The organism is Sphingobacterium sp. UBA5996 (assembly GCF_002429765.1).
Lineage (GTDB): Bacteria > Bacteroidota > Bacteroidia > Sphingobacteriales > Sphingobacteriaceae > Sphingobacterium.
The window spans coordinates 57,672-115,342 of record NZ_DJAS01000021.1 but is presented as its reverse complement, the minus strand read 5'-3'; the positions used below and the strand labels follow the sequence as shown (position 1 = coordinate 115,342).

Genomic DNA, 57,671 nt, shown 5'->3' with positions numbered 1-57,671 from the left:
CATTAATGAACTGCCTGATCTTCAGGCGAGAATTCAGGTGGCACTCTTCAATATTTTGCAAGAGGGAGATATTCAGATCCGTGGTTTTAAGTTGCGCTTGCCATTAGATATACAATTTATATTTACAGCGAATCCCGAGGATTATACCAATAGGGGAAGCATTGTGACGCCGTTGAAAGATCGCATAGGATCGCAGATACTCACGCATTATCCCACATCGGTTGAGATCGCAAAGGCAATTACTGCGCAGGAGGCGAACTTGGAAATGGCGCAGAAAGAGCAAATATATATCCCTGAATTAGCGCGAGAATTAATAGAGCAAATAAGCTTTGAAGCTCGAAATAGCGAATATATTGATGATAAAAGTGGTGTTAGTGCCCGTATGAGTATTACGGCATTTCAAAACTTAATAAGCACCGCTGAATTGCGCATGCTTAAAAACGGATCGCAAGCAACCGCAGTGAGATTGGGTGATTTTATGGGTATTATACCTGCAATAACTGGCAAGGTTGAGCTTGTTTATGAGGGTGAGCAGGAAGGAGCCGATACTGTCGCATTGCAACTGATTGAAAATGCTGTCAAAAAACTTTTTCCAGTCTTATTTCCTAAAATTGAGAAGCTGGAAAGAGAAAATGAACGTTACCCTTACGATGATATTGTTCGTTGGTTTTCGGAATCGGAGGGGATCGAATTATCGGACGAGCTTAGTGATTTGGAGTATGTTAGGGTTCTGGATGAAGTGGTACCTATTAAGGCTTTGATTCAGCAATATCAGCCAGAAACGAAATCTGAGGATATCCATTTTTTAACCGAATTTGTTTTATGGGGGCTCACTTTAAACAATAAATTAAGTAAATATAGGGTTGGAACCGGACTGCAGTTTCAGGATAATTTTCAGGGATATCTAAGAAACAATTTGTAAGTTTTTATCATAATGCTATTTTGTTTCCCAAAGTGGAGTGCGAATTTAGGCATAGGAAGGATCAGCTGTTGAGTATATTTGATCAATAGCAAATAGTTGGGTTAATTAGAAATGTGGAACGACAATGTCGTTCCACATCACGTTTTTCATTGTAGTATTGTAGGGTCTTTACAGTATTTTTTATTGAATCAATTAGGAATTAGTTCAGCACTTACCTCAATCGAATCAATTCTACTTGTTTGACAAATGTAACTTAGATTGGACGCAGAAAGAATATGAAAATCATCCTTTTTTATGTGAAAATGGGAATATTTAATTTGTATGTAAAATCAGAGGTTTTAAATGTTCTCGCATTCGCTATAATAGACATCAAATGGGGAGATAATTTCGCAAAACACATCAACCATAAAAAAAAGACAATTCTTTGCTTTCTATGTTAGTTAATTTTAATGTTATTATTCTTGAATATCGTTAAGGTGGCAAGCTTGAACGCTGTTACTTCTGACGGTAGCAACATAAAGCAAACTTGAGGATTTGCCATAGCCGATGTCGGCTGCATTGATCTTTTTGTAAAATAACACTGCATTTTAACTGTCAGGTTTAACATGATAAACCTGTCCCTGTCATCCAGAAGTTAGAAATTCGTTTGGTTTAATTTGCACAATGCCATCCAATCCCTCTTCCAATACTATCTCAGCCTTTTTATCCGGATTTCTTTTAAAAAAATTACCACCCATATCTAGTTTACTAATTGATGCAGCTGTATTGGGTTCAAAAGCAACCGTATTGGCAACATAGAGTAATTTGTTTTTAGAATCTCCATAAATGGATTAGGGAGATCTTAGTGTTTCAGATTGAAAGCGAGGCATTCGAGACCGCTGGGCGAACAGAATTTGGGGGAATATAATGAGGATGAATGTTAGCGCAATTTTTATCGACGATCTGGTTAAGTTTACATTAGTCAATTTATTCATATTATATGACGGTGATCTCGAGAAACTCTTATATTCTGCCGGACTCATTTTCAAGGTTTTGCTACTATAAAATAGAGTTGATTTCTTCTTTAAACTTTAGTACCTTTAACTTGGCCTAGTCAGATCTCAAAGTGGTTTATAATGATTGGCATATCTGAAAAAAATGAGAAAAATGGTCTTTATATTTTTATTTATTGTGGCGGCAGTGGGAGCCGGTGTAGCCTATTATTTATTCACCAATGGTAACGTTAAAGTAGATATGGGATTGAAATCAGCTACTATCCATGAATTTAAAGTCAACGGCCTGGACGGCTCTACCATAAACTTTGCGAAATTTAAAGGTAAGAAGATTCTCGTTGTAAACACCGCTTCCAAATGTGGATTTACGCCACAGTACGAGGGTCTGGAACGTCTATATAATAAATTCAATGATAAGTTAGTTATTATAGGCTTTCCGTCAAATGATTTTTTAGATCAAGAACCAGGTAAGGACGCCGAAATAGCAGCATTTTGTCAACGAAATTACGGAGTAACTTTTCCGATGGCGGCAAAGATTGATGTGAAAGGAAAGCGACAGGCGCCTATCTATCAGTGGTTGACCAATAAAAGCCTGAACGGTGTAGAAAGTTCAGCGGTTTTATGGAACTTTCAGAAGTATTTAATTGATGAAAATGGCAAGCTTATAAAGCATTTTTCACCAAAAACTGACCCTGAAGATAATGAAATTGTATCTCTACTCGATTAGAAGGCGACTCTTATTCAACTTAGGAATTCAGTCAAAAGATCCTGTGAATTAAAATTTATACCATCTTGTAGCAAGTAACATAGCAGTTTTAATTGTCTATACGATTTTCTGCTATAAGCCTGGATATATGCAACTCTAATCAGGTGTTGTTTTTTACACGTAAAGTGTAGCGTATAACTGCTAAGCCTAAACATTAGGCTTATATATGACCAAAGGACTATATCTCTGCTTTTAAATGCGTGGAGCATGTGTTACATCTGTAAAAGGATTCAAATAACTACCGCAATAGGGTAAATAGGAATTCGTATCCTAGTTTAGGATTAATCAGAAGTTAATATAAGATGAACCCATTTTTTGTGGTATTAGCTACTATTTTGCTTTTTAAAAAACAAAGCAATCATTATTCGCCGAAACAAACTTTATATTCGTGCATCCCTCTCGGAAAATAACTTAATATTTTTGTAAGAGAACAAGAAGGAATAATCGACGATTAAACGAGCGTTCTTTGCTACTGATCATAGGAAGTGTCATCCCGTTTAGCGGGATAGTTTAGATGCTATCGGTTTTAATGCTTATCTGAGAGGAGGAGGACAGTGCGAGAGCTGAACAGATAAGTGCGTAAAGAGAAAGAAGAATGAGATCAGACGAAAGCTTTACAGAATTGAATTATAACAACAGGTAAAAATGGGGAAAATCATAGTAAAATTTTGGTTGTTTAATGTGCTGATAAGCATTGTGCTATTTATCTTATATCGACTTGTTATTGCGGAAAAAAATACTGTTGATACAGGATTTCTGAATACTATTATTGTTATAATGGACATTATTGTCAATCTTATTTTTTCAGCGGTTTACCTTTTCTCCATAGCATTGTGTTCTCTACTGTTTTTTCTAAATCGTATAGAAAAAGTCAGAAATAGTAAAACATTATGCTTTTTGGTTTTCTCAGGAATACCTGCTGTATGCTTAGTTATATTAATTGTTTATATATTGGTGGGAGTGTGCTACTATAATATGGCAATTGAACCGTTAAAAACGCTCCTTTTGTTTACGTTTATTTACCTAGGCTGTACCATTTTAGAATTTATCGCCTTTAGAAAGGCAATCAAAAAAAAGCAATAACTTACTATTTAAATAACTGTCGCAAACAATCCTTATGCTCATGAAATATATTGGAATAATACTGTTGCATGCTTTAATTTTTTTATCGGGTTGCCGTGCGCATGATCATGGTTCCTATTGGATGGCGATATCATCCAATAAAATTAATTGGGAACCTATGCGTGGCATCACGCTAAGTTATATGGAGATGTTGATAAAGGCGCAACCTTATGACAATCTACTGTTGGACAGTATTTATGAAATGGTGGAGAGTAAAGATACACTTCGCATTAACTTTTATTATCATGGTACAGGTGAGGTGGATAAACGTTTTGTACTTCACTATGTCCCAGTATCGAAGGCGAAATATGAACAAGCTGTCGGCGAATTAAAGAGCAGACGCCATGAACTCTTAAAAAGTATGGTTTCTTGGGACGCTTCAGCTCTAGATCTAAATACAACCAGACCACCTTATTTAGCGGACAGAACCGCCATGGATTTGATCAATCCGATGCAGCTTGCCTTAGAACTCACTCAAACGTTTGATAAAACGAAAGTTGTATATGAATCTACTATCGTCAGTAAAAATGATTCACTGCAGCGTTTCAGAACGCTCGGTATTCAATATCCGTCTTTCTCAAACAAGATAGCTGCGCAAGTAGGGATGACTTCTTTTAATCATCTCGAACTCTATATGGATGCTGGTAGCATTAACCAGGGTATGGCGATGAGTCAGGAAAAAATGTCTAAAGTCGCTATGCAAGAACTATTCGTAAAAATAACGAGTCAATTCCCTTCGGCGAAAATGAAAGCATTTGGTTTACCGAAAAGATATAATTATCGTGAATTTTCAGGTATCCATTCCAATATTGCCGTTACTTGGTATGATAGAAATAAGGTGATTACATTGGTCGTTGAGGGGATTCCAGATACCCTTTTTGATCGCGAAGTTGATAACAATATTGCCTTGAGTGATCAGGAGACACCAGTAGAAATAAGTAAGGTTTTTTCACATTATCTTGCACTCATTGATCAAGCTAAAGTTCGGCTCTTTGTAATGCATAAAGATTTCGATGAGCTTATGAATCGCAAAGAAAATAGAGATGAGACCAAGTTGCCCGGCCAGCTTTGGGAGTATGTAACTTCCTGGAAATACCTGTACGAGCTTAATGACTAATAGCTGCTATTTTTATTTAGTTAGCAATGGGTTGCACCAAATTGACCAGGCATTAAAGTTGTTTCCGGCTGGATCTTGTGTGAGAAGCTCAAGATCGTTAATATTTGTGATATCTATCTCAAAAAGATGCTGTTGATTAGGTCTGACGTTATAAGAAGAAAGGGTTTTCCCATTTCCCCGGATAATAAATTTAATACCCTCTGGTTTTTGAGCACCATCGCGCAATGCTGCTATGATTTTTAAATTCCGCCACTTTTTTGAAAGCTTATATGCATATAGGGATGGAGTATGGGCGTAAAAACCTTTTCGATATAGGTTGCCCATACTTTCTAAAAAAAATAAGCTGTTGGATTCGGCCGTGTAATAATTCCGAGCAGGATTTTCCCAACCAACTGAAGCTTCTTTCCATGCTGCATCAGAAAGAAATACACTATCCTTTTGGGTGGTTTTAAGGTTGATTGGCTTGCTGTCTTGTAACAACTGATTTAAGATGCCTAACTTAACCTGTCTTTGACTATCTTTGCTGTCATTTTCAACTGCCCTGATCAAGTCATTGATACTCGTCTGACCGAAGTTATTAACTGTGAAAAAATGCCCCCCTTCACCTTGAGTAACCATTTTTCGGTATTCTTTAACTGATCCATTTGCGAATATAAACAACATTCTTATTTCATGTGGTGCATTGCCCTCAAATGGAGCTATTTCAATCTCTGTATCATCGCTTTGATTGCCTACCGACGTAAAGCTGTTGCTTAAATACTCCGACATATCGTAAGGACGGATTAAGGCAATAACGGCATATGGTTTTGTTCCTGAATGGTAATGTAGCTTTATTTTTGTTGTCTTTTCATTTTGGTATAATTTAAAAGATTGCAATAGAAACTCGTTTCTATTGAGCAGCGGTTTTGGTCTTTGAGTAAATAGGGGATGCCGACTTAATTGTAATAGGGAAGCATGTGAAAATTTAGCTGATTTTTCACCGCCCCATTTTTCCACTTTATAGTGTCGACTACCGTATTCTCCCATTATAGATATTGTTTTTAAACTGAATTCATTTTTAAAACCATTATCATGTGGTAATCCGAATAGATGTCCCATTTCATGGGCTATACCTCCGAGGTACCAACTATTGAACTCTCCAACAGAACATGCTCTATTTGTAGCGAACATCTCTGTGAAAGTTATTTTAGTAGTTGCGTCAGCGAGTAGCAGCGGGTCTAGAAGATCACAGTCTGCAACCATGCACAAGCCGGAGGTGGCCGATCCCCTGCCATAGTAAGGCGAATGGAAGATGTAGGTATCATTTTCATCTTTCTCGCTTAAAGCTGTAATAACAAGTATATGTTCTTTACTTGATGTGATAGTAGGCGGCAATTTTTCGAAAATCTCATTTTCTATTTCATTACCTGAATATATGGTATAATCATTTGAGGGTTTCGATCCCTGGACCACGTAGTACTTGTAGCCCAAATTGTCCTTCTCAAATGGAATACCATCATTATCATAACCAGCATTTTCAAGCTCAGTTTTATAGAAGGCTGAGATATCTTTTAAGGTTCGGTCGATACGATTTTTCCAACTAGAAGACAGCCTTGAATCGGCACCAAAAAAATAAACTATCTTAACAGTATGGTGAATTTTATTGGTAACTTTTAAATTAGCGCCATGAGCGATTCCGGTAAATGTAAAGAGTGTGATGACAAATATCATCCAGCAGACATCTAGCTGAAGTTTTTTTCTGATTTCTGTAGTAGTGATTTCCATTTAGCAAACTTTAAGTAGTCTTATTTTCTTAGGTTTAATAAGATTTTTTAAATATCAGTTCTTTGTAAATTGAATCATTGTAAATGCGTCGCAATTGATCCTATTTTAGGCTAAAACTTGATGTGTCTTATTCTAATACTAAAGTTAAATAAAATCATTATGGTTATCTAAAATAAAATGCATAAGCTTACTCTGGGATATCGCAGCTTCTTGCTTAATTGTTAAAATAGTTTGAATTACTATTTATTGCTCTTTTAAGGTTAAAAATGCAAAGAGTGTTAGTTTCCAGAGTTATAACGATTAGTTATATGTGATCAGATATACATATCGTTGGCAGTACAATTTAAGTGATAATGATTTGATATGAAGCTTGAAAGTTAATGCGTTGTCTCGAAATGCTTTATATAGGGAAATTGAATAGCAATTCGATAGATTGACTGTTAGGTCGGCAAAAGTAAGTAAAGCCCAAATTTAAGTTGCTAATGTCAAAAGTATTCTTTTTTTGATTTTAGATTTCTGGGTAAATAGTAGTCAAAGTAAAATTCGTTCACAAAAATGATGAATACTAATATTTTGTAGGCTCTTGAAAGCCAAGTAGCTCGCGTCAGGAGATCATATTATATGAAACCTTTACGCTTTTAACTGTGTCTTCTATGGAGATTTGCTTAATTAATGACATCGGCCTGGAATGATTGGTCTTGGATGTGGCGTTTTTTTTAAAGTTTATTGATTGTCAAGTTCCATGGCCGATCAAAAAAATACGACACGAATGTTTATCAACGAATTAATAAAACATGATAAATCGCTAGATTCCGAAACCAACCCATGTACATTGCTGTTTAATCCTTATAGCTGATCAGTTTTTAATGATGGAAATTAATGCCGAAAGGTTACTATAGTAATTCCAAGAAAACATATGGTCTTCGCGCTCGAAAAACATAAGAATGCAAATACTAAATATGACTATAGCAAAAAGGAGCATATCGTCACAGCATGAGATAAGATTGTTTAAAAAGTTATGAAAAATGAACAATAATAAAAAGTCGATTTATAGTGCTCTTGTTGCAAATCTTCTAATAGCACTCACCAAATTTCTAGCAGGATCTTTTACAAACAGTTCTTCCATGATCTCGGAAGGTATTCATTCAACAGTCGATACTGTGAATCAGATATTGATATTATATGGACTAAAACGTAGTAAAAAGGCACCGGATCAGTCCCATCCCTTTGGGTATGGAAAGGAGCTTTACTTTTGGTCTTTTGTCGTTTCTATTCTGATATTCGGTTTGGGGGGAGCGTTGTCTATTTATCAGGGTGTTATTCATATACGGAATCCGGAACTGATGAAGAATCCTTTTTGGAATTACGTTGTTTTAATCCTTTCACTTATTTTTGAGGGGACTTCCTTTATCATTGCGATGAAAGAATTTAATAAGACCCGGAATGGCATGGGCTGGTGGAAAGCTATGATCAAAAGTAAAGACCCTTCAAGTTTTCTTGTCGTTTTTGAGGATGGAGCAGCGGTGGCGGGTCTTATTACCGTCATGATTCTGATGGCCTTAAGTCATGCACTGCAGATTCCTGAATTGGACGGATTGGCATCTATAATTGTCGGTTTACTATTGGTTTTCGTTTCCTTTATCCTTGCTAGGGAAAGCAGGAGCTTACTCATGGGCGAAGGCATTGCTTCTGAAACAAGAAATGAAATTGCCAGTCTGGTGGAACAAGACGTTTGTGTGATAAAAACCAAAAACATTTTATCTACTTACCAGTCTCCCGAGGATGTTATATTAATGCTTATTATCGATTTTAAGGATCACTTGAATACTGAAGATATTACTGAGGCGATCAATCGGATTCGTACGACCATAAAAACCGAATTTAAATTTATACATTATGTAATTATCCAGCCCGAATAGATAGGATTGGATATGCCCTTTATATCTTATATCAAGTATACTGCGAACTGGTTTTACTTTGCCTAGGTATATTGACGCAGTAGAGTTATTAGAACGAGCTTCATAAACCTGATTACCTCCAGGTATGCGCGCGCAATTTTACGTTGACCAATTAAACGATCTTTTTATTTTTTCCGAGTTCATATTTCTACGATTTCCCATTAACGGCTGATATTCTTTTTTTGCTTTTTTGAGAGTCGTTTCACCTACTTGTTGAGCTGACGACCGAATCCGTTGAAATAGCTTTCACACTTATAATTAGGGTGGGGATATTGCCTAGATCGAATAGTAACTGATCAGCTACGAATTCTAAGTGATCGGGTACAGATATTTAATCATCATTTCAATCATCGATTGTGTCTTTATTTTTATAGTCATATTCAAGATTATGCCACGAAAGCATAATATGGTTTAACAAATAAAATTAAAAACAATGAAAAAATTAATGATAAGTAAGCTGGCTTTTGTCATGTTAAAATTTGCTAGATCGGCTAGGACATTTGCAATCGTAGTCGAAGGAAATTCAAATTTGAAAATATCTAGTGATCATATCGCCAAAAATACGGTTGATGTTACATAGGAAACCACGAAAGCGAATGCGGTATCCTCACGTTACAATTTTTAAAGTTAGCGTTTACAGTATTTGTAATTTTCATTTGTGTGGCACAGACTTCACAAATGACTTTTCTTCAACTAGGGGTTGAGCGATCTTCTTTTAGTAATGCACGACTTGTTTGAAGTCAAACAACATTTTATTCAATTTTTTACGAAAATAAAAGCGGTGCTTAGGCACGTTATTTAAAATACAAATTATCATGCAAAAATATTATATATTTTTTTTCGTTCTATTCCTTTCCAGGTTCTCGTTTGCGCAGCGGCTTCACGCCGTTTATGAATACATACCATCAGCAATGGCTACTTTTAAGGAAAATGTTTATTATGATGGAATGGTGAAGATCGCTGTTCGGGATTCAACTCCGCAGCAGATGCAAGTACTTGATAATGATGTGGACGATGAAGTAGCACCTTCATTTTCTATCACAATTGGTTCTGGCAAGAGGTTTAATAGGGTCGTAATGCATCAAAATAATGCTAACCAACAGTTGGAAACCCGCTCCATTCAAGGGGTCAATTATTTGGTGACTGACAAATTTCCGGTATTAGTATGGAACACAGCATATAGCGATGTTGATACTTTGGGTAACTATGTATGCCACAAGGCAACAGCATCTTATCGGGGAACGACCCTCGTAGCTTATTATACAAATGCTATTCCCGTACCTGTAGGGCCATCGAAGTTTGGCGGTCTACCTGGACTTATTGTTATGCTATATAATGAAAGTGCTAATCCGAACTACTGGTATCTAAAGGGGGTCAACTACCCTTATAATGGAAGTATTCCAATTGATGATAAGTATATACATTCCTTAAGTAAATTGAGTCTTGAAGAGTTTGTCAAGAAAGAAGACCAATTTAATGAAGAGCATATGCGTATGCTATATAGTAAAATGCCAATGATGGAGGGTGTTAGCGTAGACAAGCAAAAAGTTAGAGGCAGTGTAGAACAAGTGTATGAATGGGAACATCAATAAGCAGATAGCGACCTTATTCAGTATTTTACTATTTGCTATAGCAGCCCATGCTCAGGTCGCTATCCATGGTACTATCAGGGCTGCCGGAAAAGCTGTGGGGGGAGTCCGTATTGAACTACGGGGTGATGGCGACAACAAAATGTTGGCATATACGTTCAGTGACGGGCAAGGAAAATATCGTTTGCAAACTGTGCAGAGTGGATCATTCTCTTTACTGTTCACTGCACTCAGCTTTAAGCCCGTCTCGCTTCCTATCATGGCGGTGGAAGCAGATACGTTGGTCGATGTCCAACTATCGGCTGGAGGTGTAGAGCGATTGCAAGAAGTAATAGTTCATTCCAAACGCCCTTACCGTCTAGGCAAAGATACCATCGAGCTTGCGGTCAAATCCTTTTTGCAGGGGGACGAACGAACCGTAGAGGATTTACTTAAGAAGATTCCGGGTATTCAGGTCGGGACTGACGGAAGCATCAAAATAGGAGATAAGGAAGTGCAAAAAGTAATGGTTGAGGGAGACGATTTTTTTGAAAAAGGCTACCGTTTGCTAACGCAGAGTATGTCTGTTAGGCCCCTAAAAAAAATTCAGATATTGCAGCGATATTCTCATAACAAACAACTTAAAGGTATTGAAAATTCGGACAAGATTGCGCTAAATTTGGAATTGGAAGAGGATAGTAAGGCGCAGTGGATGGCGTCTTTAGATGCTCAGATAGTCCCAATTGGTCCCAAATATTATCAGGCTAATGCCAATTTGATGAACTTCGGAAAAAAGAACAAGTATTATCTATTGGGAGCCGCCAATAACAATGGATTTGATGCCGTCAGCAGTATTAATTACCTGATTCAATCTGGATCGCCTGATGAACCGGGCCAGATCGGTATGGGAATAACGGCACCTACCTTGATAGACAATACTCCAAATCTTCCTGGATTTGATTACAAGCGGACCAATTTCAATAATGATAAGTTACTTTCGTTAAATACCATTTTAAATCCAACTGCGCAGTTAAAGATTAAATTGCTCGGCTTTGCAAATTCTACCAAAAAGACATTTTATCGAAATACGGTGCAAAACTATCGTGTGCAGAATAATCAATTTACCAATACCGAAGATCACCAGTTTAAGAGAAAAATTGATAATTACTTCACGAAAGTGGACCTTCAATTTGAGCCCAATAAGCATGCGATATTCACCTATACAGGTTCGCTTGGTTCCCTTGGGAAAAATGATATCGGTACATTAGTATTCAATGGTGTCCAAAGTGAGGAAAGGACCAAAAGCAATGGTTACGTCACCAACCAAAATATAAGTTATAGTCACAAATTTTCTAATCGTGACGTACTAGTTAGCTCATTACGCTGGATTAAGCAGCAGACGCCAATAGATTATAATATTAATAAATTTTATTATGAAGACCTCTTTGGAGTTAAAGACATCTATGCGGTGCAACAGCACATTGCGAATAATTTAATGTACATAGGTGCCACCACTCATTATGTAAGCCGTAGAAGTAATGGCGATTTTTTTCAACTAGCCTTCAATATGGATTATCAACAACAGCAGCTCAACACCGAATTGAAATTGCTGTCTAATCCAACAGGTTTAGGTGATTCAGTATCCTCTCCTTCGGGATTTTCTAATGCAATGGATTTTAACGTTTTTCAGACTAACATTAATACCAAATATACTTTTAAACGAGGTCTATGGGAATTAACGCCACGTTTGGAGGTTGGTATGGTACAAAACATATTGATAGATTTTGGAAAATCAAAAAGTAAAAATAACGTAGTGCTTTCTCCTGGATTGTCGGGTAAATGGGGGCTTCATGAAAAAGGGCGATTGGAAGCAGACTTTTATTTTCAGCAACAGAATGCTACAAGCACTCAACTAGTTCCCAATTACTATACAACAGGTGTACGTAATTTTATCCGGGGAATGGATAATCTTGCTGCTCTAAGTAGTTCAGGTGCATCGCTAACATATACTTATGGTAGTCTGACAGATCGTTTTTTTGCCAATTTCTCTGCCGGACATCAAATTTTGTTTGATTATGTGGGTATATCAAGCAGACTAGATCCGAATTTCAGCCTTGTTCAACAGGTGTTACTTAAGGATAAAAAAAGCAGCTATTTTAAGGGCGACTTTAATTATTATCTGAGAGCTGTACATGGAAATTTTCGGTTAGATCTGGGAATGAATGCTACAGATTATGCAAACCTTGTAGAAGGAGTGGGCAGCCGTCGAATCCGTGCAGCAAGTTATGATTATGGACTATCGTTTAGAAGCGCGTGGAATTCTAAATTGAATATCTATATGGGGTATACCCTTCAGCACGTTAACTATCGAACAGAAGGTAAACTTATACTAAATAATAGCCGGGGGTTCCTGAATGTATTTTTCAGCATGTCGAAAAACATTCATTGCAATCTAAAAAATGAATCTTATCGCTTTGGAAGTTTAATCGGTCAGAAATCCAAGATCTATCATTTTTCGGATTTCACTTTATCGTATGAAATGAGAAAGCATAGGACGAGATTTAACATTATAGCAAAAAATATTTTTAATACGCAGTTTTTTAGAAATGTTGAGCTGACTGATTTGTACAATTCTAGCACTGAATACAGACTATTGCCAAGATACATCAGTTTTGGCTTAGATATCAGCTTTTGAAGGTTACATTTAGTAACTTAAAGGAATGGGGGTTCTTGTGTTAAATTCTGATAATCAATAGATTATCAGAATTTAATGGCAGATTTGTTTATTGTTACGAGCTGCATGAGAGTGTAGAACATCCTGCGATATTGTCGTAGATGGGTGGACGCTTAACTGAAAATTCTGGAAACAATTCTTCATATGGTTTTTCTAAAGCTTGGGTTAGTTTTAATAACATTCCTGTCTTTCCGTTACTGATCTCTTCAATACATTGGTAAAGCAAATAGTTTCTTAGTATGAATTTCGGATTTGTTTCTCTCATTAATTCTAGTGACTCTACTTTTGAAATTGAATTTAAACGCAACCGGCATCGGTACTGGTCAATGAAATCTTTTAGTCTTTTGAGCTTTTCTTCATTTAGAGCAGTGTATGTAATCGGACTGAAATGATTTTTAACATCAGTATCCGTTGTTATTTTTTCCAATTGATTGAAGAATAAGGTATGATCCATTTTAAGGTCCTGTATCAAGCTTTGCCAGTTTGTGAAAAACACTTCGTCTTCTTTTCTGAGTTCATTAAATCCAAATTTTCTGCAAAGCATTTTGCTATTGGCCTCCGAAAAATAGACTCCAAAATTTCTTAACGAATTTTCAAGAAATTTTTCATCATTGATGACGGGGTGGAGGGCATTTGCTAGTTTCCATAAATTCCACTGTCCGATCTGTGCCTGTTTACCGAATGCATATCGCCTTCCTGGCAGATCGGTAGTGTTTGGTGTGAAATTTAAATTATATTCATCCATCATTGCATAAGGGCCATAATCGATCGTCAAGCCCAAAATAGACATGTTATCTGTATTCATTACGCCATGTACAAAACCGACTCTCAACCATTCTACTATTAGGTCTGCTGTGGCTCTACATACAGTTTCAAAAAAATCTTTATATTTATGAGGGGTAGAGGAAACTATAGTGGGGAAGTAATTATCAATAGTAAAATCAAGCAGATCTTGTAATAACTTGTGTTCGCCTTGAGCAAATAGGAATTCAAAATGGCCAAAACGAAGGAATGTGTCTGCGGTTCTTACAACTACCGCCCCTTTTTCGTATTGTGGATTTCCGTTATACATAATATCCCGTATTACATCTTCTCCGGTAAAGGAAAGGCTTAATGCCCTCGTTGTAGGGACACACAAGTGATGCATAGCTTCACTCATCAGGTACTCGCGTACAGAGGATCTTAATACTGCCCTTCCGTCTGCACGTCTTGAGTATGGCGTCTCACCAGCACCTTTCCATTGGATTTCCGTTTTTTTGCCCTTAAGATTGATGATTTCTCCTGCGAAAATTGCTCTTCCGTCACCGAGTTGACCGGCCCAATTACCAAATTGGTGCCCTGCGTAAGCTGTCGCATACGTCTGAATATTTTGGGGTAGTTGAGAGCCCACAAGAAAGTTAAGATCTTTTTCTTCAAATTCTCCAAGACCTATTTCCTTCGAAAGAGCCTCATTAAAAGCAATTAGTTCGGGTTTTTCAAATCCTGCTGTTTCAGTCGTGGCAAATAATACTTTTGGCGTAGCTCTCGGTAAAGGGCTATTGGAAAAATCGCCAGGAAATCTTTTAAGGAAAGGTTGTGTGATCTGTTCAATATTCATACCTCAAATATATTAATTATTAAAGAAAAGACTATCCAATAGTAAGAAGGCCTTACATTTTTTAGAATAATAGAAAGTGAATTATTGGTTAATTCTATTGTCAGTTCTATAATTTACTACTGTTTCTTTTTTGATAAAATAAAAGCAGAGACAATTACGAAACTATTCTTTCGGTTTGAATGTTATCTTTCCGTAAGAAACGATAGTAAAATTTAGCGAGTTATGAGTCTACAAGTTGATAGTGTCGTCAGAGAGATAGAAAATTATGAAGGTAATTTTCATAAGGACGTGATAGAGGGTTTAAATACTTATCCCAAGAAATTATATTCAAAATATTTTTATGATCCTATCGGCGACCGGCTTTTTCAGGACATTATGCAGATGCCGGAATATTATCTGACAGACTGTGAACTCGAGATTTTTAGCACAAGAACATCGCAGATAGCTGAGCTCATCAACTCTGATCATTCTGCTTTCGACCTCATTGAACTGGGGGCTGGTGATGCGCTTAAATCAAGTCATTTATTACGACATCTTAGTAAAAGTGATATTGATTATTCTTATATGCCAATAGATATATCAGGGAATATCCTTAAAGTATTGTGTGAAAAATTATCCAAAGAAATTCCAAACTTAGACACTGTTCCTTTGAAAGGCGAATATTTTGAGATGCTGAATGAGGCAATGAAAATATCCGAACGTCGAAAAGTAGTTTTATTTCTAGGGGGAAACATTGGTAACATGGATATGGAAGAAGCACAACTTTTTTGTGCTGAAATTCGTCGTAGATTGAGTCCCGGCGATTTATTTATTATTGGTTTTGACTTAAAGAAAAATCCTCACACCATTCTCTCTGCATACAATGATAAATCTGGAATCACTTCGGCATTCAATATTAATTTACTTAACCGAATAAACAGGGAGCTGGGCGCAAACTTCGATACACAATATTTTCAGCATTACCAAACTTATGATCCTATCTCTGGAGCTTGTAGAAGCTTTTTGGTCAGTCTAGCAAACCAATATGTACATATTAAAGGAGATTCGATTTTTTTTAAGGAAAATGAATTGATTGACATGGAGATTTCACAGAAATATTCGCTTGAAGAAATTCAACGTGTTTCTTCTTTGGCTGGGTTTGAACTGCTGGTAAATTTGGATGATGATAAAGGTTGGTTTGTGGATTCCATTTGGATGGTAGCGTAATTATAATCGGTTATGAAAAATATAAATTCAGCATTTAGCCTAGTGCCACAAAAAGAAGTGTTAAATGCAAGGTATCTTACTATAAGAGGCTATTCTGAAGAAATCTGCCAACCGTTGGAAATTGAGGACTATGTAGTTCAGCCAATAGTTGATGTTAGTCCTCCAAAATGGCATCTTGGGCATACCACATGGTTTTTTGAAACCTTTATATTGATTCCTCATTTGCCAAATTATCAAGTTTTTGATGACGAATACAACTTTGTTTTCAACAGCTATTACGAAACAATAGGTTCCCGTGTGATTCGAACGGACCGAGGTAATCTCAGTAGGCCATCAGTAGGAGACATCTATAATTACCGCCGATACGTTGACAAGCATATGATCGAATTTTTGGATGGGGGATTTTTGACACAAAATCTTGTTGGTATCTTTGTCTTGGGTTTGAATCACGAACAGCAACACCAAGAATTGCTGCTCACGGATATAAAATATATATTAGGGCATAATCCTCTTTTTCCTCCCTATAGCAAAGAAATTACGTCACCCGAATGCAAGAATTACGACAGAGAGTATGTTAGATTTGAGGCTGGAATTTATGAAATTGGATTCGAGGGACAAGGTTTCTGTTTTGATAACGAACTGGGACGGCATAAAGTCTACCTAGATGATTTCGAAATTGAGAATACCTTGGTCACAAATCAGCAGTTTCTTGAGTTCATACAAGCTGGGGGATATTTAGACTTTCAATTTTGGCATGCAGAAGGATGGGATTGGGTTAAAAAGCATCAAGCAAAAGCGCCTTTGTATTGGCATATGATTGATGGTAAGTGGATGAATTATACCCTGAACGGATTGACGGATATCGACTTAGAGGCCGCGGTTTGCCATATTAATTTCTATGAAGCTGCTGCGTATGCGTCTTGGAGAGGTATGCGACTTCCGACAGAGGCGGAATGGGAAGTCGCAGCCGACCACATTAGTTGGGGAGAACGTTGGGAATGGACAAGTTCGGCTTATCTTCCTTATCCAAAATTTAAAAAAGAGGCGGGTGCAGTAGGTGAATATAATGGCAAATTTATGATTAATCAAATGGTGTTAAGGGGCGCTTCAATAGCTACACCAAAGGGCCATAGCCGCAAGACTTACAGAAATTTTTTTCAAACCGCACATCAGTGGCAGTTCACAGGAATTAGATTAGCCAGATAATATGGTCGAGATCGACTCAGTTTCTAAATCATTTAACGGTAAGGCGGCCGTTGATCACATATCAATAGAAGTGAGAGATGGTGAATTTCTTGTTATTTTGGGTACCAGTGGTTGTGGTAAAACCACTACTTTAAAAATGATTAATAGGCTGATTGAACCTGATAAGGGTAAGATTTTTATCCGAGGTAAAGATATATCCAAAAGGAGGCCGGAAGATTTGCGTAGAGAAATTGGTTTCGTAATGCAGAATGCTGGCCTTTTCCCCCATTATACCATAGCCAAAAACATTGCTGTGGTTCCAGAACTGCTGAACTGGAAAAAAAATAAAATTAAGGATCGTACAGTTGAGCTTCTACGCAAATTAAATTTAGGAGAAGATCTGTTAAAGCTCTACCCACATGAATTGAGCGGAGGCCAACAACAGCGCGTAGGTATAGCAAGGGCGTTAATAGCCAATTCACCAATATTGTTGATGGATGAACCCTTCTCGGCACTGGATAACATAACCAAAAGTGACATCCACGCAGAATTCAAATTGTTGGAAGAAATCCAAAGCAAAACAATTATATTGGTTACACATGATGTGCCCGAAGCTTTCGAACTTGGTCATCGTATCTGCTTGATGGATGAGGGGAAAATTGTACAGATTGGAACACCTAAAGAGCTACTGTATAGTCCAGCAAATGAATTTGTGGTTGATTTTTTTTCAGAAAATCGCTTGCTATTGGAGTGTAAGGTAACGATACTACATGAATTAAAAGGGATTATAGCCTTGGATCATTTCATCGATACCTATGGTTTTTCTGAAAACACAGACCTATGGCGTGCATTACAGGTATTAAGCGCTCGTGGGGATGCCATACTAGATTATGAAAGTATGATAGGTGCATTCAACACCTATAGAAAACACCAATTGGCATGACGGAGCAAACTCTTTGGCAATTCGTACTTGAGCAGCAGCAAAAGTTATTGATACAGGTGTGGCAGCATTTAGAGCTAACATTTTTATCTTTGACATTTGCCATTCTTATTGGAGTACCTTTGGGCATATTGATTTCGAGGAAGAAAAAATTTGCTGCTATTATTTTAGGTTTTGCAGGGATTTTACAAACTGTTCCAAGTATTGCGTTGCTGGGGTTTCTTATTCCAATCCTAGGTATTGGTCCGGTTCCAGCTATTGTTGCACTTCTTATTTATGCACTTTTACCCATTATTAGAAATACTTATACCGGAATCATTAGCATAGGATATAGTATCTTGGAATCAGCGAAAGCTGTGGGTATGACCGATTGGCAAATACTATTAAAAGTTCAACTTCCACTGGCTATGCCGGTGATTGTCGCGGGGGTTCGGACAGCCGCAGTAATCAATGTAGGCGTCGCAACCTTAGCATCATTCGTTGCCGCCGGCGGATTGGGTGAATTTATCTTTGGTGGTATATCACTTAATAACTCCAATATGATCTTAGCGGGCGCTATTCCCGCTGCTTTAATTGCGATACTTTTAGATAAAGGTATTGGATTCCTACAAAATTCTTTCACTAATTTCAGAATTTTGCTAATCTCTATTTTGCCCAGCTTCCTTCTTATTCTTGCTATAGTCTATATAAGAACAAACAGTGTTGATCAGCAGATTAAAGCTGGTTTTACAGCTGAATTTATGGGACGTCAAGATGGTTACTTAGGTCTTCGTAGTGTTTATGGCCTCCAGATAACGCCCGTTATCATTAGTGATGCGATTATGTACAAAGCCGCTTTTGAAAAGGATATCGATCTTATTAGCGGATATTCTACTGACGGTCGTGTCAAAGCTTATGATTTGCTAGCCTTGGAAGATGATAGAAAGATTTTTCCGCCCTACTTTGCTGCACCGATTGTAAAGGTAGCGACGCTCAAGAAATTTCCACAATTGGAAGAGACAATAAATCTATTGGCAGAGAAGTTTACTGATTCGGTAATGGTTAGCCTTAACTATAGGGCGGATTTCCTAAAACAGACGCCTGAGAATATTGCCACGGACTTTTTGGTGCAAAACAAACTCTATAGACCGTCGCGCCGAGGTCAGGCTGGTACCGTCAGGATAGGATCTAAAATTTTTGGGGAACAATACATTTTGTCTGCCATTTATAAAATTCTCCTTGAAGGGTATACCGATTATAAAGTGGAGACAAAGACAGGACTCGGCGGAACCAAAATTTGCTTTGATGCTCTGATACACGATGCAGTCGACCTTTACGTGGAGTATACAGGGACGGGGCTTTTGGTATTACTTAAACCGGAGCAACAAATTATATCCAATGTGTCCAAAGATCCTGCTGGCACCTACAACTATGTAAAGAGTGAATTTCAGAAGCGATTTGGCATTACTTGGTTAAAACCTCTTGGTTTTAATAACGCATACGCTCTGATGATGCGACGTTCTCAAGCTGAACAAAATCATATCCAAAGTATTAGCGACTTAAAAAAATACGAATAACCTACAGCGTAATCCAACTTTTATTTTAAAATGTAAATAATTGAAACTATCAACGCTGTAACATTGTTTCAAGAACATCGCAATAAAGCTTATTGTGGGATAAATTAAATTATATAGCTATGAAAATTTTATTATGGAGAGGATTGATCAACAAATCTTGGGAGCATTGCACCGTTGACACAACGGATAGTGGTTTCAAAATAGCTTCCGAAATTGTAGGTAATTACGAAAGCAATACCTATATCGTAAATTATTTGATTAACACAGATAACCAATGGAATACACAGGATTTCGAAATTCGATGCGACATTCAAGGTGAACTCAAACAATTTTATGGAAAAAAAAATGGTTCTGATTGGCTGATCAATGGAGAGATTGAACCGTATTTTGCAGGTTTTAATTATATCGATATCTCTATAACACCATTGACAAACACGTTACCAATAAAAAGACTCGCGCTTAATGTCAATGAATCACAAGATATCAATGTTATTTATATCGATATCTTGAATGAATCAATTAAGCCTGTTAGAGAAAGATACACAAAAATTTCCAAAGATCAATACCAATACGAAAACTTGGAATCAGCATTTGCTTCAGCCATACTTATTGACCGAAACGGCATGGTAAAAACTTACCCAGGTCACTTTGAGTTAGTGGCTTAATATCGTTATAATTTGATGATAATTGGCTTCCATAGCTTTCAATTGATAGTATGTGGTGAAGTTTATATTATATATTTCTACGTGTTCGACCTATTTCCTTGTTAAGGTTGTTGATAAGTTAAATTAAAAATATGATTATGTTATTTAATTATAAAAATGTTATCCGAATCTCTTTATGGAGTATATTGGTGATAAGCTTTGCTGTTACGGGTTGCCGGGACCGCAACTCTAAAAATCAGCCGGGAGGGAAAGAAGTTTCCAAAATGAAGGAGCAGGCTGAGAATACCGATTTTACACTTGCGCTCCTCAATGCTCTTTTCTACGAAGAGGATTTTGAGTCCTCTTTAAAATCCCAATTGCAACTCAGTCAAAGGCAGATCGATGATTTAAAGGTAGCTGCGAGTACAGCTGTGGAAAAACTTAGCGAGGAGGATGAACCTTCCAGTAAATCTTTTAAAGAATCTATAAAACAGGCGACGACTCAAATTGTAAAGATACTTGGTAACCAAAAGGCCGCTCAATTCTTTCATTTTATAACTGCACGTTATGCTGATGGAGAGAACACGCTACCAATTGAGCCAAATCAGATTCCTGAAGACACGCGTATTATTGTGAACGGGCCAGCGTTTCGAATGGATGTATTTCAGCAGGGTAAACTGATTAAGACCTACAGTATTGCTATTGGATATCCCGAGTTTCCCTTGCCTACGGGCGTGCGTAAAGCGACCAATATCATATTTAATCCTACATGGACACCTCCTGATGAGCCTTGGGTGAAAGGTAAGGTGAGTCCGGGCGAGAAAGTCCCTGCGGGAAGTGAACTAAATCCTCTGGGGCCCATTAAAATTCCCATTGGTATGCCTTCTTTGATTCACGGAGGAAAAGATGTATCCAAATTAGGAGCTTTTGCTTCTCATGGTTGTGTTGGTCTTACGGACGGTCAGGTGCAGGATTTTGCAAAATTTTTGTCCTTAGTAGCAGGAAATCCGATATCAGCAGAGAAAATCGCTAATTACGAAAAAAAGGATACAAAGACTGAAACTGTAAAATTAAAGCAACCTGTATTAGTTGAACTTCGATATGAAACCATTGTTGCTCAGGATGGAGGTTTGCATATCTTTCGGGATGTTTATGAGCGTGGTACAAATACCATCGAAAATGCGACACGCGTGCTCGATAAATACAATATCAAGCTAGAGAAACTCAGTGAGCAGGAGCGGACTAGCTTAATGAAAGGTTTAGAAGATATGAATCAGGATGCACGTGGTAATAAAATTGCCGGGGTTGACGATCCGGAGTCTGCTTCAACAGGTGATAGTGCCAAAGAACGAGCGGCTGATAAAGAAAGCCGAAAAGATAAAGGCCAAGTGACAAGAAGCGTAGTTGGCCAGAGAGAAATCGTAGTGAGAATTGCAGCGTTGAAAGGTAAAGGATATCCACTTCCTGTAGACAATAATTCAGGGAAATAGAGAAATTCCTATTGTTTATTCATACCCCATGAAACTTTAACACTCAAGTATCATGGGGTGTCTACATACTTTTTTATTTAATTTTGACGAGTTCTACACGTCTATTTTTAGCCCTGTTATCTTCTGAATCATTAGCGACCAAAGGACGGTCTGCACCGTATCCCTTAGCTGATAACCGGGATTTATCAATTTTCTGAGCAATAAGGGCATCCATTACAGCTTTCGCACGATCACTGGAAAGCTTTTTGTTGTGTGCGACATCGCCAACATTGTCCGTGTGCCCTTCGATTGCGATTTTTAGAGATGGATCATTTTTTAGCGCCTCAGCAATCTGAATGACCAAATCTATCCCTGTCGTAGTAATACTTGATTTATCCGTATCGAATGTGATATAAACAATCGATTTACCTGTTTCAGAGAGATCTTTAGTGATTTCATCTGCTGTAATTTTTTTTATCGTTTGTTTGAAATCATTTTCTTGAAGAATATTGAGTTTGGCACCAGCATTGTTGCAGGTATATTGAATAAATATATTACCTTGATTTTTCGTTCTAATAACATAAACCCTGATTTGTTCATCAGCATATCCAATGTCACCTTCATCACCTTTGTGTGGATCCTGTTTATTGTAACGATCATACTCTTCCCTTGTAATGTTGCCATCAAAAACTTTTACAGCGCCTATAGATGCTAAATAATCCTCCATGCTTTTTTCAAAATAGCGCTGTGAAAATTGAGTGCCTTGCTCGTTTGTTATATTTGCTTTATAGAGTCTACCTTCGAAAGGTTTCATAACTCCATTGACGGCAAAATAGCAAACATCAAAGTCTTTTTTAATGGGTTGATTCATCTCTTTGTAACCTTTTGGCGGAGTAAAAAACGGGAAAACACCGATGTCACTATCTGAATAGGGGATACTTGCAAGATCAAAGCTTGTTGTTGTATCAACTTTTGTAGGCCCTTCTTCAACCGTTTTTTCCTGTGGAGCTGGCGGCGGGGTATTATCTTTTACCTGTTGGGTGCATGAAGCCACCGCCCATGCCGATGTCAATAAAAGTATTGTGCTTTTCATATTTTCTTTTTTTTAGCTGTGGCAAATTTTATGCCTAAACCGTTGACATATTTGTCAATTGGATTGAAATGCGGGGCAGTTCCTTTTCTTTTGTGCTGCTCCTATTGAAGTCATTAGGAAGTTGCAGGAGTCAAGTGTTTAACAGCACTTCAACTGATATGTCTAACTGGCTTAAGGTTTGGCTCAATAATGGATATTTTAGTGATAGAGAAATCGTCTCTGCGGAATATATAAGAGAGGCTGCAGGCTCACAAATGGTAATGGATGTAGCTTTGCCGGACAAACATAAAGATGTTTTCCTTTCCAACTATGGCTTAGGTTGGATGATTGGATCCTACAGAGGGCATTATCAAGTTGAACACGGTGGCAATATTAATGGATTCTCTGCAAACGTAGCACTTTATCCTGCTGATACGCTGGGGATTGTTGTATTGACAAATCAGAGCGTCTCTATGGTTCCCATTGTAGTCAGAAACTCTATAGCTGATATACTCTTAGGTTTGCAGCCAATTGATTGGAATGGTGAAAAGATTGCGGAAATAGATTCTTTAAGTCATGTTAGAAAACAAAAGAACAAATTACACATTCCATCAACAAAACCTTCAAATTCCTTAATCCATTATACTGGTTCTTTTGAAAATCCAGCATATGAAGTATTGACATAAGGCTGCAAGATGATCATCTTTACTGTGAGCTTGGTTATGAGAAGATCATTCTTGTTCACCGGCACTAAGACGTTTTTGATCCGAGGTCTGTAGATAAAAATGGGGTGGTGGATATTGAGCCTAGTAGCCTTCTGTTTAATTTTTTTAGTGATGAGAGCGGTCAGATTCAAAGTATAGCGATTCTTTTGGATGGTAGTGAAAAGCCAGTTTTTTTTCGATCGTAATCTACATTAGGTTTACTGCATCGAAATGTATGGCCAATTAACGTGGGAGACAATTATTTAAAGTAATAGTTCAGCGCATTTTTAGGGGTCGTGATGAAGTAACAGCGAGAAACATAAACGAAGTTTACTAGTTGAAATGCTTAATAAGATGTAAAGCCATTACGCTAGAATATAGTCTAAGCGACTTTCTGAATTTCTTTCTTCTGGACCAAGCCTCTCAAATTACTTCCGTCGCTCGGTTTAATTTTGAAATATTCAATTAAGGATAGCATGGACAAAGCGGCTATTAGCTGTAATGCCAAACTAAAATCCCGCATTTGATAAACAGTGTCCCTGTAATGACTACTTGCCAGGTGAAGAGTAACTGCTCCTAAAGCTATTCCCATACCAAGTGCCATTTGTTGAGCTGTATTATATAAAGTATTCGCATTGCTCATTTGCTCTTTCGTCACGTCAGCATAAGCTAAGGTGTTGAGACTTGTAAATTGAAGTGAACGTGTAAGTCCCGAAAAAAAGAAAACAATTGCCACTATCCAAATCGGTGTTTGTAGCGAAAGCAGAGAGAGTCCTGCAGTTACAAGTGTTAAAATAATGCCATTACCGATTAATACCTTACGAAAATCAAATTCTCGTGTTATCCACATGGCTACTGGTTTCATACTCATACTACCCAACATGTTGGCCATATAGAGTAGTCCGGCATGAAATGGACTAAGACCAAAGCCCAACTGTAACATTAGAGGTAATATAAATGGAGCCACATTGATTACCATACGCGTAATTGAACCTGAATAGACAGTAACCCGGAAGGTTTTTACTTTTAAGATGCTGTAATCGATTAAAGGGTATTTGATCCGTTTAGAGTGCCAGACAGCAATTGACATAAGCACAAAACTGACTACAATCATTAGAATTGGCTTTAAATAATCATCTTTAGCCGCACCGATCATTTCGGTTCCCAGCATGATTCCCGCTAGGCCAATACCACTGATAAAAAATCCGATAATGTCAAGTGGACGGCTATTTTCTGATTCCATCATCGGGATATATTTATTAACTGCCCACAAGGCAAATACTCCAAATGGGATGTTGATAAAGAAAATCCAGTGCCAGCTAAAATACGTAGTAAAAAAACCGCCCAGTACAGGTCCGATAATTGGTCCTAGTAGCCCAGCCCAGGCAATATACCCGATAGCGTCGACTAGGTCTTTCTTTTCTGTATGCTTCAGCACGATAAGACGACCAACTGGTACCATAAGTGCACCGGCTGTACCCTGGCAAATACGAGCTATGACGAACGATGTTAGGTTGGAACTTAGTCCGCATGCGATCGATGAAAGTATGAATCCCATAATTGCAGCATTGAAAACTTTTTTTGCGCCGTAGCGGTCAGCTATCCAGCCGCTGATTGGAATAAATACTGCTAACATAACGGTGTAGGAAGTAATGCCCGCGCTGAGATGTACTACATTACTCTCAAAATCATGTGCCATTTTGGGTAAGGCCGTTGATATCGCTGTGGTGTCCAGCATCTCCATAAGTAATGTTCCACCTACAATGAGCGATATGATGCGTGATTCTTTCTTCATTTTGCTCTTCTACTATCCTGCATGGGATAAATTTGCGACAAAAGTAAGTCTATCTAGAAAAAGAAAAGTCATTTAAACGCTATTTTTAATCTGAGAGTCTTCAAAACAAATTCGCTTCAACATTCGTAGATTAATCCTCGATGAAAACTGTTGATATCGCTGTAATGGATAAGCTGGCAGATCGCTTTCTAAGAAATAGAACTATACGCCTAGGTCTAATTTTCTGAAGCTAACAGTATTTTACTTATCCACGTCTAGAAAACTCATTCCAATTATTGAATCGGTATTCTAATAGAATCGGTATGTACGAAGTGTGCGTTAATAAAAGAAAGGAAGTTCTTTGTTTCGGCTGACATTATTGCGTGAATTTTTCTATTTTTAGATCCGCAACCTTATGTCGCGTAGGTTTGGCCAAGAGAGTTAACCCCACACAACAACTAATGGATAAAAGCACAAAAATTATAATTTTTTTTTCTGTCTCTTCAAACTGACACTTCATATAATTGCTGATATACATTCAGGTTTTTCAAGGAGATGAGCTCCTGCATATAGCGACCGGAAACCCGATTACATCTATTATGCTAATTCCTACCTTGATTTTTATTTTGGGAGGTCAAAAAATGAAACACCACTACCCGCCCTTAGCGACTTCAATTATATTATCTATTCTATTTTTAGCTTATTCAAAAGGCAAAGCTTATTACTTTTTCCCGATTGTTCTAACATTATTGCCCTTTGTTGGTGTTTTTTTTGAGCGTGTTATTATGCCCCAAAGAAGGTGGCTTTTATTTCCATTAGGTTTTATTTTATTACTAGGAACTATTTTGATTCCTTTTGGTCTACCCATTTATTCTTATGCGCATTATATGGATACAATTCACAAATACCTTCCTAAAAATGTGAAAAATGGTAAAGAGGTTCTTCCTATGCAAGAATATATTACAAAGCAAAAGTGGGAAAGTACTATGCAGGAGTTAAAATCCGTTTATGACAGTTTGCCTGCAAATGAACAGTTAAACTGTCTCATTTGGGGTAAACATTATTCCCAGGCTGGCGCTATCGAGCTGATGAAGGCTACATACGGGCTTCCGAATGCATTTTGCTACCACGGTAGTTTCTACAGTTGGGCGCCATTCGGACGAATGCCGAAAACCGTGATAGCCATTTGTTACAATGATACTAGTGAAGAGTTTTTTCATCCTTTTTTCGAAGAAGTCACTCCAGTGAAAAAGTTATATAGTCCATATGCCAGTAATGAAGGATGGGTGCTACAAACGATTTATATCTGCAAAAAACCTAAACAAAACTTTAACAAAATGAAAGATCTTTTTACAAAGAGAATATTTGAATAAGCAAACATATAGATAGGGATGTTATATTTTTTTTCCAACAATCATTCGTTGATAAATTCAAATCCTTTTTAATTTTCAAAACTGCATTGAAACAAACTCAAATAGCCATATATCGTTATGCTATTTCTGATTATGATCGCGTCACTATAATTTTCTTATCTCAAATAACACTAAAAAATCTTTTTTATTTTAACTTTAGCTGCATCTAGAAAAGACAACTAATAATCTCGGGCAATGCATACTTCGTATCTACAACTTTTAACATTTAAAAAGAATATTAAATGTTATTTTTTAATAGCTATTTTTCTTTTATGTACTAATTTGAATCAACTTTTTGCGCAGAAAGCAACTACTCTATTAAAAGAGAAAATTGAGCGAATAATTTCAACGAAGAATATGAGGGTAGGAGTTTCCATTTTGGCAAATAATGGTCAGGATAGCATTTCAATAAATGCTGAAGAGCATTATCCATTACAAAGTGTTTTTAAACTGCATATTGCTCTTGCAGTCCTAGCTGAAATTGACAAAGGGAAGTTGTCCTTAAACAGAAAGATAAAAGTTACGGAAAGAGAACTTCTTCCTGACTTTTGGAGCCCGCTTAGAGACGAACATCCAAAAGGGGGCGATTTTACGATTAAAAAACTAATCCAATATTCTGTTTCTCAAAGTGATAACGTGGCCTGTGATGTCCTAATTCGCTTGTTAGGCAGACCAAAAACAATAGAGGACTATTTCAAGAACAACCATATTATCAATAATTTTGAAATTAACTATACCGAAGAAGAGATGCAATCTAAATGGGAAAATATGTTTCAAAATTGGACTACACCTCATGCTGCAAGTGAACTTTTGATGAAATTCTATACTAATGGGAATAATCTACTATCCCAGCAGAGTTATGATTTTATTTGGAAAACATTGAGAGACACAAATACTGGTGAAGACCGGCTAAAGGGAGCTTTACCAAAAGGGACGGTGGTAGCGCACAAGACAGGATATTCAGGCAAGAACACCGAAGGTATTACTGCCGCCTTTAATGATATTGGAATAGTGTTTCTACCTAATGGTAAGTATTTTATTATCAGTGTTTTTGTAACGGATTCTAAAGAAAGCAATGATACCAATGCAGAGATGATATCAGCTATATCAAAGGCGACTTGGGATTTCTATTTGGAAAAATAAATTAGAGTAAGAAATTAAAGTTAGATTGAACCTATTTTTCGCCGAATAACTAGGAGATAGAGGAATGTTATTTATGGGTCAAAAAATGAAAAAATCAACTGTAAACCAATATATTGTCGATAAGTTTTCTCATTTTAATCTGAATGAGGAGGAACTTTTTGAACTTAACAAGATTTTGATCTTTAAAAGATTTCGTCGCAAAGAAATTGTTTTTTCATATGGTGAACGCGTCAATACAATCGCTTTAATTATTGAGGGCGCTGTCTATTCAAGTATTTTACAACAAGATGGTACCACCCGTATTACTAGTTTGCATTATCCCTCAACTCTGGGAGAAATAATTTTTAATTTTGAAGATTACCTTCAAGATCGACCTTCAAAGAAAAATTATCGGGTACAGGATGACTGCTTGCTATTGATGTTGGATATACCAGCAGTTAAACGTCTATATGAGCAATTTCCAAGATTTTATCAATTGGAACTAATGATTATTCAACCAAATTTTGTCACTGCCTTGAAAAATATCGAGATTCTACAATCAAAAAATGCGGCAGATAAAATAAAACTATTAAAATTTCATGCGCCCGAAGTGTTCAAATTATTTCCTTATGGTCATATCGCATCGTATCTTGGAATACATCGGAATACGTTCAACAATGTCATATCAATTTTATAGCTAGTATACTATATTTTGCACAATTTTGTGCATTTTTTTAATGCTAGTGTGATGTTAATTTGCATCATGATTTGTAAAATGACTGAAAACAGTATTGGTATCGCAGTTGCAGATGATTCGCCAATTCATAGAAAGCTAATTTCTATTATTTTAAAAAGGGATTCACGTTTCCATCTTCATGGCGTTTTTAATAACGGGAGAGATCTAATTTTGGCAACCAATCGAATGGACGTTAAGCCTAGTGTATATTTGCTTGATATTCTGATGCCTTTTAAGAACGGCCCTCAAACTACTTTTCTGCTGAAGGAGCTGAATCCGCAAGTTTTAATTTTTGGATACAGTAGTCTATTTAGCAGCCCTATGGTGGACCAGATGTATTGTAATGGAGCTAAGAAGATATACCAGAAAGGGGAAGAATCTCTTCAGCTAATTTTCGATGAAATATACAAATTTAGTATCTTAGAATTGTCGGAATGAGGTCTTACTTACGGCAGTATCAAGAAATAAAAAAATACGATAATTATACTTAATTTAGAGAGAAGTATTCGCCGATTGGTAGTATCGTACCAGATTATGGGATAATTCCAAGGAGGGGCAGTTGAAATTAAATTTTGAAAAAAATGAATGTTGTTAAATATGCAAATATTTATATGAATTTAATAGAGCCAACAGCGTATATTCTGACTTTAAAGAGTGGAGCAGACCAGAATAATAGGTATGGTTTCAATAAAAGTTTTTATCTCTTCACTGCATTTAATTTTGATGTTAGTACCACTAAGTTTATTTTCTCAAAATATTGCTAGTAAAAAAATATACTTATCAGGAAATCATGGAAAGTTAACCTTAGCATTAATCTTCGAAACTTTTTGACTAGAGAAAGGACAATAAATATAGATTCTAAATTCAAATTAATAGAAAATCTTCTTTTTTATTGTTAAAGAGTAGTTAAAAATTTTTTAAGCCCAGTTTTTTAATGGATAAGGCCTGCGCGCTAGCATTTATTCCTAAAAGGTGATCAATAATCAATTGAATTGTTCCAATTTATTTTTAAATATTTGAAACTAAAACGGATTTCATATTGTTAATGTAATACTTTTCATAAAATAGGTTAATAATTAGAAAAAGCCTTGAGTTCCCCACTCAAGGTTTTTTTTCGCGAGGTTAGAGCTTCAGACTATGTTAATGGAAAAAGTATTCGCATCATTTCGTTGAAGTAGCTACTGTCCTATGTAAATAATCGAAACTTTTGTGAGGAGGCTGCTGTTTCATTAAGTAACATTGAAATATCAAGCATTTAAATCATACATGTTCGAGTAATTTAAGCGACTATTAAAATGTCAATGATACAAATTTAAGAGCAAAGCAAAAGTTAACATTATAAATTCAAAAAATTGGAAAATAGAGATCCTTTACCACAGCCAAACCATCGATTTGTGTCAAAAATATGGATAGCCGCTGGCATTATATCATTGATAGTCGTCGCCCTCCTGTTATGTTGGAAAGCCAATCAGGTGTTCTTGTATACTTTAGCTGGTGCCATTATTGCAGTATACTTTCATGGATTGGCAGGTTTAATCGCCAGAAAAACAAAAATACCCCAAAAATGGTCACTTCCACTTTCTATTATTTTATCAATTAGCTTTTTATTTGGAACTTTTTTTCTAATTGGCGCCCGCGTGACAGGGGAGGTGGTTCAGTTTACCAAAGAAGTTCCTAGTCTAGTTGAAGATACAAAAAACCTCATCGAAAGCAATAGTAACATAAAGTTGATTTATGAGAAAATAGCCTCTTCTAAAATAGTGGAAAAAGCGTCACTCTTATTAGGCGGATTGTTTAATGGTACATTAGGCGTTTTTGGAGACATCTATATCGTACTATTTATTGGAATTTTCTTCACGGCTGCACCCGGCCAATATAAAACTGGCATTGTAAAGCTTCTGCCAGCCGATGCGCGTTCTCATGGCAATAATTTGATAGAAAAAATTGCAAGAAATCTCAGGTCTTGGTTAAAGGGAATGCTATTTTCGATGTTCGTTGTATTTGTACTCACGAGCATTGGACTGGCTATTTTGGGTATAGATTTGTGGCTCGTATTGGCTCTTATTGCGGGGCTATTAAGTTTTATACCCAACTTTGGTCCGATTATATCTATTATTCCAGCCGCCCTTGTTGCCCTTTCAAAATCCCCATCGACTGCTTTGTGGGTCATTGTACTTTATTGTTTTGTACAGTTGGTAGAAAGCAATTTTATTACACCGTTGGTGCAACAGGAGTTGATCAAAACGCCCCCGGCATTAATCATCATTTCGCAAGTATTTGTCGGAATCTGGCTTGGAGCCTGGGGCGTTATACTTGCTACACCAATTTTGGTCATTGTTATGGTGTTGGTACACGAGCTTTATATTAAAAAGCAGGATCAAAAGCAGTTACTTTCTAAATATTAAGTCCCTCTCGACATACTTATAGAAATACTACAGCTATCGGCTAAATTAGGTACTTCAGGCAAGGTAGGGGAGCAAAAAGTCCTTCTTTATTCCTTTCCGTCTCAAATCGCTTGTTAAGTTGATGTGACAAGCGATTTGAGATTATTTTGGAGAGTTTAATCTAATAAACGATATACACGGACATAATCTATTTCGAGCGTTGCGGGGAATATTGTATCATTTACACCCTCTCTGCCGCCCCAGTTTCCACCGACAGCAAGGTTAATTAACCAATGGAACTTTTGGTCAAATGGCCATTCTCTGAAGCTCCTCTTTTCATTGACAAAGTGAAAGATCTCCTGCTCATCAATGAAACCTTTTATGTATGTCGGTGTCCAGTCTACACGGTAGCTGTGAAATTCTTCAGAAACACCGGATACCTTTTTTTTGCTTGTTTTCTGTGTGTTTATAGCATGATTATAGGCCTCTGAATGAATAGATACATGAACCACCCCCTGATCGTACCCGACATGTTCAAGTATATCTATTTCGCCCGATTTAGGCCAATCACCATATTTCATATCGGTAGCGAGCATCCAGATGGCAGGCCAGGTACCAAGGCCTTTTGGCAGTTTTGCACGCGCCTCAAATCGGCCATATCTGAAGTCCCCTTTGTTCTTGCTGGTCAACCGTGCGGAAGTATAGGCTTTACCGTCTTTATTTTCCTTTCTTGCCATAATCTTCAATACACCGCCCTCGACAATAGAATTTGACGCTGAAGCCTCCATATAATACTGCAATTCATTGTTGCCCCAGCCGTTATACAAATAACCGACATCGTAGGACCATTTGTTTTTATCTGGCAATCCCGAGTAATTAAATTCATCGGCCCATATGGGGGTTGGAGAAAAATGATAGGTGCTGTTTTTTGCTATAACCGAACTTGATTTGACGAAAAATGGAATATTGGCTGTTGCAACCTTATCATTTCCATCGTTTGCATAGACAAATAGGCGATAGGCGCCTTCCAGAGAAGGAGCTGTCAATAGCGTCCTGTTTTCTGCGATATCTTTTATAATGCCATTGATTGCCTGCGGACGTTCTTCACGGTCGCCACCTTCTTTGAGGTCTGTGCTTTCTTTGAGAAGCTCCCAGCGTATCTGTAAATTATCGCCATCGGGATCACGTACAAAGACCTCTATGGGATAGGATTTACCGGATTCTAGGTAGATAAAATCTTTTGCATGTCTATGATCCAATAATAGGGAGTCTAACTGCGGCGCCCGATTGCGGGGCCATAGGCCCGACCAAAGGTACTGCATAACATCGACAACTTCATTTTCCTCACCCCGCTCTGTAAATAATCCGTACCAAGTTGGTGTACGCTCCTGTTTTTGTCCCCACAAAAAGACATAAGAACCCAGACAGTTTTTATCTTGTCCGATAGCAGCTTCATATCGGTTTTTGTAAACTCGCGCTTTTTCGTGGCTTGTTTCTTCAATAGGTGCTCCCCAAGGTGTTAGCAGACCTTCCCAATGCCCGGTAGGCCCCCATTCTGATACAATATAGGGTTTGCTCCATCCTGTTTTTTTTAATTGTTCAGGAACCGCTGCCAGACCACCATATACTTGTACAGCAATCAGGTCCAATGCTGGACACCTCGTTTTGATGTAATCAATTTCCTTTTGATTCACTCCAGCTAGCATGGTTGTGACTAAATGATTGGAATCTAGTCCATGGATCATCTCAGCGATCGAATTGACAGCATCCCATACTTTTGGGTTACTGTAATGTAGGTTAAGCTCATTGCCGATTCCCCAAGCAAGCAGTGCCGGATGGTCCTTGTATTTAAGTACGATTGTGCGAATATATTCTTTTTGTTTGGCAACAGCTGCCGGATTATTGTAATCGAAGCCATGGCGTTCTGTTTTCACATCGAGCCCTAAGGTTACCGTGAGACCCAAAGTTTGTGCTTTATTTAGGATTTCATCAGCTTGCTGGGGGCTCCATGTGCGTATGGAGTTGCCTCCATACGTTTTTAATTTTTCCAGATTGCTTGTTCCGCCTGCTCCTTTAATGAAGTAAGGCTGTCCATTACGCATTATTGTAAAACCATTTTCAACTTTAACGATTGTCGATTTAACAGGTTTGCCTTGCTTGCCCCATCCATAGGAAAGGAAAAGTATGTTTAGCAATAGGGATATTAGTAGTCTTGCTGCTGTCATCATCTATCGAAAGTTAGGGTTTGCATCTATCTGAGTTTGCGGTATAGGAATGTACTCGCTGACACCAGGGGTGAATTTTGCGCCGAAGACTTCTTTGGCGCGTTCTGTACGGACCAGGTCATTAAAACGTTCGCCCCACCATTCGCAGGCAAATTCCGCTCGGCGCTCATCCAAAATTTGATTTAAATTTACATTTGTAATCGGTGCTAGTTTTGCGCGTTCGCGAATCAGACGAAAAGGCTCATCTCCATTTTGTCCCTTCCTGACCTTCGCTTCGGCATTTAATAAAAGAACATCCGCGTAACGCAATATACGTACATTATTGTTTGCCCCGTATTCCATTCGACCGGCTGTCATTTGCGATTTTGGGAGGTAGGCTTTACCATTAAAATATTTTACGCCAAACGGATTGCCATAAACAACATCACCACTAGGAGTCGTTGCTGTCGTTGCCGGATTGCCATTTACGCCACAATATAAAATCGTTGTTTTTAGGCGTTCCGTTTCACCTCTATTGGTTAAAAAATCAACGATATTCTGGGAAGGCGGTACCCAGCCGGCTCCAGAGATAGGGCTTCCTTTTTGATCCCCCGAAGGTCCCTGCCATTTAAAAAAGGTACCCCAATCTACACCCGGGCGAACAATATCACCAGTTCCTAAGCCAAAATCAGAATATTGTAGTTCAAAGATAGACTCGTTCGACAATTTACCTGGTATTTTAAAAAGTTCGTAGTAATTTGGATATAAGGAAAATCGACCACTCGCAATAATTTTGTTTGTTGCATCCAGAACGTCATTCCAATGTGCACTACCGTTATCATTGCCGGCCAAATCTGCTGCGGCCTTTGCTTTCAAAAGGAGGGCGGAATATTTAGTTACCGCCCCAATGTGCTTCGACTGATTTGGACGCGCATCTTCTAGATCTTCCGAGCAGGCATTCATTTCATCGATTATAAACTGACGTACTTCTGCTACCGTACTTTTTTGGATGGTAGCCAAACGGCCAATGTTATCGCTGTCTATAAGGATAGGTACATTGCCAAACAGGCGTGAAGCCATCAGGTGAGCATATGCTCTTAAAAACCTGACTTCGGCTTTGTACTGCCTATTTAGTTTTATATCCGTAGCATTGGAAACTGGAATTTTTTCAGCAAAATTATTCAATTCGATCAGAGCATTGTTTGCAGCGATGACAAGACTGTAATAGCTAATCCAGGATTGATTTAGTCCCCAATAAGATTGAATAGTAACGTCATTTTGAAAGTTTTTAATTCCCATTAATTCGGGATTATCATTTGGATTCGGTGCGGCCTGTTGGTAGTCGTCATCGCGCATACACCGAATGGAAAGATCAATCCAATGCACTAGGTTATCGTCTGAAGCCGAACGATATACACCAGAGACTGAACCGTACATTAAGGCTGTATTGCTATAATCAATCTCCTCAGATCGCTGCTGGTTTTCCAAAGGTTTGTCCAAAAATTTACTACAGCTGGATAGGCTAAAAGAAAGACCTAAGCAGCTTGCGATCACGATATATTGAAGAGTTTTCATGCAGTTAAATTAAAAGGTTAAAAATTAGAATGATACTTTGACACCCAGACTATAGGAAGAAGCGACCGGATACACATTGGCATCGAATCCCATTCCAGATATTTCTGGTGTAAAACCATTGTATTTTGTGAATATAAAAGGGCGGTCGGCAGTTGCAAACACACGCGCAGGTATTTTATTGAGTTCAAAATTGTAACCCAATTGTATATTTTGTATGCGTAGGTATGCTCCGCTTTCTACAAAAAACGAACTTGCCTGAAGATTCCAAGGCGCGACCGATCCTTTTGCAGATGGATGTGTATTGCTACTTCCTTCTCCGGTCCAGAGGTTATCGATGAATGCGGCATCGGCATTCATCTGGTTATATTTTCGGCGCATCGCACGGTTTAAATTATGGATCTTGTTGCCCGATACACCTTGAAAAGCAATACTTAGATCAAATTTTTTATAATCAAATGACAGGTTAAATCCGTAGGATATCGTAGGAAGATAATTTCCGAGGTTTACCCGATCTTTTTCATCAATCTCACCATTATTGTTCTGATCCTTATACTGAAGATATCCAGGTAAAATTGGTGTGTTTGGATTCTGTTGGTTGTATCTTTTTGCTATGGGATCTGCATCGATCTGAGCCTGATTTTGATATATACCTGCTACTTCATAGCCGTAGAAAAAGTTTATAGGTTGATTCAGTTCTATACGTGCAGGGAATTCAGCAGACCATTCCGGATAACCATTCATAATATTTTCTAGTCCTCCGAGATTCTTAACCCTATTTTTTAGGGTGGTTAGGTTTCCGCCGACCGCATAGCCCAGTTCACCGATTTTGTCTTTCCATTGTAGACCAATTTCCCAGCCACTGTTTGCTACACTTCCCCAATTGCCGTATACACGATCCCAAGAAAAGGGGATAGGTCGGCTAAAAGCAAGGTCATGTGTAGTGCGGTAGTAATAATCGACTGCGCCAGTCAAACGATTATTCAGCAAGGCAAAGTCAAGGCCGCCATCCCATTCTTCAACAACTTCCCAGCGTACTTGAGTGAAAAAGCGGCCGACACGATATCCAGGTATGCGCGTTCCGTTGGTGGTACCTTCGCTTCCAAATATACCCGAGTAGTTATTGCCCGAGTAGACTGTAGCATAGCCAGCGTTGGGTTGAATACCATCGTTCCCCAATTTACCCCAGCTTCCACGCAATTTCAACTGGTTGAAAAGTTTTTGATTTTCCATAAACTTCTCCTTAGTTAATACCCAGCCTAGACCCAGGGATGGGAAATATCCCCATTTTGTTTGATATTTTGAGCTACCATCCACACGGAAGGTCGCGGTTAGCAAATATTTGTTGTCATAGTCGTAGGTACCTCTAGTAAAATAGGATATCCCGGCATTTCGAAATCCTTTTTCTCCGTAACCCGTGGCTGAACCTGTACCCTGGGCATCCACGCCTACGTACCAAAACTCCTCCGACGCGGGCACATCATTAGCCTGCACCCAAGTTTCTCTCCAACGTTCTTCTCGCGATGATTGTCCTATCAAAAGGGACCAGTGGTGTTTACCCGCCTGATCTTTATAGGTTAGGAGGTTGTCCAAAATATAATTAGTGTTGCGTGCTTGTGCCGAACGTAAAAAGGAGCGATCGTTACGCTGATCGTTATCAATGTAGTAGACAGGATTATAGTTTATAGTATGTGTGGACTGATATCTTTGGCTCAGCTGCGAACGAAAAGTGATCTTGTCTTGCCAGAATTTCGCCTCCAGATATATCGTCGGAAGAATCTGGAAACCTTTTATTTGATTCGTATTATAAAAAGCTGTCGCTATTGGGTTGTTATACCAAAAACCTGACTGCATACCGATCGCGGTACTCGATCCAAATTTTTCCGGTTTGGCCAGTTCTAGTGATGGATCATAAACCGGATAGAGTGGCGATGCGAAATAGGCTTGCCTAAAAGCAGCATTATTGGGCGAGTAGGTTTTGAAGTTATTGATATGCGCACTAAACCCCGCCTTCAACCACTCTGTTACTTTGGCGTCAGCCTGCATGCGGATGTTATATTTTTGATTCATATTGCTCGCATCCATGATGCCATCCTGTTTGACGTAATTAAGCCCCATGGAATACGTGATCTTATCGGAACCACCCGTGATATCCAGATTATGGTTGGTGATCAGGGCTTTTGAGCGTAGGAGTTCATCGAACCAATCTGTGTCCATCGCCGGATTGGCCGAGGTACCACCATACTTTTCCACCGAACTTTTTACAAAGGCTTCATTACCAATGGCTGTTGCGTATTCTGCGTACTGCCGTGCACTAGCCATTTTCAAAACATTCGTTGGTGCCTGAAAACCAGTGAAGCCATTATATGTAACTTTTGCTTTCGTATTTAAACTTCCTTTTTTTGTGGTCACCAAAATTACGCCGTTTGCGGCACGTACCCCATAAATCGCTGCACCCGAAGCGTCTTTTAAGACGGAGATGTCTGTAATATCATTTGGATTAAGAAAATCAATATTGTCCATAAACATCCCGTCCACTACATATAAAGGACTTTCATTATTAAAAGAGCCTACTCCACGTACACGAACGGAGGGGGAAGAACCTGGCGCTCCCGAACTGACGATTTGGACACCAGCAACAGTTCCTTGTAGTGCATCCATTGGGTTGGAAACAGTACGTTTGGCCATTTCTTCCATATTTACGGTACCTATGGGCGCTGTCAGGTCGCCCTTTCGTTGGGTACCGTAGCCCACAACTACAACTTCATCGAGATTGAAGTCGCTGTTGTTTTGCGTGAGCTGAATCGTTAAGATATTTCCATTTATGGGTACTGTCTTTGCGCCATATCCCAATGAGGAGATGACGAGGTTATTGAAGCTTGTGGGAATAGTGAGTGAAAATTCCCCGTTTTCATTGCTGCTTGTGCCAATCTTCGCATTACCCTGTACAGCAATGCTGGCCACGACAGGAAGACCCTGTTCGTTTGTGATCCGCCCGGTCACTGTTTTGGTCTGTGCGTTTACCACACTGGTTAGGCAAGAGAACAGCACAGTACCGGCAATAATACTGATATTATTTTTCATATGTGATGAATTGAAATTTAGGAATTGTTTATAATTATCAAGAATCAAAATTAGACTTAAGTAAGTTCTTATCGAATTTTAGGGGTACAACAACACTACTTCATATTGGGTTTTTCGGCAACAATTCAATATATTTGGGCTACGTCAAGTTTACGTCAGCCAATTGAAGGGAATTATTATGAAGTGTTTTGCCATTCTATTTTTTATCCTGTTTTCAGCTTTTTCAAAGACGCTAGTCGCACAGGAGTTACTTGGCTTACCTTTGGCCTACAATTATGGTAAATCTGTCTATCAGGGAGGAAGTCGGACCTGGGATATAAAACAGGACAGCCGGGGCGTCATGTATTTTGGCAATAGTGAGGGACTTCTGACTTTTGATGGACGATATTGGAAAACATTTTCCCTACCCAATCATACCAATATCCGTTCTGTCTGGATTGATGCCGAGGATCGAATTTATGTTGGCGGACAAGGCGATTTTGGCTATTTTGAGCGTTCTCCTCAATTTGGGTTAGTCTATCATTCTTTGCATGATCTCGTTCCAGAAGAATATCGCAATTTTGCGGATATCTGGAATACCGTTGGTGTAGGGCAATCGGTTTTTTTTAGGGGTACCAATGCGATATTTGAACTGAAGGGACAAAAGATTCAGGTGCATCCCGCTGCGGTAGAGTGGTATTACATGGGGCAGTCGGGCGTTATACTTTATGCACAGGATAAAAAAAATGGCTTGCTGGAGTTTCGTGACAATAAATGGAGTCCCTACGTAAAAGACCTACCTTTTAAGGATGTGAAGATCGCATCATTAGTCTCTCTTGGCAAAGACCGCCTGTTATTGTCAACGCTGAATAACCAAATCTACACCCTGCACAACCGGAATTTGACGAGAATGCATGTGCAGGGAGGAGATGGTAACTACACACCATCCATAGCAAAAGTCGATGATTCGACTTTTGTTGTCGGTAATGCCAAAGAAGGGTGTCAGATCCGTAACCTTGATGGGGAAACGATTCAAAAGATTGGTGTAAAGGAAGGATTACAAAATAAAAATGTTACTTCCGTGTTTGTGGACCGTCAAAAGAATATCTGGGTGGGCACAGACAATTTCATTTCCGTCATCAGCTATGGAAGTGCTATTCGCTATCTTAGACCAAATATGGAGAATGATGTGACGGGATATTCTACACTCCTCTTTAATAATACACTTTATCTTTCCTCCTCGAATGGAGTATATTATGCTAAAATAAAAGAAGGATTGACCGACCAAAGCCGTTCACCAGCTGTTTTTTCCCTTCTTCCGGGTAGCGATGGTGGCGAAGCATGGCGCCTTGAACAACTTAATGGTCAATTATTGCTCGGCCACAACAAAGGTTTATTCCAGATTACGGATCATTCCCTAAAGCAAGTTCGGCAGGGGATAGGAACTTGGAAGTTGCTTCCCCTTAGTATGGTTTATCCGGTAAAAGAAAGTTTAATAGGAACCTATAATGGCCTCGAGTTGCTTGATTTTCATCAAGGCTTATTCTCGATAAAAGGCCCGCTGGATGGACCTTCAGACTCTTTCCGATTTCTCGAACAAGATGAAAAAGGGACCATCTGGGCATCTCACCCATATCGGGGTATTTACCGGATTACGCTGTCGGATGATAAGAAATCCTATCAAGCCAAACTCTGCAATCATAAAGATGGGCTCCCAGCCGATTATCAGAATTACGTATTTAAAATAAAAAATCAGATTTTATTTGCTACGGAGCGAGGGCTTTATCGCTACGATTATAAGATAAATCGGTTTATGCCTGCTAAAGAGTTCGCAGCTTTTAAAGAATTGACCATACGTTACTTAAAAGATGATCAAGAGGGAAATATCTGGTTTTGTACAAAGAAAATGGTAGGGGTAGGGCGATTTGATTCCAAGCTTCGAACCTATCATCTTATTAGTTTTCCTGAGATAGAAGGGATGAATACCACGGGATTCGAACATATTTATACTATCGATCAACATAATATCTATATAGGAGCAGAGAAAGGATTAATCCATATCAATTATGATAAGTATTTGAAAGATAGTGTGAGGCCTGTTGCTATGTTATCTCAAATTATTGCAACAGGAAAAGGGGATAGTCTTATTTATGCAGGTTTTTTTTCAAATGCCTTGGAGTCAAAGGAGCAGCCACTCAATGCTAAAAAAGGCAACGTCCTACGGCTACCTTCCAATTTCAAATCATTTCGGTTCAGCTTTTCTTCGCCGAGTTATGGTATAAACCAACATCTTGAATTCAGTTATAAGCTGTCGGGTTATGACGAACAGTGGTCTTCGTGGAATCAGCAGTCTGAAAAATCATATACCAACTTGCCGGATGGACAGTATACGTTCTTAGTGAAAGTGAGGAGCAATCTCAATCAACACTCCGATATAGCAGAATACAGTTTTATCGTTCTACCGCCTTGGTACAAAACGCTATGGGCCAAAATTGCTTATTTTCTATTGGCTATGCTCGCTGTGTTTGGCTTGATTCATTTGCGTAAAATAGAGAGACACAAACAGCAGCTGAAACATGAGCGACAGTTGGCGCAACTCCGTTATATCCATCAGCTGGAAATTGAGAAAAATGAGAAAGAAATCGTGAAGTTGAACAACGAGAAATTGGCACATGAAGTGATGGCCAAAACGAAAGAGCTAGCCAGTACTAGCATGCAGTTGCTTGAAAATTCGGGTGCATTAATCAAAGTTAAGGATGAACTCGCAAAGCTTGATACTGGAGATCACGAAGACTCTAATTTGAAACGTATTAACATGTTATTAAAGGATATTGAAAAGAATAGTGCAAACTGGAACCAATTCGCTAGTCATTTTGATGAGCTTAACGACGGATTTTTAAACAATTTGAAGGCAAAGCATCCAGCATTATCTCGAAATGATCTCAAAGTATGTGCGTATTTAAAATTACATTTTACATCCAAACAGATCGCTCAGCTGCAGAATATTACCGTTAGGGGAGTAGAAATTCATCGGTATAGACTACGCAAAAAATTGCAGATCGAAACAGAGTTGTCTTTAAATGAGTATTTGAATACAATTTAATTTGAAAAATTATCTATTCCACAGCGCGATTATTTCTTATTAATGAATACGTATTTGTTTTGTTATCTTTATTGATTGCATGTGCGGCGGCAAAATTAGGGATGGAAAGTTATCGTATCAACGGACTGTAACAATGGAAAATGAATTAAAATATCAGGTAGTAAAGTCTAACCATCCGCTAACGGAATTTGTTGAAAGTTTTTGGCTTTTACAAAACCAATCGGATTGTACCAGAGAGGTCGTTGTATTGCCCGATGGACGAGTTGATATGTTTTTTACGCGATCCGCCACAGGTACTTTCCACATAGCGCTTTTGGGAATTCAAACTCAACCTGAACGAGCGAGCATCGCACCTTTGCGACAAACGTATGCCATAAGCTTTAACCCACTTGCAGTACATTATCTTTTTCAGACTGATATCGCTCACTTGGTCGACAAAGGTACTATCTTACCATCTAGTTTTTGGAACTTTAATGCTGACGACCTGAATGACTTCGATCTATTCTGCGAAAAAGCGACAAAAAAAATACACTCATTGTTGCCAAGTGAGATTGACGAAAGGAAGAGGACCCTGTTCAATCTCATCTATTCATCAAAAGGGGCGATTACAATTAAAGAACTTGCAGAGAAATCGTTTTGGAGTAGACAACAAATCAATCGTTATTTCAGTCAGCAATTTGGAGTCACAGCAAAAGCATACTGCAATATAATTCGCTTCCGAGCTTCCTTTCAACACATCAAGGAAGGAAAATTGTTTCCACAGCGAAATTTTGCCGATCAATCCCATTTCATTAAAGAGGTGAAAAAACTTTCCGGAGTTTCGCCAAAACAATTGTTTAAAAACCGAAATGAGCGATTTATACAATTTTCAACACTTAATTCAGAGTAATTTTGGTCAGTCAATAATAAATCGTACTTGATATGAGATTACAAGGTAAGAAAATTGCAGTCGTTGGTGGCGGTCCAGGTGGACTTACATTAGCTAAACTATTACAGCTAAAAGGCGCAGATGTAACAGTATATGAACGTGATGTAAATAAAGACGTTCGTCAACAGGGAGCAACACTAGACTTGCACGAAGAGAGTGGATTAGAAGCTCTTCGAAGAGCAGATTTGATGGAAGAATTTAAAAATAACTTCCGCCCAAATGCGGGGCGATTAAGGGTGCTAGACGATCAAGCCATCATAAGAATGGACGACCACAAGATTCAACATGGCTATCGGGAAGAGCGTCCCGAAATTGACCGTGCACCTTTGCGAGATATCTTAATAAGCTCTTTGAATGAAGAAACTATTGTTTGGGATAGCCAGTTTATTGCAATGGAGAAGCAAGATTATGGCTGGATTTTGTATTTCAATAACGGAAAATCTTTTTACGCTGACATTGTTGTAGCTGCTGATGGTGCAAACTCAAAAATCAGATCTTATATTACCGACATTCAGGCTGTGTATTCTGGTATTACCATTATTGAAGGTAATATCTACAACGCCGAAAAAAACGCACCGAAACTTTGGGAAATCACAAATGGCGGAAAAGTCTTTGCTTTTGGAAATGAACAATCCATTATTTTAAGTGCAAAGGGAGAGGGAAGTTTATCATTTTATACCGGTTGTAAAGTGTCCGAAAATTGGGTGCAGGACAGCGGTATTGACTTTAACGACAAACAACAGGTTTTTGAGTGGTTTAAAGTCGCTTTCTCCCCATGGAGTGAGCAATGGCAAGAGCTTTTTTCAACTAATGAAATTTGGTGTATCCCACGTCCACAATATCATTTTCCATTAGACCAAACTTGGCCAACATTACCTAACTTGACAATGCTTGGCGATGCAGCTCACCGTATGCCGCCATATGCCGGTGAGGGAGTAAACCAGGCGATGCAAGACGCTTTTGAATTAGCAGAAAATCTAACAAACGATAACTTTCTGGACATTCAAACTGCCATTGCACATTACGAAGAAAAAATGCAGGCAAGGTCGGCAGTGGTGACAGGAGATACTTTGAAAAATACTGAAATATTTCACGGTGAAAACGGGCTTATTAAATTGCTACATATGTTTAAATAGTTTTTACTCCGTTAGACTAGCCACAATTTCTTGTTTTGATGGTTCACGAAGGATGATAATCTTATTATTTTCGAAAATTATAAAGCCACTTTCATTAAATTTATTTAACCACCCCATCATGGGCCAGACTCCCCACTTTTGAAAAAATTGAGTAGCGTTGATGACAATGGATTTAAAGTGATTTAAAGGTGGCTTATAACTTGGGTGATATTGGTGAAACGCCAATGCGTCAATCGTGATATGAGCTATCCTTTTTTTTCTTGCGCTGAAGCCAAAATCCGTATCTTCAGCGCCATATCCAATATAGTTTTGATCGAATCCACCAATTTTATTGAAGGTCTCTTTGCTACACCCAAAATTGAGTGACCAGAAGAGTTCATAACTATATTGTTCTAAATCTTTCCTGACAGGATCGGGCCTGCTGTTTTTCATTAATTGCGACATCCAGTCTGGCTTATCTGCAAAGCCTTTTTTTAAATATCTAACCCTGCCGCTTAATAAAACATTCTTTTTATTCGAGTAGGGCAAATACTGTTCTATTAAATTTTGTGCAGGAATGCAGTCTACGTCTAAAAAGATATTAAATAAAGAACTGGAACTTTTTATAGCCATGTTTCTTGCTTCGCCCAAATTTAACCCCCCTTCTGTTTCCATTTCAACGGTGTTTATTGTAAAGGGATATTCATCATCTCTAAACGTGTATGCACGTTCATTAATAAACACGATCATTATTTCTACCGGTAGGATAGAATTTTTAGCGAGTCCGTTAAGCAAGTTTATTAGCGCATGGTGGCGTTTATGTACAATTGTTAATACGGAGATGGGAGCGGTAGAGCGCATATTTCTAATTTAATATCGTTTTAAATAGTTTTGAGTGCAGTTTCTTAAGCTGCTTTGCAATTTCAGAAGTTGCTTTTGGGTTCATTAATTTTTCCCACGCTTCGATCTTTAACTTTTTTGTGTTTTCGATGATATGTAACCAGTTTGCCTGATGTAAAGCTTTCTCTTCTATTACCATCGCTACTCCTGCATTTTCCAATAGTTGGGCCTTTATTTTTTGTTCTTCAAAAGGCCTTTCTGCAGGTATACAAATAATTTTTTTTCTTAAATCACCCAATTCCATTACGCAGTTATGCCCCGCATTGCTTATTACGATTCCGCAATTTTTAAGTATATGGTATGCATTTTTTGAATTGCCATAATAACTGACTCCATGAATAGCTTTATAATTTTGTATTGTACCTAATATATGTAATTTGGATGTTTCAGGTAGATCTCTCCTAATGTGGGCAATGAGCGGCCAATCGAAACATGTGCCACCCTGGCCAAAGAAAATGGCAATCTGATCTTCCGAACTCGAATGCTCTTCAATCGACATCCCGCTATACTTAGAGAATCCACCTGAATAAAATGTCTTTTGTGTAAAATCGTTTTCGATATCCTGCGCCATTGATTTTGCGTAGGGTGCCAGCAAAAGCGATGCGCTTTCATAAGCCAGCGAGTGCGGAACGTCAGACCGGTCACCATGTTGTCTTACAACTACGGTTGGTATCCCACAGAGACGTGCAAGTAATGCGATCTCGACAGACACATCAACGATAAGTAAGCAAAGGCTATTTTTTGCGAAAAAATTTATTATAAGATAGTTTCTATCCACTATGCCCTTCACATTAAGAGGGGCATAATGTAAAAAATTCAACTCACTACTCGTCCAATCCCAATCGCTATCAATAGGCGTATCAAATGGCAATTCGATTGTTAGGATATCTTTCGGTATTAGATCTTTATGAGTTGCTAATGAACTACCGAAAAAGACCACTTCGTTATGGGGAAGTTGCGCTGCTATGGCTAAGGCTCTAGTCAAATGACCTGCCCCGTGGTGGTGGATATAAAAGGCGTACTTATAAGGCATATTTACTTTCGCAATTTTCGATGACTTGGGCAAATATGTTTTCATAGGAAGATACCATCTCATTAATATCCAATGCTAATTCAGCATGCGCTCGACATGCTTTTCGACTAAGCTGCGCCGCATCGTTTATGCATTTTGCCAATTCAATCACCGAACAAGACGCGGTAAGACATCCAGTTTCGTTATTTACAATCTTTGGTAGCGCTCCTCTAGCGAAACCCGCAACTGGCGTTCCGCATGCTAAACTTTCAGCGACAACCAAACCGAAAGGTTCTTCCCAACAAGGCGTAATAACACTTACTGCTGCATTTCCGATGAGTTTATTAAGTTCTTCGTGTGTACAGTGCTCTACCCATTCCACGCCTTCATCTAGAAGCGGCTTAACAAAAGTTTCAAAATAATGTTTGTCAGCAACCGAACCTGCTATCTTAATACGCCTTCCGGCCAATTTTGCTGCTGCAATTGCAAAATGGGTTCCTTTATCGGGATGGATTCTTCCAAACCATAATACATAATTTCCAGCATTATTAGCTGTAAATATCCATTTATCCAGATCAATACCATTCTGTATGACCTTGCATTCGGCTATATAGGGCTCCCACGAAGACGCATTCGTTTCTGACACAGATACATATGTTAGTTTTTTGTAGCGGTTTGCTGCTAAAATAGCCCTTTTCATCTCAAAAATGGGAGGAGTATGCAATACGGTTACCATCGGCGTTTGTGTAAGAGTAGCCATTGTAATGGGTACATAATTTAAGCTATTGTTAAACACCACATCAAAATCATATTGGTCTATCTCTTGCATCAGTTCCAAATAAGCGTGATGCGTAGAGATAAAATCCTCACTTAATTCGTGAGAGCGAAATCTGCTTAATGTTTCCATATCATAATCTACATCGCTAAGAATAGAATGTACATTTAGATTAGGATCCGAATGCTCACTAGCAAACAAGGTAACCTCATGTCCCCTTTGTAATAAAAGTTTAGTTACTTCGTATGTAAAGGCTTCCAGCCCGCCCATAAATGGTTTGCGGATGGGATGTTTTAAATGAGCAAGCACTGCTATTTTCATAATATATTGAATGTATATATGCTGGCAACGTAACCATGCTGATTAGAACACAGCCAAGTGAAATTCGTTCACCACTATCTAAAATTATTTTTCTGGACTATTCAGGGCCAGCTGCTTATATAGTCAATATTGCGATGCGATATAGATTTGTCCATAATATAGTTTAGTCGAGTTGTCAGATCACTATTTTTTATTTCGAAAATTAAAAACGAAAAGTGCTAGCTGTTGTTATATCCTTAAGTTTTTAAAGTAGCTTAAACATTTAACAATTAAGCCTTGAGTTCCCGTCTCGAGGCTTTTTTACTCTTAAGGTATTTTACATTAATTTTATGTGAGATTGTCATATCTATTGCCGTTAATAAATATCGCTGTTGAACTTCTTGTAGACATTTATTTTTACATTTGTATTTAATAATAGTTTAAAATCTATGAGCAAACGGACAGCATCTATTCCTATCAGAACTTGGGGCGGAGATTTTGGTGATGGCATAGCTGTCGTTAATATGGCATCGGAAATTCCCGGAAGTAAAGAGTTCAATCATGCACATCGACACGATTATCACCTTTTCGTATTGCAGGAAAGTGGTACCTCGCATACCGAAATTGATTTTAAGCAATATTTGATAGATCAGCCTACTATTATATATCAATCGCCAAATCAGGTGCACAGAGCCTTGAAAGTTAGAGAATTAAGTGGTTTTATAATGACAATATCCAATGAAAACTTACATGCGGATTATTTAAAATTATTGCACAGAAATACACCTGTCGAGCCATTAACTTTATCCTCAAAGATAGATTTAGCTATTATACAAGAAGCTTTTTCTTTATGTAAAAAGCTATTCGATCGAAGAGATGACAAACTATACCATCTACAGGTAAAAGACAGTTGCAATGCATTAGTTGGCCTATTTATGTCGCAATTCCTCAAACAGACAAAACCAGCGGAGAAACTCTCGCGTTTTGAAATAGTTCATAAGGCATTTATGGGCTTACTGGAGCAAAATTTTGTGAGCATGAGGCGTCCCGCGGACTATGCCGCAGCATTAAACATCTCGGTTGCTTATCTGAATGAGTGCGTGAAGAATGCAACAGGTTTATCCGTTTCATATCATATACAACAACGCATTATTTTAGAGGCAAAGCGTCTGCTTTATCACTCAGATAGATCGGTAAAGGAGGTTGCGATTGAATTAGGCTACGATGATTATTCCTATTTTTCACGACTATTTACACAAGTTGTAGGATTTACCGCTTTGACATTTCGTAGAAAAAACCGCGATTAATCCAATACTTACTCTTTTCCGTTCTTTTTTATATGATCAAATCTAGTGTACTTTGCTTAAACAAAATATAATATTATGCCAAGTGCACCAAAATGGTTATTTGATACTTTAGAGTTCTTAACGCCCAAGCTACCTTTGATCGAAGTTGTCGAAACGGTCTTTTTATCAAAATCCGTTAAGAAGATTTGTTTTAAAGGTGATTTAAAAGACATACAATTCGCGATCGGTTCCTTTATCGACTTTAGGGTGAACGATACAGAAGCGCGAAGATATTCAGTTTCTTATTCAGATACTGAAAAGGGGCTGTTTGAATTCATCATTTATTTGAATGGTAAAGGTTGCGGAAGTAGTTTTATGGCTAATGTAAAAGTTGGCGACAAAATAGTTATGTATAAGCCGAGAGGGATAAGTAGGTATTATAATAAAATAGCGCGAAGCTTTGTGATTTTTGGCGATGAAACGTCATTAGCACTTGCTATTTCTTTTCTTCCGGTTTTAAAGGAGAACAAACAACAATTTCTGTTCATTTTTGAATTAGACGAAGAGAATAAAGACGTTCCAAAATTATTGGGCTTGGAAAACTGCCTTATATTTCCCAAAAACTTTTTGTTCAGTAAAGAGGATTGGCTAAGCAGAACGACGATAATTAATAGCTCGGATTGGCACGATGCTAGCTTTGTGTTGACAGGGAACGTAAATTCGGCTCAAATGTTTAGAAAAATCATTAAAGAGAAATCAAATGGTAACATTTATTTACACGGCTATTGGCTAGAAGGTAAAAAGGGATTATAGCATTAGCACTTTAAAATTATGTCCAAGTCGTTTGAGTTTTATTGCTAATTCAGAACCATCGGACCAAAAAGATGGAAGAATATCGGTATTAATTGTAATTTTATATATCAAATATTTTTAAATGGCAATTCTTTACCAATATCTTCTTTTTTTACCTTTTTCAAAGACGTTTTATTTCTGTCAATATTTTTGCTAAAAACAATTTGTGGTAGACAGTAATGCTATCGCGACCCAATTCGTTGATCGGCTACTTTCTGAAAGCAACTATATGGCATCGGTGTTGGGAATTCCTCGGTCAGATGCATCGCAGCTTTCCATTGTTGATAAAGTGAAAAAGGCCATGAAAGACAATCAAGATTGGTTTATGGAAACAATGAAGGAATTAAAATCTGGGAAGCCAATGCCATATCATAAAAATCTTAGTATTCGCGAAGATGATTATGTCGCTTTTATGCAGTTTACAAAATCTATCAAAATCAACAAAGTAAATTCTATAGCGCTTAAGATCATTCACAGTGATAATATTATACATTTCGAACCTAAAGATTTAGCTGATTATTTAAAATATGTAGTTATCCATTTAAATAACCATACGAGCATGGTTTGAATATCATATCAATATCTAGAATGATCATTATGAATCTGAAATTTAACCGAAACAACATTTCAAGTAATTATAATGTAAATTGTTTTCTCTTATTTTTACCAATCCTAATTTGGAATGTATGTTTAGGTGGACAATTACCCCAAAATTACCAACCAGAAGTATTTTCAAAAGCTACTCCAAGCTTTTTAATTTATGGTGAAAATATATCGAAATTCATACTTTTTGCTATTTCATTCCTTATGCCGCTTAGGATACGCTCCAAAAAACAGAAAATTGGGTTTTATATATATATCTTCGGTTTACTGCTCTATTTTTTATCCTGGATTTTATTGATTAGTTTTCCGGACGACTGGTGGAGTACAAGTTTTATTGGTTTTTCTGCACCCGCTTTTACTCCTGCTATATGGCTTTTGGGAATCTCTTTCATTGGTAGTTCCTTTTACCTTCACATACCTTTCCATCGCTTTACATTTATCCTTTTCTCTACCGTATTTTTATTTTTTCATATCGCCCATACAGTTATAGTGTTTCATGCAATAGGATAGATTAGCCTTTAAGTATATCTCCGGGTTTTATTCATTTGTCATATTTCACCGCAGTGTTTTTTGGCTTTGGCGATGGGCCACTACCTCAAGATATTCTGCCAATGTTTTTAAATAGGGCTTTATCATTTACTTCGCCGATCCGGTTAACCAATCTATGCCGACCATACGATCACCTCTCCCGCTGTGCATCGGTTTACCAATTATACCTAGAGCGATTGTATTGACTCAAATATTTTGGCTACCGAATTCAGTAGCTAATCGTACTGTATGTGCATGGATAGCACCTTTACTCGCAGCAGGCGCAGTTGCGGCGCTCTTTATTTACATATTGAGAGGAGATTTCTATTTTCTATGCAACAAAAATGTAATTTCGAATATGGAAGGATTGTTTGGCAGCATGGCGCTATTGAGCCCCAAGAAAAGGATACCGATATAGTGAAGATGTTATAAAATTAGCTTACAATTTAGGGGCGATGCAAAAGTATAGTTGTTATGAAACTTTTATAAACTCACCATTTTCACTTACTACTTCGTTACCCCATTTTGTAATGGCTTCCAAAACTGGAAGAAGGCTTTTTCCTAAATCGGATAGGTTGTAAATTGTCATTAAAGGAGGCTTTTCTCCATATACCCTCTTTGTGACTAAACCATCTTTTTCCAATTTCTTTAATTGCAGACTCAATGTCATTTCCGTAATTGTAGGCATTTCTTTCCGAAGCTCATTATACCTTTTTGGCATATCTTTTAAATGATACAGGATAACGGCTTTCCATTTTCCACCCATCAAATCCATTGTTAGACTGACTGTACAAGGGTAACTTTTCCCTTTAAGTGTCACGTAATCGCTGGTACATTCTGTTTTCATGCTACATTTATTTCGACCTATCTATCTTGATAGTTATTGCAAATGCAATTTACTTAAAATAGTTTTGCTACTAAAATAATTATAGTATGTCATTAGTGATTTTAGCACACCCCAATTATGATAAATCTTTTGCTAACAAAACGATTATCGACGAGCTAAAGAGCAATAACATGAATATTGAAATCAGGAATATCTATGAGTTATATCCTGATTATGATATTGATGTAAAAGAAGAACAGAAAGCTCTTTTACGCCATAGGAACATTATTTTTCAATATCCTTTTTATTGGTACAATATGCCGGCCATTTTAAAGCACTGGTTTGATAGGGTATTTGAGTATCAATTTGCTTATGGTTCAAAAGGAGATAAACTAAAGGACAAAAATTTTATCCCGAGTTTTACAGTAGGTTCATCACAAAGAAGCTACACCGCTTTGGGCTTTCAGCATTTTCGTGTGTATGAATTTTGTAAAAACCTTGAGCAGACAGCTTACCATACCCAAATGAATTACATTGAGCCGATTTATTTTCATGGTACTTCGCTAGCTGCGGGCTACACTGAGGAAGAAATAAGAGCCAATGCAAGACTGCACGCAAAAAAATTGATTCAAACGTTGGCAGAGTTGGAACGATAGTGATGCGTTATTGACTCTTTTACGCGGGCAGTTTTTTTAACCATCTGGATTCTTTATCAAGAGTTGACCATTTTTCGATCTTAGATGGTGTATATTATGGTAATAATGTTGTAAATTTCTGACCTTGTAAATAAACACTAAAAGTAATCGAATGGGAAAATTATCGGATTTAAGAGAACAGTTAAATCTCACACGGGAAGAACTTTCGTAAAAATCAGGCATTTCCATAAGAACCATACAACGCATTTAATCGGGACAGAAACCAAAAGGCTTTACACTGAAAGCTCTTGCTACTACATTGGGCGTAGAGAGAAGTTTTTTTGATGAAAGCAATGCAGCGGAATCCCTAGATCCAGATGAGCTCAAATGGAATAAAATAGTGAATATGTTGGCATTGCCCGGCAGTTTTTTGCCTCCGCTCAATGTGCTGTTACCCTGGGCCATTATGTATCTTAAAAAGCAAAATAATCGTGTCAATAAGAAACTGGTTTCGATCCAAATTTGCTGGACTTTAGTCGCGCTGTTTCTATTTGTTATTGTCCTGATTTTAAACGACTGATTGGACGTAAAAAGCCAATTCACTATGTTGATTCCTATCCTATGGTTAATGCTAAATACCGTTGTTATTACCCGTAACGCAATGATCAAGATTTTACCTCTTTAGATGGGCGTTGGGATCGATTACAACCCCTGACTATTATCAATGGGCGAAAGATCATCCGTCTGAATGCAGTCATAGCTGAAACGGAATTTCGCGACATACTGACTAATGCCGCGGACCCTTCAAAGCCCAATGGAAGATCTAGCCTGTTCGGGAACCAAATTTTAAACCACTTCAACTGTATCCTGGATAACCGAAATGGAATGTTGTATTTACAGCCCAATGGTAAGATAGCCGAGCCTTTTTTCAATTTTAAAAGCTATCAGGAAGAAATGATAAAGAAGAATAAAAAGTAGTCTGCTACCAAAAAGAAATAAAATAGCAAAATCAACAATCCTCTTATAATCAAACGCAGGCTTGGGGCTAAACTCACTTCATAGCAAATAATCTGGAGGGACTATAAAATTTTATTTAGTTTACCAATGATTTTGATTTAGTAAATTTATCACTATATTGAGTTCTTCGTTCGTACCAATTATAAGAATTTGCCAAATGAAATCTCCTAAAGAACATGCTGCACTGGAAAAACTTAAAAATGGAGACCTAAATTCGTTTAATGAAATCTATTTCCATTATTCGCCAAAGATCTATATTAGATTGATCAAATTGGTGAAAAATCAAACTATTGCAGAAGAAATCTTACAGGAAGTATTTACTAAAATATGGCTCCAACGTGAAAAGATTGACCCTAATAAGGGGTTTGTCTCATTTCTCAATCATATTTCGGATAATTTGGCCATGGATTTTTTTCGAAAAGTGCAAAGAGACAAGGCGCTTCAATTGGAAATATGGGCTTCGGCAATAGAACTCTATTATCATACCGAGGAAAAACTGTTTTTCAAAGATAAACAGCAAATGTTGACCAATGCAATCGACTCTCTGAGCCCCAAACGAAAGGAGATTCTGTTGCTCAATAAATTTGAAGACAAAAGTTATAAGGAAATTGCCGATTTATTGGGGATTTCAGTCTCTACAGTGAGTAATCAACTCGTGAGCGCACTCAAAGATATCAAAGAATATATTCAAAAAAATTACCGAGATGAGTATATAATCAGTCTTTTTGCCGCCTTTTTATTTAAGCTATAAAAAAAAATCAAAATGCAATAGTGTGATTCTCTTTGCCAAACGTATAGAGTAACAAATACAGCAATGTATTGAACTAATTATAGAAAATTTTGAAAGAGCAATCCTTTAAAGATCAATTGTTGGCGTATATCCACAACCGTTTGGATGCGCAGTATTATGAGTCATTTTTTGACGAAATGGCGGAGATAGATACTGCAATACTGGAATTGTGGATCACTGAGATACTGGATCAGGATGAAGAACAAGTATTGCAACATATTCCCTTACCAGATCTAAGCCTAGTTCATCGGAAAGTGCTCGATCATATCTATGCCGTAGATCCACCCAAGCCTAAGCTAATCCTGAGAGTAAGCCCGTGGTCCTGGGCTTCATGTGCAGCCGTGTTAATCTGTGTACTGTCGGTTCTCTTTTTGAAAAATTTTTCAACTTCAACAAAAGAACAGGTCATCTGGTATGAAAATAAAAATGCTTACACGATCAATGTTCAGCTTCCTGATAGCACTACTGTTATACTCTATCCACATGCAAAAATCGGATTTGAATATAATGGACAAGGCCACCGGGATGTAAGGCAAGTGCAAGGGCGAGTTATTTATAACGTACACAAAAACAAAAATGCGCCTTTTCAAGTCAATTACAGCGGATATTTGACCACCGCCTTAGGGACAATATTTAGCGTAGACCCCAAGGATGCCGATCATGTACTGATAAAACTAATGGAGGGCAAAATCTCTGTCGGATCAGTTACAGCGGATAGCCGCAATCTAATATACCTCAAACCAAAAGAGGAAGTATTAGTTAACTTAAAACTGCAGCAGATGATTAAGTATTCGGAGCCTGAATTGACAAAATCTCAGCCTGCTCGTGTAGATAAGGAGTTAAGAAAACTCATTCGACATTTAACCGCCAATGTCGAATGGACCAATCAGTCTGTCAAATTTAACCAAACCAAAAACGTTCAACTCTTAAGAGTAATCGAAAGCCTTTATGATGTTTCAATTGTATGCGATAATCCTGATTTGCTCAATAGTTCATTTACAGGAAGTTTAAATAGCAAAGAATCGCTAGCCAATTTTTTGACCAGCTTCTGTCAATTGAACGGTTGTACATTCCAAGTGAACAATGGTATTGTCAACATCAGTAATTCGGGAAGAAAGGAGGACGTACAGTAGGAGAGAGTCAACCCAACGCGGAAAAATAAACCAATATATAAATCAGAATAACCAACTGTAAACAATTATGAAGCATATTCTAATCAAATTAATGCTCGTGGGATTGCTATTTCCATACTTTTCTGTAGGATTTGCGCAATCAAACCTGAAAGTAAATGGTAAAGTAGTAGACAACGAAGGTAATACATTACCCGGTGCAACTATTGATCTTGTCCACGAGAGGAGCAGTAAAAAGCTCCATTTTGTGGCCGATAACAATGGATTGTTTGTTTTAACGCCACTTGTAGCTGGCGAAAATTATACGATCTATGCACACCATCTCGGCTACGATACCGATTCTGTTAAGCATTTTGTCGCAACGGCAACCAGCAAAAACACAGTGCTTATCCGTCTGAAATCACGCACCGGAATAATAGACGAAGTTGTTGTCGTCGGTTATGGCGTTCAGAAAAAGGTCAATTTGACGGGCGCTGTTTCCGCCGTATCGGGTGAAGATCTGAATAATAGACCCGCTGGGCAAACCTCGTCGGCCCTTCAGGGCATGGCCTCGGGAGTAACCGTGACGCAGCGTTCTGGTAAGCCAGGGTCGGACGGTGCGGATATCCGTATTCGCGGTATCGGTACACTTGGCAACGCCGCGCCTTTAGTACTTATTGATGGGATTGAAGGCTCCATCAATAATATCGACCCCAATTTAATTGAGAATATCTCCATATTAAAAGATGCCGCATCTGCATCGATTTATGGCTCGAGAGCTGCCAATGGTGTCATCTTGGTCACGACAAAAAGGGGAAGTTCTGATAAGGTCGCTATTGCCTACAATAATTATTTCGGCTGGCAGTCTGCAACCAATATGCCCAAAATCGTCAATGCCCTAGATCATATGCTGCTGACTAATGAAGCTTATACCAATGTTGGTGCGAGCCCATTATATCCAGAGGATATCATTGCCGCTTATCGTAGTCAGGGCAATGGCAGTTCGGACGAGTATCCCAATACTGATTGGCAAAAGGAATCCTTGCAGGGGAATGGATTTCAGCAAAGCCATTTTCTGACAGTCAATGCTGGCACAAACAAAGTAAAAATGCTGACTTCGGTCGGTTATTTCGACCAGAAAGGTTTGACACTAAATAGTTCGTTTAAGCGCTATACCATCCGCAACAATGTAGATGTTAAATTCTCAGATCAGCTCGCTGTTAAATTTGACTTTCAATACGTCAATCCGATCGTCACCTCACCGGCAGCGAGCATCGAGGAACTTTTTCAGTGGATGAGCAGTATTCCTGCCAATCAATCCTTCAGAAATTCCAATGGTACCTGGGGACTGGGCTGGAATGGTAACAATCCCGTCTCGGCCGCGGCTGATGGTGGTGTTGCTACCAACAAAAGTCCATTTGGCAGTATCAACGCATCATTGATCTACAGACCTAAAGAATGGTTGACCGCCGAGGTCAATTATGCACCTAAATATGCGACGCAGGTAAATAAGAATTTCCGAAAAGCAGTACAGTCCTATTTTCCAGATGGTACGCCGAGTTTCTCGGTCCCTGTGCGGACAGCACTTACGCAATACAATAGCCAAGAACTTTTTAATAATATGCGTGCGACCCTTACGCTAAACAAAGATTTTGGTCTACATCAGTTGAAAGCATTGATTGGTGGTTCGCGGGAAGACTACAAGATCGATTACTCCCAGGGTTTTAGAGACACCTATGTTCTCCCTGACTATGAAGTGCTCAATGCAGGGTCGGCACTGAATCAATCAGCTACAGGCAGTGCCTCCGAGTGGGCGTTACAATCTTTATTTTCTCGGATCAATTACGTTTTCAAAGATCGTTATCTTTTGGAACTCAATGCACGCTACGATGGTTCGTCTAGGTTTGCCAAAGGTAATCGCTATGGCTTTTTTCCGTCGGCGTCTGCAGGATGGCGTTTTTCTGAGGAGCAGTTTCTAACAGCATCCAAGGGCTGGCTTACGGAGGGAAAAATCAGGGCATCATGGGGTAAACTAGGAAATCAGAATATCGGTACCTATCCAGCCGTGGCATCTCTAAACCTGGGTTCTTATACATTGGGCAATGGCATCGTCAATACGGCAGCGCTAAATGATATGTCCAATCCTAATATTACATGGGAGTCTACCGAAGAGAAAAATATCGGAATTGATCTTACCTTATTTAAGCGATGGACTATTACCGCAGATCTATACAACAGAAAAACCAGTGATATATTATTACAGCTGGACATCCCGCTCATCATCGGTTTGAATAAGCCTTATCAAAATGCAGGCGTCGTCGAGAATAAAGGGTGGGAGCTTTCCATGGGCTATCGAAGCGATCCAGCTAAGGACTTTAAATATAATTTTACATTCAACCTCTCTGATGTCAAAAACAAAGTGCTGGATATGCGGGGAATCAATCAGACTGGTCTAACGGTCAATCGGGAAGGCTATCCCATTAATTCGATCTTTGGCTATGTTTCGGAAGGCTTTTTCCAGACTGCCGACGAAGTGAAAGCACATGCCACACAGTTTGGTACCCTGGCGCCGGGTGACCTCAAATACCGTGATCAAAATGACGATGGCGTAGTTAACGAATCCGATAAGGTCATTATCGGGAGTACCATTCCAAGATATACCTATTCGCTCAACTCCAATTTTAGTTTCAAAGGGTTCGACCTCAGTTTTCTATTGCAGGGGGTGGGGAAAGCCGATGGCTACCTCTACGGGGCCGGTATACAGCCTTTTACAACAACGGGAGCAATTGGCGGAACGATCCGTGAGGACAATAAAGACCGATGGACGCCTGACAATACTGCGGCTAAATATCCGCGGCTCGCATTCGGACAGAATAACAACCAGCAGTCCTCCCAATTCTGGATGAAAAATGCCGCCTATCTTCGCCTGAAAAATTTACAGTTCGGTTATACCTTTCAGGCTGAGCTGCTAAAGTCCATCGGACTGAATAAACTTCGGGTATTTGTTAATGGTTCAAACTTATTCAGCGTAGATAAATTTTGGGACGGTTATGACGTCGAAGCGCCAGTAGGTTATGGCAACTTTTACCCACAGGTAAAAGTGTATTCTTTTGGATTGGATATTACATTATAAACTTGGCTTGTATGAAAACTCTAAATAAACTCGCGTTATATATGCTGTCGGTTGCAGTTCTCCTATTGATGGGAGCATGTGAAAAATACCTGGACAGATCTCCCTTGGATGGCCCTTCGGACGAAAATTATTTCAAAAATCAGGATGAGCTGACATTGGTTGTCAATGGTTTGTACAGCGCCCTGGCATTTCACCCTACGGACGATATGCCCATCAACCTCACACTTGATGATGCCACTGATATTGGGTGGGACCGTAATACTTCTGATTTACAGGCTGTGGGAAGAGGAGACCACGATAGCAACAATGGCTACATCCGGAATATCTGGACCAATTCTTATAAGGTCATTGGCAAATGTAATTTTATCCTGGATAATATCCAGAAGTTGGATGGAAAGATGGATACCAATCTCCAAAAGCGTTATAAAGCCGAGACACAGTTTATCCGGGCTTATGTCTACCAATATCTGATCGATTACTTTGGCGGAGTGCCCCTGGTAACGAGCGGATTAAGCCTTGCTGATGCGAATGTTCCGAAAACATCTCAGGCTGAAATTGCTAGCTTCATACTCAAAGAACTTGATGAAGCTGCAGCTATTTTACCGGTTAGCTATGGTTCGGCAGACGTTGGACGTGCGACCAAAGGGGCGGCATTGGCCATAAGGGCGCGGGCAGCACTTAATAATGGACTTTGGGAAGAAGCAGCACGTTCGGCCAAAGAAGTCATGGACCTGAAAGTATATGCCCTACACAATGATTTCGGCCAATTATTTACTTACGACGGGCAGGCTTCCAAGGAGATTATCTTTGCTTTTCAATATCTACGATTACAAAAAACAAAGACCCACAGTGCTACGCGCGGATTTCTATCGCGCAACGCACAAGGGACTTCCAACAAAATTCCATCGCAATCCATTGTTGATAGCTACCTCTGTACGGACGGATTGGCCATTGACAAATCTTCCAGATTTGATCCTAAAAAACCATTCGTGAATCGCGATCCGCGTTTGGGATACACCATTGCGCTCCCGGGTACCACATTTTTTGGTTTTCAGTTTGAGACGCATAAGGATAGCATAACCTGCTGGAACTACACATACAATACGTCAACGGCAGTACGTATCCAAAATCAGGATGCGATCAATGCTTATGCGACCTTTTCTGGTTATTGCTGGA

40 protein-coding genes (2 of these 40 cut by a window edge) are annotated in these 57,671 nt (G+C 38.4%); 29 read left to right on the top strand and 11 right to left on the bottom strand.

Translation table 11 applies throughout. The features are described 5' to 3' along the window. The 3 genes from B3E00_RS15420 to B3E00_RS15410 form a co-directional block, all read left to right on the top strand. On the top strand, positions 1-922 hold the 3' portion of the coding sequence (locus B3E00_RS15420) for a sigma 54-interacting transcriptional regulator (RefSeq protein WP_293939183.1). It extends 545 nt beyond the left edge of the window; 922 of the gene's 1,467 nt are visible here — the last part of the coding sequence; its start codon lies off the left edge, out of view; its stop codon occupies positions 920-922. Positions 923-2,068: 1,146 nt separating this feature from the next. Next, the gene (locus tag B3E00_RS15415; protein WP_293939182.1) at positions 2,069-2,641 is read left to right on the top strand and encodes a glutathione peroxidase; all 573 of its coding nucleotides are present in this window, start codon (positions 2,069-2,071) and stop codon (positions 2,639-2,641) included. A gap of 1,162 nt (positions 2,642-3,803) precedes the next feature. Beyond that, entirely contained in the window at positions 3,804-4,919 is a 1,116-nt protein-coding gene (locus B3E00_RS15410) for a hypothetical protein (RefSeq protein ID WP_293939180.1), read from the top strand. 12 nt (positions 4,920-4,931) lie between these two features. Here the strand turns inward: B3E00_RS15410 and B3E00_RS15405 are convergent, their stop codons facing one another. After that, the gene (locus B3E00_RS15405) at positions 4,932-6,683 is read right to left on the bottom strand and encodes an NPCBM/NEW2 domain-containing protein (protein ID WP_293939178.1); all 1,752 of its coding nucleotides are present in this window, start codon (positions 6,681-6,683) and stop codon (positions 4,932-4,934) included. Between the two features lie 1,025 nt (positions 6,684-7,708). Here B3E00_RS15405 and B3E00_RS15400 point away from each other — a divergent pair. From B3E00_RS15400 to B3E00_RS15390, 3 genes are all read left to right on the top strand, one after another. Beyond that, positions 7,709-8,602, top strand: coding sequence for a cation diffusion facilitator family transporter (locus B3E00_RS15400; protein ID WP_209575448.1), 894 nt, complete (start codon positions 7,709-7,711; stop codon positions 8,600-8,602). An 854-nt stretch (positions 8,603-9,456) separates the two neighbouring features. Next, the gene (locus tag B3E00_RS15395; protein ID WP_293939176.1) at positions 9,457-10,233 is read left to right on the top strand and encodes a GLPGLI family protein; all 777 of its coding nucleotides are present in this window, start codon (positions 9,457-9,459) and stop codon (positions 10,231-10,233) included. Further along, positions 10,214-12,904 carry a TonB-dependent receptor gene (locus B3E00_RS15390; RefSeq protein ID WP_293939175.1) on the top strand — a complete coding sequence of 897 codons (2,691 nt, stop codon included), beginning with the start codon at positions 10,214-10,216 and terminating at the stop codon, positions 12,902-12,904. The genes B3E00_RS15395 and B3E00_RS15390 overlap by 20 nt, the downstream gene beginning before the upstream one ends. A gap of 94 nt (positions 12,905-12,998) precedes the next feature. On the opposite strand, the gene B3E00_RS15385 is transcribed toward B3E00_RS15390, so the two are convergent. Then, positions 12,999-14,540: a protein adenylyltransferase SelO gene (locus B3E00_RS15385; RefSeq protein ID WP_293939174.1), complete on the bottom strand. Its 1,542-nt coding sequence runs from the start codon at positions 14,538-14,540 to the stop codon at positions 12,999-13,001. Positions 14,541-14,762: 222 nt separating this feature from the next. Here B3E00_RS15385 and B3E00_RS15380 point away from each other — a divergent pair, with 222 nt between their 5' ends. The 6 genes from B3E00_RS15380 to B3E00_RS15355 all read left to right on the top strand — a co-directional run bounded on the left by B3E00_RS15380 (position 14,763) and on the right by B3E00_RS15355 (position 21,561). Further along, positions 14,763-15,746: an L-histidine N(alpha)-methyltransferase gene (locus tag B3E00_RS15380; protein ID WP_293888363.1), complete on the top strand. Its 984-nt coding sequence runs from the start codon at positions 14,763-14,765 to the stop codon at positions 15,744-15,746. Between the two features lie 12 nt (positions 15,747-15,758). Next, positions 15,759-16,952: an ergothioneine biosynthesis protein EgtB gene (egtB, locus tag B3E00_RS15375; RefSeq protein ID WP_293939172.1), complete on the top strand. Its 1,194-nt coding sequence runs from the start codon at positions 15,759-15,761 to the stop codon at positions 16,950-16,952. Position 16,953: 1 nt separating this feature from the next. Next, positions 16,954-17,874 (top strand): ABC transporter ATP-binding protein, encoded by a 921-nt coding sequence (locus tag B3E00_RS15370; RefSeq protein WP_293939170.1) that lies wholly within the window; start codon positions 16,954-16,956, stop codon positions 17,872-17,874. Next, complete coding sequence (locus B3E00_RS15365) at positions 17,871-19,427, top strand: ABC transporter permease/substrate-binding protein (RefSeq protein WP_293939168.1); 1,557 nt, start codon at positions 17,871-17,873, stop codon at positions 19,425-19,427. Before B3E00_RS15370 ends, B3E00_RS15365 begins: the two co-directional genes overlap by 4 nt. 119 nt (positions 19,428-19,546) lie before the next feature. Continuing rightward, the gene (locus B3E00_RS15360) at positions 19,547-20,092 is read left to right on the top strand and encodes a putative glycolipid-binding domain-containing protein (protein ID WP_209575433.1); all 546 of its coding nucleotides are present in this window, start codon (positions 19,547-19,549) and stop codon (positions 20,090-20,092) included. Between the two features lie 137 nt (positions 20,093-20,229). Next, positions 20,230-21,561, top strand: a complete 1,332-nt coding sequence (locus B3E00_RS15355) for a L,D-transpeptidase (RefSeq protein WP_209575431.1) — start codon at positions 20,230-20,232, stop codon at positions 21,559-21,561. Between the two features lie 73 nt (positions 21,562-21,634). Here the strand turns inward: B3E00_RS15355 and B3E00_RS15350 are convergent, their stop codons facing one another. Next, complete coding sequence (locus B3E00_RS15350) at positions 21,635-22,633, bottom strand: OmpA family protein (RefSeq protein WP_209575429.1); 999 nt, start codon at positions 22,631-22,633, stop codon at positions 21,635-21,637. Positions 22,634-22,701: 68 nt separating this feature from the next. Between B3E00_RS15350 and B3E00_RS15345 the strand changes: the two genes are divergently transcribed. Further along, positions 22,702-23,298: a serine hydrolase domain-containing protein gene (locus B3E00_RS15345; protein WP_293939165.1), complete on the top strand. Its 597-nt coding sequence runs from the start codon at positions 22,702-22,704 to the stop codon at positions 23,296-23,298. A gap of 400 nt (positions 23,299-23,698) precedes the next feature. On the opposite strand, the gene B3E00_RS15340 is transcribed toward B3E00_RS15345, so the two are convergent. Beyond that, positions 23,699-25,111, bottom strand: a complete 1,413-nt coding sequence (locus B3E00_RS15340) for a DHA2 family efflux MFS transporter permease subunit (RefSeq protein ID WP_293939164.1) — start codon at positions 25,109-25,111, stop codon at positions 23,699-23,701. A gap of 593 nt (positions 25,112-25,704) precedes the next feature. Here B3E00_RS15340 and B3E00_RS15335 point away from each other — a divergent pair. The 5 genes from B3E00_RS15335 to B3E00_RS15315 all read left to right on the top strand — a co-directional run bounded on the left by B3E00_RS15335 (position 25,705) and on the right by B3E00_RS15315 (position 30,765). Next, a complete protein-coding gene (locus B3E00_RS15335; RefSeq protein ID WP_293939163.1) occupies positions 25,705-26,463 on the top strand; it encodes a hypothetical protein in 759 nt (252 codons plus the stop codon). Between the two features lie 234 nt (positions 26,464-26,697). Beyond that, the gene (gene bla / locus B3E00_RS15330; protein ID WP_293939161.1) at positions 26,698-27,645 is read left to right on the top strand and encodes a class A beta-lactamase, subclass A2; all 948 of its coding nucleotides are present in this window, start codon (positions 26,698-26,700) and stop codon (positions 27,643-27,645) included. An 85-nt stretch (positions 27,646-27,730) separates the two neighbouring features. Further along, on the top strand, positions 27,731-28,321 hold the full coding sequence (locus tag B3E00_RS15325) for a Crp/Fnr family transcriptional regulator (protein ID WP_209575419.1): 591 nt from the start codon (positions 27,731-27,733) through the stop codon (positions 28,319-28,321). A 78-nt stretch (positions 28,322-28,399) separates the two neighbouring features. Beyond that, complete coding sequence (locus B3E00_RS15320) at positions 28,400-28,798, top strand: response regulator (protein ID WP_209575417.1); 399 nt, start codon at positions 28,400-28,402, stop codon at positions 28,796-28,798. 956 nt (positions 28,799-29,754) lie between these two features. Further along, positions 29,755-30,765: an AI-2E family transporter gene (locus tag B3E00_RS15315; RefSeq protein WP_293939159.1), complete on the top strand. Its 1,011-nt coding sequence runs from the start codon at positions 29,755-29,757 to the stop codon at positions 30,763-30,765. Between the two features lie 155 nt (positions 30,766-30,920). Here B3E00_RS15315 and B3E00_RS15310 read toward each other — a convergent pair whose 3' ends face one another. The 3 genes from B3E00_RS15310 to B3E00_RS15300 are packed head-to-tail and all read right to left on the bottom strand — an operon-like array spanning position 30,921 to position 37,604. Next, the gene (locus B3E00_RS15310) at positions 30,921-32,972 is read right to left on the bottom strand and encodes a family 16 glycosylhydrolase (RefSeq protein WP_293939157.1); all 2,052 of its coding nucleotides are present in this window, start codon (positions 32,970-32,972) and stop codon (positions 30,921-30,923) included. Then, positions 32,973-34,523: a RagB/SusD family nutrient uptake outer membrane protein gene (locus B3E00_RS15305; protein ID WP_293939155.1), complete on the bottom strand. Its 1,551-nt coding sequence runs from the start codon at positions 34,521-34,523 to the stop codon at positions 32,973-32,975. A gap of 24 nt (positions 34,524-34,547) precedes the next feature. Then, positions 34,548-37,604, bottom strand: coding sequence for a SusC/RagA family TonB-linked outer membrane protein (locus B3E00_RS15300; RefSeq protein WP_209575409.1), 3,057 nt, complete (start codon positions 37,602-37,604; stop codon positions 34,548-34,550). 178 nt (positions 37,605-37,782) lie between these two features. On the opposite strand from B3E00_RS15300, the gene B3E00_RS15295 reads away from it, so the two are divergent. The 3 genes from B3E00_RS15295 to B3E00_RS15285 all read left to right on the top strand — a co-directional run bounded on the left by B3E00_RS15295 (position 37,783) and on the right by B3E00_RS15285 (position 42,750). Continuing rightward, positions 37,783-40,686: a triple tyrosine motif-containing protein gene (locus B3E00_RS15295; RefSeq protein WP_293939152.1), complete on the top strand. Its 2,904-nt coding sequence runs from the start codon at positions 37,783-37,785 to the stop codon at positions 40,684-40,686. 133 nt (positions 40,687-40,819) lie between these two features. Next, the gene (locus B3E00_RS15290; RefSeq protein WP_209575405.1) at positions 40,820-41,575 is read left to right on the top strand and encodes a helix-turn-helix domain-containing protein; all 756 of its coding nucleotides are present in this window, start codon (positions 40,820-40,822) and stop codon (positions 41,573-41,575) included. A gap of 32 nt (positions 41,576-41,607) precedes the next feature. Next, complete coding sequence (locus B3E00_RS15285; protein ID WP_209575403.1) at positions 41,608-42,750, top strand: FAD-dependent oxidoreductase; 1,143 nt, start codon at positions 41,608-41,610, stop codon at positions 42,748-42,750. A gap of 3 nt (positions 42,751-42,753) precedes the next feature. Here the strand turns inward: B3E00_RS15285 and B3E00_RS15280 are convergent, their stop codons facing one another. From B3E00_RS15280 to B3E00_RS15270, 3 genes are read right to left on the bottom strand one after another with little or no spacing between them, the layout of a single operon-like run. Next, positions 42,754-43,590: a glycosyltransferase family 2 protein gene (locus B3E00_RS15280; protein WP_293939150.1), complete on the bottom strand. Its 837-nt coding sequence runs from the start codon at positions 43,588-43,590 to the stop codon at positions 42,754-42,756. A 4-nt stretch (positions 43,591-43,594) separates the two neighbouring features. Continuing rightward, entirely contained in the window at positions 43,595-44,707 is a 1,113-nt protein-coding gene (locus B3E00_RS15275; RefSeq protein ID WP_209575399.1) for a glycosyltransferase, read from the bottom strand. Beyond that, positions 44,652-45,737, bottom strand: coding sequence for a glycosyltransferase family 4 protein (locus tag B3E00_RS15270; RefSeq protein WP_209575397.1), 1,086 nt, complete (start codon positions 45,735-45,737; stop codon positions 44,652-44,654). The genes B3E00_RS15275 and B3E00_RS15270 overlap by 56 nt, the downstream gene beginning before the upstream one ends. Positions 45,738-46,165: 428 nt before the next feature. On the opposite strand from B3E00_RS15270, the gene B3E00_RS15265 reads away from it, so the two are divergent. From B3E00_RS15265 to B3E00_RS15255, 3 genes are all read left to right on the top strand, one after another. Then, positions 46,166-47,023: a helix-turn-helix domain-containing protein gene (locus B3E00_RS15265; RefSeq protein WP_209575395.1), complete on the top strand. Its 858-nt coding sequence runs from the start codon at positions 46,166-46,168 to the stop codon at positions 47,021-47,023. A 75-nt stretch (positions 47,024-47,098) separates the two neighbouring features. Then, positions 47,099-47,815 carry an FAD-binding oxidoreductase gene (locus tag B3E00_RS15260; RefSeq protein ID WP_209575394.1) on the top strand — a complete coding sequence of 239 codons (717 nt, stop codon included), beginning with the start codon at positions 47,099-47,101 and terminating at the stop codon, positions 47,813-47,815. Between the two features lie 205 nt (positions 47,816-48,020). Next, positions 48,021-48,422: a hypothetical protein gene (locus B3E00_RS15255; RefSeq protein WP_209575392.1), complete on the top strand. Its 402-nt coding sequence runs from the start codon at positions 48,021-48,023 to the stop codon at positions 48,420-48,422. Positions 48,423-49,457: 1,035 nt separating this feature from the next. Here B3E00_RS15255 and B3E00_RS15250 read toward each other — a convergent pair. Continuing rightward, positions 49,458-49,832: a winged helix-turn-helix transcriptional regulator gene (locus B3E00_RS15250; RefSeq protein WP_209575391.1), complete on the bottom strand. Its 375-nt coding sequence runs from the start codon at positions 49,830-49,832 to the stop codon at positions 49,458-49,460. Between the two features lie 86 nt (positions 49,833-49,918). Between B3E00_RS15250 and B3E00_RS15245 the strand changes: the two genes are divergently transcribed. The 5 genes from B3E00_RS15245 to B3E00_RS15225 all read left to right on the top strand — a co-directional run. Continuing rightward, entirely contained in the window at positions 49,919-50,467 is a 549-nt protein-coding gene (locus B3E00_RS15245) for an NAD(P)H-dependent oxidoreductase (protein WP_293880717.1), read from the top strand. A 1,153-nt stretch (positions 50,468-51,620) separates the two neighbouring features. Continuing rightward, positions 51,621-52,214, top strand: coding sequence for an RNA polymerase sigma factor (locus B3E00_RS15240; RefSeq protein ID WP_293880713.1), 594 nt, complete (start codon positions 51,621-51,623; stop codon positions 52,212-52,214). Positions 52,215-52,303: 89 nt separating this feature from the next. Next, positions 52,304-53,386, top strand: coding sequence for a FecR family protein (locus B3E00_RS15235; RefSeq protein ID WP_293939145.1), 1,083 nt, complete (start codon positions 52,304-52,306; stop codon positions 53,384-53,386). A gap of 67 nt (positions 53,387-53,453) precedes the next feature. Next, positions 53,454-56,495: a SusC/RagA family TonB-linked outer membrane protein gene (locus tag B3E00_RS15230; protein WP_293939144.1), complete on the top strand. Its 3,042-nt coding sequence runs from the start codon at positions 53,454-53,456 to the stop codon at positions 56,493-56,495. Between the two features lie 11 nt (positions 56,496-56,506). Then, positions 56,507-57,671, top strand: the 5' portion of a protein-coding gene (locus B3E00_RS15225; protein ID WP_293880707.1) for a RagB/SusD family nutrient uptake outer membrane protein. The gene runs 527 nt beyond the window's last position; 1,165 of the gene's 1,692 nt are visible here — the first part of the coding sequence; its start codon is at positions 56,507-56,509; the stop codon falls past the right edge of the window.

Excerpts from the sequence above, each read along its gene's own strand:
- B3E00_RS15260 (WP_209575394.1), top strand. The coding sequence starts at position 47,099 with ATGCCAAGTGCACCAAAATGGTTATTTGATACTTTAGAGTTCTTAACG.
- B3E00_RS15380 (WP_293888363.1), top strand. The coding sequence starts at position 14,763 with ATGAGTCTACAAGTTGATAGTGTCGTCAGAGAGATAGAAAATTATGAA.
- B3E00_RS15310 (WP_293939157.1), bottom strand. The coding sequence starts at position 32,972 with ATGATGACAGCAGCAAGACTACTAATATCCCTATTGCTAAACATACTT.
- B3E00_RS15395 (WP_293939176.1), top strand. The coding sequence starts at position 9,457 with ATGCAAAAATATTATATATTTTTTTTCGTTCTATTCCTTTCCAGGTTC.
- B3E00_RS15280 (WP_293939150.1), bottom strand. The coding sequence starts at position 43,590 with ATGCGCTCTACCGCTCCCATCTCCGTATTAACAATTGTACATAAACGC.
- B3E00_RS15360 (WP_209575433.1), top strand. The coding sequence starts at position 19,547 with ATGAAAATTTTATTATGGAGAGGATTGATCAACAAATCTTGGGAGCAT.
- B3E00_RS15270 (WP_209575397.1), bottom strand. The coding sequence starts at position 45,737 with ATGAAAATAGCAGTGCTTGCTCATTTAAAACATCCCATCCGCAAACCA.
- B3E00_RS15245 (WP_293880717.1), top strand. The coding sequence starts at position 49,919 with ATGTCATTAGTGATTTTAGCACACCCCAATTATGATAAATCTTTTGCT.
- B3E00_RS15400 (WP_209575448.1), top strand. The coding sequence starts at position 7,709 with ATGAACAATAATAAAAAGTCGATTTATAGTGCTCTTGTTGCAAATCTT.
- B3E00_RS15405 (WP_293939178.1), bottom strand. The coding sequence starts at position 6,683 with ATGGAAATCACTACTACAGAAATCAGAAAAAAACTTCAGCTAGATGTC.
- B3E00_RS15290 (WP_209575405.1), top strand. The coding sequence starts at position 40,820 with ATGGAAAATGAATTAAAATATCAGGTAGTAAAGTCTAACCATCCGCTA.
- B3E00_RS15390 (WP_293939175.1), top strand. The coding sequence starts at position 10,214 with ATGAATGGGAACATCAATAAGCAGATAGCGACCTTATTCAGTATTTTA.
- B3E00_RS15240 (WP_293880713.1), top strand. The coding sequence starts at position 51,621 with ATGAAATCTCCTAAAGAACATGCTGCACTGGAAAAACTTAAAAATGGA.
- B3E00_RS15350 (WP_209575429.1), bottom strand. The coding sequence starts at position 22,633 with ATGAAAAGCACAATACTTTTATTGACATCGGCATGGGCGGTGGCTTCA.
- B3E00_RS15230 (WP_293939144.1), top strand. The coding sequence starts at position 53,454 with ATGAAGCATATTCTAATCAAATTAATGCTCGTGGGATTGCTATTTCCA.
- B3E00_RS15305 (WP_293939155.1), bottom strand. The coding sequence starts at position 34,523 with ATGAAAACTCTTCAATATATCGTGATCGCAAGCTGCTTAGGTCTTTCT.
- B3E00_RS15275 (WP_209575399.1), bottom strand. The coding sequence starts at position 44,707 with ATGAAAACATATTTGCCCAAGTCATCGAAAATTGCGAAAGTAAATATG.
- B3E00_RS15415 (WP_293939182.1), top strand. The coding sequence starts at position 2,069 with ATGGTCTTTATATTTTTATTTATTGTGGCGGCAGTGGGAGCCGGTGTA.
- B3E00_RS15265 (WP_209575395.1), top strand. The coding sequence starts at position 46,166 with ATGAGCAAACGGACAGCATCTATTCCTATCAGAACTTGGGGCGGAGAT.
- B3E00_RS15355 (WP_209575431.1), top strand. The coding sequence starts at position 20,230 with ATGTTATTTAATTATAAAAATGTTATCCGAATCTCTTTATGGAGTATA.
- egtB (WP_293939172.1), top strand. The coding sequence starts at position 15,759 with ATGAAAAATATAAATTCAGCATTTAGCCTAGTGCCACAAAAAGAAGTG.
- B3E00_RS15250 (WP_209575391.1), bottom strand. The coding sequence starts at position 49,832 with ATGAAAACAGAATGTACCAGCGATTACGTGACACTTAAAGGGAAAAGT.
- bla (WP_293939161.1), top strand. The coding sequence starts at position 26,698 with ATGCATACTTCGTATCTACAACTTTTAACATTTAAAAAGAATATTAAA.
- B3E00_RS15365 (WP_293939168.1), top strand. The coding sequence starts at position 17,871 with ATGACGGAGCAAACTCTTTGGCAATTCGTACTTGAGCAGCAGCAAAAG.
- B3E00_RS15320 (WP_209575417.1), top strand. The coding sequence starts at position 28,400 with ATGACTGAAAACAGTATTGGTATCGCAGTTGCAGATGATTCGCCAATT.
- B3E00_RS15285 (WP_209575403.1), top strand. The coding sequence starts at position 41,608 with ATGAGATTACAAGGTAAGAAAATTGCAGTCGTTGGTGGCGGTCCAGGT.
- B3E00_RS15385 (WP_293939174.1), bottom strand. The coding sequence starts at position 14,540 with ATGAATATTGAACAGATCACACAACCTTTCCTTAAAAGATTTCCTGGC.
- B3E00_RS15370 (WP_293939170.1), top strand. The coding sequence starts at position 16,954 with ATGGTCGAGATCGACTCAGTTTCTAAATCATTTAACGGTAAGGCGGCC.
- B3E00_RS15345 (WP_293939165.1), top strand. The coding sequence starts at position 22,702 with ATGCGGGGCAGTTCCTTTTCTTTTGTGCTGCTCCTATTGAAGTCATTA.
- B3E00_RS15340 (WP_293939164.1), bottom strand. The coding sequence starts at position 25,111 with ATGAAGAAAGAATCACGCATCATATCGCTCATTGTAGGTGGAACATTA.
- B3E00_RS15325 (WP_209575419.1), top strand. The coding sequence starts at position 27,731 with ATGAAAAAATCAACTGTAAACCAATATATTGTCGATAAGTTTTCTCAT.
- B3E00_RS15295 (WP_293939152.1), top strand. The coding sequence starts at position 37,783 with ATGAAGTGTTTTGCCATTCTATTTTTTATCCTGTTTTCAGCTTTTTCA.
- B3E00_RS15410 (WP_293939180.1), top strand. The coding sequence starts at position 3,804 with ATGAAATATATTGGAATAATACTGTTGCATGCTTTAATTTTTTTATCG.
- B3E00_RS15300 (WP_209575409.1), bottom strand. The coding sequence starts at position 37,604 with ATGAAAAATAATATCAGTATTATTGCCGGTACTGTGCTGTTCTCTTGC.